This window comes from Micromonospora sp. NPDC005686, from assembly GCF_042871665.1.
Taxonomy (GTDB): domain Bacteria; phylum Actinomycetota; class Actinomycetes; order Mycobacteriales; family Micromonosporaceae; genus Micromonospora.
This window is the reverse complement of record NZ_JBIAIY010000003.1, coordinates 287,114-344,784: the sequence shown is the minus strand read 5'-3', so window position 1 is coordinate 344,784 and position 57,671 is coordinate 287,114. Positions and strand designations below refer to the sequence as shown.

Below are 57,671 nucleotides of genomic sequence, written 5' to 3'. Positions count from 1 at the left end.
GTACCGCGAGATCCGCGACGTGCTGCGTCCCGGTGGCGTGTTCGTCAACGCCGACCACATGCCCGACGACACGATGCCGACGCTCGCCGCCCGTCTCGGCGCACTGGCGAAGGCACGGCGAGACGCCCGGCACCGGGCCGGTGCGGCGCTGTCCTGGCCGGACTGGTGGGTGCAGGCCGCCGACGACCCGGTGCTCGGGCCGCTGGTGAAGAAGCGGCGGGAGATCTACCCGACCGGGCACAGCCCGGAGTGGAGCCCGCCCGCGGCGTGGCACCTGGACGCGCTGCGCGCGGCCGGGTTCGCCGAGGCCGGCGTGCTCTGGCGTGGCGGCGCGGACGCCGCGGTGGCCGCGCTGCGCTGACCCGGGCCGGGAGCGCCGGACCGGCCCGGCGATCAGGCCAGCAGGCGGGCCAGCTCGGTACGCGAGCGCACGCCCAGCCGGTGGAAGACGTTGCGCAGGTGGTGGTCGACGGTCCGGGTGGACAGGCACATCCGGGTGGCGATCTCCCGGTTGGTCGCTCCTTCCGCGACCAACCGGGCGATGTGCAGTTGCTGGCCGGTCAGCAACTGCTCCGGGCCGGGCCGCACCGGCCCGACCGACTCCCCCGCCGCGCGCAGCTCCTCGCCCGCCCGGTCGGCCCAGACGGTGGCGCCGAGCAGGGTGAACGCCTCCCGGGCCCGGTGCAGGTGCGGCCGGGCGTCCCGGGGCCGTCGCCGGCGGCGCAGCTCGCGGCCGAACAGCAGCTCGGTGCGGGCACGCTCGAACCGGTCGGTGTCGGCCGGGTGCAGCCGCAGCGCCGCGTGGAACTCCCGTTCGGCCTCCGGGCCGCCACGAGGGGCGAGCAGCGCCCGGCAGCGCGCGGCGAGGGCCCGCCGCGACGGGCTCGCCGTGCTGCTGGCCCAGTGGTCGAACACGGCGAGCGCGGCGGCCGGCCGCCCGCCGTCGTGGGCGGCGGCCTCCACCAGGTACGGCGTGGCCATCACCTGGACCAGCACCTGACCCCGGCCGGTGCCGGTGCGGGCCAGCTCGGACAGCCGCGCCGCCGCGTCGGCGTACCGGCCGTCGATCAAATCCAGCACGCCGAGGGCCCACCTGGCGTACGCGTCCGGCCGGCTCCCCGGCGCAGCCCCGTCCCCGATCTCGGCGATCCGGGCCAGCGCGGCGTCCCGGTCGGCGCGGACCGCCGCCAGCACGGCGAGGATGCCGAGGTGCACCTGGGCGCACACGTGCTGACCGGTGGCCCGGGCCGCGCGCACGCCCTCGCGGGCGGTCTGCGCCGCGGCCTCGTGCCGGCCCAGCCAGTACTCCGCGACGGCCCGCAGCTCCAGCGCCCGGGGCAGCAGGGACAGCTCGCCGCGCGAGCGGGCCACCTCCACCGCGCGGCCGGCGAGGCGGTGCGCGGGCGCGTCCACCGCGACCAGCAGGGCCGCCGCGGCGGCGCAGACCAGCGCGCCGGGGGTGAGCGTGGGCCCGGTCAGCCGGCTGCCGAGGACGACGACGCGGCGCAGCGCCGGGCCGCCGCGCGCGTGGTCGCCGCGCAGCGTCGCCCCGACGCCCGAGGCGAATGTGGCCAGCAGGTCGAGGCCGGGCGGGTCGCCGGGCCGCCGCAGCGCCTCGGCGCGGCGGGCCACTTCGGCGTACCGGTACTGGTCGCCGGTGACGCAGATGCCCTCACCGGCCCGAACCAGCGCCAGCAGCGCGGCTCGCCGGTCGACCGGCGCGACCGCGTCGGCGGCGGCCAGCAGCGTGGCGACCGCGTCGGCGGGCGCGTCGCAGCGCAGTTGCATGTCGCCGCGCACCAGGTTGGCGGAGGGTGATCCGGCAGGCACGCGCCGCAGCAGCCCGCGCGCCCGGTCCGGGTCGCCGGCGGTCCAGGCGCAGCGCGCCGCCGCGATGGTCAGCTCCGCGGCGCGCCCGGGGTCGGGGTTCAGCTCGGCGGCGCGGCGCAGCACTACCGCGGCGGCGGCCCGGTCCGGCACCTCGTCGACAGCCGAGGCCAGCTCGGCAGCGAGCACGTCGGACGGACAGTCGGCGGCGATGGCGTGGCGCAGCGCCCGGCCCAGCGGGCCCTCGGCCAGCGTGCCGGCCAGCAGCAGGTGGGCCGCGCGCAGGTCGGCGAGCGGCGCGACGGCGGTGATCATCGTGCGGGCCAGCGGGTGCGGGAACGTCACCCCGCCCGGCCCGGTCCGCAGCAGGCCGGCGGCCTCGGCGGGGGCGAGCGCCTCGACGGTCAGGCCGGTCGCCCAGGCGGCGCGGACCAGGATGCCCGGGTCGTCGCCGGGGTCCAGCGCGGCGAGCAGCACCATCCGCCGGGTCGGGACCGGCAACCGGTCCAGGCGGGCCCGGTACGAGGCGGCGAGCGCGCCGTCCACCGGCGGGGTGTCGGGCAGCGACGCCTCACCCCGCCACTGGGCCGGGGTGAGCGTGCCGGCCAGGTCGGCGAGCGCGGCCGGGCTGCCCCGGCTGAGCGTGGCCAGCGCGGCGGCCACCGGCGCGGGCGGGCGGTCCCGGAGCCCGGCGAGCATCGCCCGGCACTCGTCGGCGTCCAGCGGACGCAGCCGATGGGCCGGTACGCCGTCGACGGTGGCCGGGGCGGTCGCGGTCAGCAGCAGTGCCACCGGCAGCCGGCGCAGCCGGCGAGCCACCACGGCGAGCGTCCAGGCGCTCTGCGGATCCCCTGCGTCGAGGTCGTCGAGAGTGCACAGCAGTGGCCGGTCCACCGCTACCGCGGCGAGCAGGGAACGCACTGCCGCGGCCAGGGCCAGCCGCTGCTCGGCCGGGCACCCGTCGCCGCCGAGCGCGCGGCGCAGCAGCCGGCGCTGCCGCACCGGGAGGGCCGCGTCCGCGTCCAGCACCGGGTCGAGCAGGCGGTGCAGCCCGGCGTAGGGCAGTGTCGCCTCGTCGGCCAGGCCGACGCCGGTGAGCACGGCGCGCTCCCCCGCGCACCCGCGGGCGTACGCCAGCAGGGTGCTGCGCCCGGAGCCGAGCGGCCCGTGGAACAGCAGCGCGCCGCCGTCGTCGCGGTCGAGGAGCCGGCGGATCGCGTCGCGCTCGTCGTCCCGCCCCCACAAGGCTATATGCACTGTCGATGCAGAAACCATGCATGCAGTGTCACAGATGGGCAACCCGTCGGAAAAGAGGCAGACATGCTCCCGGGGTGGTCGCCGTGGCGACCACCCCGGGAGCGGACGGGCTCAGGCGCTGGGGCAGGTGTTGCGGTACTCCTGGATCGCCGACCCGCTCGGACCCGGGCAGAGGAACTGCTCGTAGCGGGTGTCGTCGTCGACGAACCGCTTCAGCCAGGCCACCATCTGCTTCGCCGTCGGCGTGTTCGTCGTCTGCGGGAAGAAGTGGCTCGCGCCGTCCAGCTCCAGGTACGCCTTCTCCGAGGACGCCGGGATGCTGTTGTAGAACGGGACCGAGTGGGTCGCCACCGGCGCCACGCTGTCGGTCTCGCCGCCGATGATGAGCGTCGGCACCCGCACCTCGGACCAGGTCTTGTCCAGGTTCCACGGCGCGAGCGGGACGGCGGCCTGCAACGACGGCCGGGCCGCCGCGGCCTCCAGGCTGCCGCCGCCACCCATCGAGTGCCCCGCCACGGCGAGCCGCGAGGAGTCGATGCGGCCCCGCACCGAGCTGCGCTCGGTCAGGTAGTCCAGCGCGGCCAGGAGCTGGCGGCCCCGGCTGTCCGGCTGGTCCAGCCGGGTGTTGGTCTCGATGCCGATCACCACGAAACCGTGCGAGGCGATCCGCGGTCCGAGCCAGCTCAGGCTGGACCAGGAGGCGGTGTAGCCGGGCGAGATGGCGACCGCGCCGAAGGTGCCCTCGGCGGTGCTGGTCGGGTAGTAGATGACGCCGCCGCCGAAGCCGGTCACGCTCAGCGAGGAGACGTTTATCGACGAGGTGGCGAACGGGCCGCGGCTGGCCTCCAGGACGGCGCTCGTGGGCGCCGGGCCGCGCTCGTAGGGGCTGGCCGCGTTCGCCGCGGCCGGGACGGAGAGGGCTCCGCCGGTGGCGAGCAGCGCCGCCACGGCGAGGCGGGCGAGGGCACGGACGGGGGTACGGGAACGGGTGGTGGGCACGTCGGTTACTCCTTGCGCCGGAATTACATCGACATGCGTCAGCATCCGCGCCCGGGCCGCTGGCCCGCATCGGCGAAATCACCGGTCCCTCGGTGAACCGCGCCGTCCGGCATGGCAGGTCGGCCGGGCCCGGTAGGGGATCAGGGCCCGGTGCGCGGCCGTACCGCCGGCGACCAGGTCACGTCGTAGCGCCGGACGGCCACCGCCTCGGCGAACGCGGTCGCCGCCGCCGGGGAACCGGCGATGCGCCAGTCCTTCTCCTTGTCCACCTCGAACCAGATGAGCCCGATCAGGTTCGGATAGCGGGGCAGGGCGCGGAAGGTGTCCCGGATCCACCGCGCCTTGTACCCGGCCGCGTCGGCGGCGCCGGTCTCGGTGACCACGAGCGGCTTGCCGGTGACCTTGCGGATCTCGGCGATCGTCGGGCCGAAGATCTGGTCGAACGACCAGTACGTCCTGGTGAACGCGCCGCTGCCGTAGTAGCCGGTGACGCCGACCCAGTCGACGTACCCGTCGCCCGGGTAGAGGCCGGTGAGCCCGGCGGTGGTCTTGTCCCAGCGGGCGTTCGGGCTCCACACCCAGGTGACGTTCGTGGCGCCGGCCTCGGTGAAGACGTCGTGCACGTGCCGCCAGGCCCGTACGTAGTCGCCCGGGCGGTTGCCGTTGGCCCGCTCACACCAGGGATACCAGTCGCCGTTCATCTCGTGTCCGAAGCGGATGGCGACCGGGTACCCCAGCGACCGGATCCCCCGCGCCCAGGAGCTCAGATAGGCGTCGAAGTCGCCGCCCGCGATGCGCGCCAGCCGGTAGTCCGGCTGGGTGGCGCGCAGCCGGTCGATCTGCCGGTCGGTCAGGCCGGTGCGCCGGGCCGCCCGGTCGACCGTGTGGTCCCACGGCTCCCAGCCGAGCATCGGCATCATGCCCCGCTCGGCGATCCGGTCGAACAGGGTGCGGTCGAACTCGGCCGACGCCCAGTCGGCGCCGAAGAGCATCACCTGCGGCGACCGCCCGGCCGCCTCGGCGAACCGGTCGACCGGCGCGAAGTCGTACGGGCCCTTGTCGGTCATCACCCCGAGGAACGCCTGCCCGGCCGGGGGGAACGGGCCGCCGCGCGGGCTCGGCACGACCGCCGCCGGCACGTCGGTGCTCGCCTGCGGCGTCGCCGGGGCGGGCCGCCGGGCCGAGGCGCCGGCGCCGGGGTCGCGCCACGCGCCGGGCGCCACCACGAAGGCGTACGCGAGCAGCAGCAACCCGGCAAGCGCCAGACCCACCCGGGGCAGCGTCGGCCTCAGCACGGCGCACCGCCGTCGGTCACTGCCCGGGGCACCACCTGGGGCTCACGGACCGTGTCGGCGGCCCGGACCCGGCGGGCCCGCAGGCTCTCCACCCAGGAGATCAGCGGCGGTGCGAGCCCGGTCAGCAGTGTCAGCGCCGGCCAGACCCGCAGCAGCGGGTAGTCGTGATCCAGCGCGAAACTCGCCGCGAGCAGCCCGGCGGCGGCGAACGCCCAGCACAGGTGCAGCCGGAACGTGCGCACCGACTCCACAGTGCGCAGCGCGCCCTTGGCGGTGACCACGAACCCGAGCTTGCGGCGCAGCAGGGCGCCCACCGCGGCGGCCACGTAGACCGGTCCGGCGAACAGGGCCAGCGCCATGCCGGCCATGCCCACCTCCTCCCGCTCGTGCGGGGCGATGTTGAAGCGGCGCAGCCACAGCCAGAGCAGGAACCAGGTGCCGATCGTGCAACCCCACAGCGTCGCCCAGACCTGCGGGTCGAGCCGGCCCGCGTCGACGCCGGTCAGCAGGTACAACGCGGTGGCGGCGTTGCCCAGCAGCAGGCTCACCGCCACGCTCGGGTAGTAGAACTGGAGCAGGCGGTACTGCCAGCGGCGGCGCGACGGCAGGTCGCGCGGCGTACGCAGGTCGCGCCGGAGCAGGATCTCGCAGATCCCGGCCGCCCAGCGCTTCTGCTGGTTGAAGTAGTCCGCCCAGGAGGTCGGCCCCTCGCCGAGCGCCACCACGTCCGGGGTGTAGACACCCTTCCACCGGTTGCCGGTGGCCGGGTTGACGGCGGCGTGCACCCGGATGCTGGTGAGGTGGTCCTCGATGATCGAGTCCTGGTAGCCGCCGACGGTCCGCCAGGCCGCCGGGCGGTAGAGGTGCCCGGTGCCGGTCAGCAGTGGCGCGTCCAGGCCGTTGCCGCCCCGGGCGATCAGCCCGTTGTAGAGGTACTGCTGCACCGAGGCGCCGTGGGCGACGAAGTTCTGGTGCATGTTGCCGTACACCTGGGGGGTCACCACGAACGCGACGTCCGGATCGCGGAAGTAGCCGAGCGTGCGTTCCAGGAGGTTCGGCAGCGGCACGTGGTCGGGGTCGACGTTCGCGACGACGTCGTAGCGGTGCTCGTGCTCGGCCCGCCAGGCGTTGTGGTTGCCGGACTTGGTCCGGGCCCGGAACTCGCCGCCGGGCCGGTTGTACTCGGGCCGGCCCTTGCGGGTGAAGTGGCGTACGCCCAGCCGCGCGGCCATCGCCCGGACCGCCGGGTCGTCGCCCTCGTCGAGGATCCACACGTCGACGTGCCCGCAGTAGACGATCTCCCGGAGCCGGCGCAGCGTCCGCTCGGCGACCTCGATCGGCTCCTTGCTCGGCACGATCGTGGTGAGCAGGGCGACCCGCAGGCCGACCGGCGGGTCGACCGGGACCGGGTCCCGGGCGTGGAAGGCGAACACCCAGACCACCACGTTCTGCGCCAGGCGGATCAGCTCGACGCCGACGACGACGCAGAACGCGAGCCGGGCGGCGGCCGTCTGCCAGCCGCCGAGCCCGACGACGCCCGGGCCGGGCACGTGCCGGGGCAGCAGCAGCCAGCCGACGAAGATCAGGCCGGCGGCGCTGTTGACCAGCACCAGCACGGTCAGCACCAGCCGCGCGGCCACCGAGGCGGTGGGGCGGAACTCGACCGCCGCGTCGGGGCGGCGGGGCGGGCGCAGCGGCCCGGCGGTGGCGCCGCAGCGCGCGTACGCCAAACGGGCGCTGACGTTGCGCTGCCGGCGGTCCGGGTCTGCGGGCGCCCCGGGCGGGGCGGGCGCGGCCGGGCGGGCACCCGGCGTCCCGGCCGTCGTGGCGCGGGACGGGCGTGTATCGGCGGCGACGGCCACGTTTTCCCCCCATGGTCTGCATCCGGCTCAGGAGCCGACCGAATGCTAAGCCGACAATCACCCGCAAAACGGATAATCAGGCAGACATCGCCCGTTTGTCGACAGTCACGACGGGAGCTGCGCCGCCACCGCGAGCAGCGCGACGAGCGCCGGCACGGCAAGGGTGCCGACAGTCCGCGCCCGGGACAGGGCGACCCCGGCGAGCACCGCCCAGGCCGGCACCGTGAACAGCAGGTTCACGGCCGACCAGACCGGCATCACCTGCGCCAGCGCCAGCAGGCCGAGCGCCGGCACCAGCGCCCAGGCGGTGCAGGCCGCCGCCGGGTACCGCAACGGGAGACTGAACAGGGCCAGCCCGGCCAGCACGCCACCGAGCGCGGCGACGCCGAAGAGATCCCCGGGCGTGGCCGCCAGCACGGCGGCGCCGGGTCGCACCCCGGACGCCAGGTGCCCGCCGGCGCGCAGGCCGACGGCGAACAGCGCGGCGACCGGGAGCAGTCCGAGGGCCACGGCGGCCAGCCACCGGACGGCATGGCGGCGACGGAACGCCAGCACGACCCAGCCGTGGCCGGCGAGCAGCAGCAACGCCACCGGCTGGCACAGGCCGAGCAGCAGCACCGCGCCCGCGTAGGGCGCCAGCCGCCGCGGGCGCGGCCGGCCGAGCGTGGGGACCAGCAGCCAGGTGGCGAGCACGGCGGCGAAGACCGCCAGGGCGTACGGCTGCGCCTCCTGCGCGTACCGGATCGAGGTGGGCAGCACCGCGAAGATCACCCCGGCCGGCAGGCCGGCGGCGGGCGTGGCGATCCGGGCGGCGAGCGCGCCGACGAGCGCCGCGGCGCCGACCATGGCCAGCAGCGACGGTACGCGCCACGCGAGGTCCGCCGCGCCGGCCAGCTCCACCCAGCCGCGCATGAGCAGGTGGTACGGTCCGAGCGCGACATCGTCGCCGGTCAGCGCGGCGCCGACGCCCGGCCGGGGCGACGTGGCCGCGCGGCGGGTGACGAGTTCTTCGGCGCTCGGTCCCGACGCGGTGATCCGGGCGGCGCCGAGCACGCCCATCAGCGCCGCCGGCACCAGCCACGCCGCGACGCGCCACCACGTCAGCGCGGCGGCGGATCGGGCGGTTGCCCGGCGCGGCCGGTCCTCGCCCCACGGGTCCTCGACCGGGGCGTCCCCGAGCCGGGGCAGGACCATGGTGTCCGCGTCCATCATCGTGACTCACGCATCCCTGTGGGTGCCGGCGACCGGGTCCAGCCGGCCGGACGGCGGGACGCGGCCCACGCGTGGCGGGCAGCGCCGGACGTCCCGGGTCACGGGCTGGATGACACCTTGGAGCCTAGTGAGTCAAAAGCGACATAACGCCAATATGAGCTGAAAGAGCCCGCCGGCCGCCCCGTGGACGACCGGCGGGCCCGGCTCAGCGGAGATCCGTGGTCGTCCAGCGGGGCGACGCGGCGGTGATCGCCGCGGTGTCACCGGTCAGCGTCGTCCGCGCCTGGACGTCGCGCCGGGCGCTCGTGCCGACCCAGACGTCGATGTCCCCGGGCTCCACCACCCGGTTGAGCGCGCGGTCGGTGAGCGCCAGCCGCGTGGTGGGCACGGTCAGCTCGACGGTGACCGAGGCGCCCGGCTCCAGACGCACCCGCCGGTAGCCGAGCAGCTGCGCCACCGGCCGGGTCACCGAGGCGACCAGGTCGCGGCCGTAGAGCTGCACCACGTCGTCACCGGCGACCGGGCCGGTGTTCGTCACGCGCACCGACACCCGCAGTTCCCCGTCGGTCGGCGCCTCGGCCGGCACGGTCAGGTCGGCGTACGCGAACGTGGTGTAGGACAAGCCGTGGCCGAACGGCGCCACCGGCGTCGCCGGCAGGTTGGTGCCGTTCATGCCCTCCCCCAGCTCCGGGTGCAGGTACGAGTACGGCTGCGCGCCGGCCGAGCCGGGCAGGGTGACCGGCAGCCGGCCGGACGGGTTGACCCGTCCGGAGAGCACGCCCGCGATGGCGCCGGCGCCCTCCTCGCCGGGGAAGAACGTCTGCACCACCGCCGCGCACCGGGTCAGCGCCCAGCCCAGCGCGTACGGGCGGCCGGTGAGCAGCACCAGGACGACAGGCGTTCCGGTGTCCAGCACCGCCTCGACGAGCTGGCGCTGCACGCCGGGCAGCTCCAGGTCGTCCCGGTCGCACCCCTCGCCGACGGTGCCGCGGCCGAAGAGGCTGGCGTGGTCACCGACCACGAGGACTGCCACGTCGGCGGCGGACGCGGTGGCGACCGCCTCGTCGAACCCGGACCGGTCCGCCGAGTCCACCTCGCAGCCGGCCGCGAAGGTGATCCGGTCGGCGCCCATCTCGGCGCGGACCGCCTCCAGCACCGTCGGCACCTCGAAGCCGGTCTCGACGCCCGGGTGGTGGGCCAGCACGTGGTTGAGGAACGAGTAGCAGCCGAACAGCGCGCCCTGCCGGTCGGCGTTCGGGCCGACGACCGCCACCCGGCGGCCCGCCGCCAGCGGTAGCACGCCCTCGTTGGCGACCAGGACGACCGACTCCTCGGCGAGCCGCCGCGCGATCGACCGGTGCTCCGGCGAGTCGAGGTCGATGGGGCCCGGTGGCTCGTCGGCGAACGTCGCGTCGAGCAGCCCGAGTTCCTGCTTCTGCCGCAGGACGCGCAGCACCGCCCGGTCGACGAGCGCCTCGTCCAGCCCGCCGGCCCGCACCGTCTCGGTCAGGGTCAGGTAGGCGTCGCCCGTGGGCAGCTCGATGTCGACGCCCGCGCTCAGCGCCTGCACCGCCGCGTCGGCGTTGTCGGCCGCGACGTGGTGCAGCAGGTCGAGGAAGGCGACGCCGTAGTAGTCGGCCACCACCGTCCCGTCGAAGCCCCACCGGTCCCGCAGCAGGTCGGTGAGCATCGTCGGGTCGGCGGCGACCGGCACGCCGTCGACCTCCGCGTACGAATGCATGACGCTGCGGGCGTTCCCGTCCCGGATCGCCATCTCGAACGGCGGCAGGAGCACGTCGGCGAGTTCCCGGGGACCGGCGTGGACCGGGCCGAAGTTGCGCCCGGCCCGTGAGGCGGAGTAGCCGGCGAAGTGCTTCAGCGTGGCGAGCACGCCCTGCGACTGGAGTCCCCGCACGTACGAGGTGCCGATGGTGCCGACGAGGTAGGGGTCCTCGGCGATGCACTCGTCGACCCGGCCCCACCGCGGATCCCGGATCACGTCGAGCACCGGGGACAGGCCCTGGTGGATGCCGAGCGCGCGCATCGAGGCCCCGATCGCCGCCGCCATCTCGGTGACCAGGTCCGGATCGAACGCGGCGCCCCAGGCCAGTGGCGTCGGGAAGGTGGCCGCCTTCCACGCCGACAGGCCGGTCAGGCACTCCTCGTGCACGATCGCCGGGATGCCCAGCCGGGTGCCGGTCACCAGGTCCCGCTGGAACTTCCACAGCCAGGCAGCGCGGGCCGCGGCGTCGACCGGACGGGTGCCGTAGGCGCGGGTGAGGTGACCCAGCCCGTGCCGGGAGAAGTCGTCGAGCCGGCCGGTGTCGGCGAACTCGCCCTGCAGGGGTGCGACCGCCTCGCCGTCCTCCTTCTCCCAGAACCCGACGAGCTGCGCGACCTTCTCCTCGATCGTCATACGAGCGAGCAGTTCCCGTACGCGCGTCTCGGTGTCGTGCCCGTCCGGCCGGTCGTGGTCCGAACCTGCCCGAGCCGGCCCGCCCACCACCGCGTGGACCTCTGTCATGGTGTGCCTTTCCACTGGTTGTGCTGGTACCGCTGCCGCTCAGCCCTTGACCGCGCCCTGGAGTCCGCCCACGATCTGCTTCTCCGCCAGGGTGAAGAACAGCAGCGCCGGCAACATCGCCAGCGACGTGAAGGCGAGGACGCCCGCGGTGTCCGTGGTGTACTGGCTGGAGAAGTTCTGCACGCCCAGCGGCAGGGTGTGCAGGTTGACGTCCCCGAGGACGAGCAGCGGCAGGAGGAACGCGTTCCAGCTCGCCACGAACGCGAGGATGCCGACGGTGACGACCGCGGGCCGCGACAGCGGCAGCACGATCCGCCAGAGGAAGCCGAGCCGGCCGGCGCCGTCGATGGCGGCCGCGTCCTCCAGCTCCCGCGGGATGGCCGTCAGGAACGGCCGCAGGATGACGATCGTGAGCGGCAGCGAGAAGGCCACCTGCGGCAGGATCACCGCGTAGTAGGAGTTGATCAGGTTCAGGTCGCGCAGCAGCAGGTACAGCGGCAGGATCGCCGCGCCGGCCGGGAACAGCAGGCCGAGGGTGAAGAAGGTGTAGAGCCCTTCGCGGCCCCGGAACGTGTACCGGGCGAGCACGAACGCGGCGGCCATGCCGAGCACCACCACACCGAGCGTGGTGCCCAGCGCCACCACAGCGCTGTTGAACGCCTGCTTCCAGAAGTCGCTCTGCGTCAGCACCCGGTAGTAGTTGTCCCAGACCCACGGGTCCGGCAGGCCGGCCGGGTCGTTCACGATCTGCGGCGTGCTGCGGAAACCGCCGACGATGACGTACACGACGGGTGCGATCGACACGGCCGCGATCGCGAGTGCCAGCGCGTACGTCAGCGGCGTGCTCCACTGCACCGGCCGGCGCTCGGCCGAGGGGACGGATACGGAGTTCACGGCCACTGTCACTTCCCCTTCCGGGTGATGGCGCCCTCGATGTCGCGGTTGAGCAGGAAACGCTGGAACAGCAGCGCCGCGACGAACGAGATGACGAACAGGATCACGGCGACCGCGTTGCCGTAGCCCCAGAGCCGGGCGAAGAAGCCGTTGTCCACCATGTAGGTCGCCATGGTGGCCGAGGCGCCGAGTGACCGCACCGCGGGCACCGAGGTCACCCAGATCATGTCGAAGACCTGCAACGAGCCGATCATCGACAGGAACATCCAGATCCGGATGGTGGGGCCGAGCAGCGGCAGCGTGACGTGGCGCTGAATCTGCCACCAGCTCGCGCCGTCGATCTCGGCGGCCTCGTTCAGCTCCGGCGGCACGTTCGACAGGCCGGCGAGCAGCAGGATGATGGCGAAGCCGACGTACTTCCAGGTGAGGATGAACAGCAGCGTCCAGATCACCACGTCCAGGTCGGCCAGCCACGCCTGCACGAGGCCGCCCAGCCCCACCGACCGCAGCAGCGCGTCGAGCGTGCCTCCGTCGGTCAGGATCAGCTTCCACATGATGCCGACGGTGACCTCGGCCAGCACGTACGGCACGAACATCAGCAGGCGGAACGCCGAGCGCCCGCGGAAGCGGCGGTTGAGCAGCAGGGCGATGCCGAGCGCGACCGGCCCCTGGATGAGCAGCGACCCGAAGACGATGATCGCGTTGTTGCGCAACGCGTCGAGGAAGATCGGGTCCTGGAACGCGAGCGTGTAGTTGCGGAAACCGACGTACTCGGTGGGCGGGCCGACCCCGCGCCAGCGGAACAGGCTGTAGTAGAACGCGAAGCCCATCGGCACCAGCACGAAGAGCACGTAGATGAGGACCGCCGGCGTGGTCAGCCCGATGATCTCGTACCACTTGCGGCGGGTCTCGGCGCGGCGTGAGGCGGCTCGGGCGCCGGACCGGAGGCCCGCCGGCGGCGTGGTCACGCCGCCGGCGGGCATACGGGTCTGCGATGCGGACGTCACTTGCTTGCGGCCGCCTTCATGGCCGAGACAACCTTCTCAGGTGTCCCGTTGCCGGCGAAGATCGCGACGATCGCGTCGTTCATCGCGTTGCCGACGGTGCTGCCGAAGGCCGTGTCGAGCCAGAGCTGCACGTAGGTGGCCGAGGAGGTGGACTCCAGGATGGACTTCAGGGCCGGGTCGGTCACGCCGTCCGCCGCGCCCTTGGCGACCGGCAGGCCGGTGCCGGTGGCGGCGTAGCCCTTCTGCACCTCGGGACTGACGAGGTACTTGAGGAACTCGACGCACTCGGCCGGGGCGTTCTTGGAGCAGGCGAACCCGTCGCCGCCGCCGAGGGCGGCCTTCGGGTCACCGGCGGAGCCGGAGATCGCCGGCACCGGGAACCAGCCGAGGAACTTGCCCAGGGCCGCCTTGTCCGTGGCGACGGTGTCCAGGGTGCCCCGGTTCCAGTCGCCCATCAGCTCCATCGCGGCCTTGCCGTTGGCGAGCAGACCGTTGGCGCTGGTCGGGTCGTTCTGGCCCGGCGTGGCGATGAAGTTGTTCTGGAACGGCTTGGTGTCGATGAAGGCCTTCAGGTCCTGGCCCGCCTTGACGAAGCACGGGTCGTCGAAGGTCCGGTCCTTCGTCGCCTTCTTCAGCGTGTCGACCGAGCAGGCACGCAGCGCGTAGTTGTACCACCAGTGCGCGGCGGGCCACTTGTCACCGGCGCCGAGGGCGATCGGGACGACGTTGATGGCCTTGAGCTTGGTGACAGCGGCGTTGAGTTCCTCGAAGGTGGTCGGCGGCGCCGCGATGCCCGCCTTCGCGAACATGTCCTTGTTGTACCAGACGCCCTCGATGCCCATCCGGTACGGCAGGCCGTACTGCTTGCCTTCCACCTGCCAGATCTCGGCGGCGTTGCCGATGTCGGCCACCTCGCCCTTCACCTGGTCGGTGATGTCCTTGAGGTAGTCGGCCTCGACCTGCTCGCGCATCTCGCCGCCGCCCCACGCCTGGAAGATGTCCGGCGGGTCGTTGCTCAGCAGCGCGGCGGGGAGCCGGGTGCGCTGGAGCTGGTTCGTCTCGATCGCCTCGATCTCGATCTTGACGGTCGGATGGGCCGCGGAGAAGTCCTTTGCGACCTTCTCCCAGTACGTCTTGCCGGGCCCGTCCTGGGAGGCGTTGTGCCACCAGGTCAGCGTCACCGGGTTCTTGTACAGCTCGCTCTCGGCCGCCTTCTCGTCGTCGCCACCACCGCTGCACGCGGAGGCCAGCAGAGCGCTTGTCACAAACAGTGCCAGGACGGCACCAGCACGGCGCTTCATCGTCATAGATGTCTCCTCGACCACTCAGCCGGGTTACCTGCCGGGGAGTTTTACAGGGCTGTAACGTGAAGTCAATCGGTATCGATAACGTTTTCGACATCGTCTTCGATCCACCGGGAAGGCCCTCTATCATCGTCGGCGTGGTGTTCCCCCAGCGCGTCAAGATGTCGGACGTGGCACGTACGGCCGGCGTCTCGGTGGCAACTGTATCCAAGGTTGTCAATGGAAGGTACGGCGTCGCGCAGGCCACCGTCGAGCGCGTCCAGGAGGTCATCCGCGAGCTGGGGTACGAGGCCAGCCTGGGCGCGCAGAGCCTGCGCAGCCACCGTACGAACGTGCTGGGCATCCTGGTCGCCGAGTTCGAGCCGTTCTCCACGGAGCTGCTGAAGGGCGCGTCCCGGGAGGTCGCCGGCAGCGGGTACCAACTGCTCGCCTACTCCAGCGGGGACGGCGAGGGCGCGGCCATCGGATGGGAGCGGCGCTCGCTGGCCCGGCTCTCCGGCACGCTGATCGACGGTGCGGTGATCGTGACGCCGACGGTGGTCGAGACCAAGCACGGCTTCCACGTGGTGGCCGTCGACCCGCACACCGGCCCGTCCGGCCTGCCCACAGTCGACTCCGACAACTTCGCCGGCGCGGTGCTGGCCACCGACCACCTGCTGTCGCTGGGGCACCGGCGGATCGCGCACATCAGCGGCCGGCCCGACCTGGAGTCGGCCCGGCTGCGGGACGCCGGGTTCCGCAAGGCGATGGCCGACGCGGGCGTGCCGGTGGACGAGCGGCTCGTGCGGGTGGGCGGGTTCCGCACCGAGACCGCCGCCAGCACCGCCGCCGAACTGCTCGCGCTCCCCGACCGGCCGACCGCGATCTTCGCCGGCAACGACCTCTCGGCCATCTCCACGGTGGACGTCGCCCGCGGCCTCGGCCTGCGCGTGCCGGACGACCTGTCGGTCATCGGCTTCGACAACATCCCCGAGTCGGCGCTGGTCGACCCGCCACTCACCACGATCCGGCAGCCGCTGCAACGCATGGGCGCCGAATCGCTGCGCCTGCTGATCGACCTGATCGCCGGCGTGGAGCGGGACACGCACATCCAGCTCCCCACCGAGCTGGTCGTCCGGGCCTCCTGCTGCCCGCTGCGCTGACCCGCCATCTCACCCGCACGGCCCAGGTGATTGACGGGCGGCTATCGGCGTCCGTAATGTTTCGGGCTACTTCCGGAAGGTAGACCGGAAGTTTCGGAAGCCGCTTCGTCCACCCGGGCGCCCGCCGATCCGTTCCACGGCGCGGCGTCCCCGGCACCGTCACCGCCGGCCCCCGGCCGCGCGCACCCTCCCGAGAGGAACGACAATGAAGCTGAGACGCTGGCTCGCCGCCGGCGCCGTCGCCGTCGCGACCGCCACCGCCCTCAACGTCGTACCCGCGACAGCCGGACGACCGTACGATCCGACCGCGCAAAGCCTGCGTGACCTGGCCAAGCGCCACGGCCTGTACGTGGGCACCGCGGTGGACATGGCCGCCCTCAACGACGCCGCCGAGCCGCGCTACCGCGAGCTGGCCGCGTCCGAGTTCTCCACCGTCACCGCCGAGAACGTGATGAAGTGGGAGAGCCTGGAGCCCACCCGGGGCACCTACAACTGGGGCCCGGCCGACGAGCTGATCGAGTTCGCCCGTAAGAACAACCAGCGGGTCCGGGGCCACGTGCTGGTCTGGCACAACCAGTTGCCCGCGTGGCTGACCAGCGGCGTCGCGGACGGCTCGATCAGCAAGGCCGAGCTGCGCCAGATCCTGCGCAACCACATCACCGCGGTGGTCACCCACTTCAAGGGCAAGATCTGGCAGTGGGACGTGGTGAACGAGGCGGTCAGCGACCCCTGGGACACCCCCTCCACCCTGCACTACAAGGGGTTCTGGGCGCAGAACCTGGGCCCCGGCTACATCGCCGACGCGTTCCGCTGGGCCCGCGCCGCCGATCCGAAGGCGCTGCTGTTCTACAACGACTACAACATCGAGGCGTTCGGCTCCGGCAACCCGGCCGACGACAAGACGCAGTTCGTCTACGACATGGCCCGTGAGCTGCGGGCCAAGGGCGTGCCGATCGACGGCGTGGGCGCACAGGGCCACCTGGGCACCCAGTACGGCAACTTCAGCACGCTCCAGGTGGCCGCGGCCCTGCGCAAGTTCGCCGGGCTCGGGCTGGCCACGGCCCTCACCGAGGTGGACGTGCGCAGCCAGATCACCGAGGGGGTGGAGGCCGGCGACTCCGCCGAGATCAACCCGAGGTTGCAGGCGTCCGCGGCGAACTTCAGCGTGCTGATGCAGGCCTGCCTGGCCGAGCGGCACTGCCTGTCGTTCACCCTCTGGGGCTTCACCGACAAGCACTCCTGGGTGCCCGGGGCGTTCTCCGACCCGCCGGAGGGCCTGGCCACCGTCTACGACGAGAACTACCAGCCGAAGCGGGCGTACCACGAACTGAAGGCTGACCTGATCTTCTCCGGTCCGCCCTACGTGCTGCCGCGCGTCCCGCAGCACCCGCGCCGCTGACCCTCACACGGCGGGGCCTGGCCTTCGGGCCGGCCCCGCCGTCGCGGTGTGCCACGGCGGTACGCGCTCACGCCGCCCGGCGCCGGCCCAGTTCCGACTCCAGCCGTCCGATGAGCGTCTTTCGGGCCTTGCCGCCGCGCTCCCGGCGCAGCGCCGCGTCGAGCTGCCGGGTGCCGAGGTCGCGGACCAGCTTGACCGCCTCGGTCACCGGCAACTCGTTGATCTGCCCGGCGGCCGTGGCGTCCCGGCGGGCCCGCTTCGCCGGGCCGGTGTTCGGCACGTACTGGCGGCCGGAGCGCGACGCGCGGCGCTTGCGGGTGTCGGTGGCGCGCCGTTCGGTCTCCGACAGTTCCTCCCACGCCTGTTTGGGCAGGTAACGGCGCGTTTCGCCGCCGTTGCGGGCGCGCGTGTCACCGCTGCGGGTCTGCCATTTCTCGCCGCTCCAGCGCTGCAGCGAGCGCTGTCGTGCGTCCTTCGGGCCCTCGAATCCCCCGCCGGCCTTCTTGTACTCGTTCGTCAGCAACTGCGACTTGCGGGCCGACCACTGCCCCGGCCGGCCACCCCTGTCGGAGGCGCGGATCTCGGCCTTGAGGCGCTCCCGCAGTTCCGGCTCGGTGTACTTCGCCATGACGCAGCGTTACCCGGACCGGCGGCGGCCATGCCGGTCAGCGAGGCGCGGGCCGATAGACCAGATCCATCCTGTCGGTGCGGCCGGACCAGTCCAGTCGCAGCCGCCAGCATCCGGCGGCCGGCAGGTCGACGATGGACGGGCCGGGCCCGCCGTCGACCTCCCGGACGACAGGGGTGTCGGTCCCGTCCCGCGTGGCGGTGATCACCAAGGGGGTCCGCGGTGCCGGCTCGGACCGGCCGGGCTCAGGGCGGGCCACCCAGAGGATCTTGTTGTTCGCGCCGTCGTCGCGCGCGTACGCCAGCGGGTACGCGAACAGGATCGCCACGATGTCGCCGCTGGTGCCGAGGACGTGCCGCACGCGGGTGTCGCCGGTGAACCCGGCGTCTGCCCAGTCCGGCAGCCGGCCGGTCTCCAGCCGTTCGGCGCAGGCCGCCGGCACGGCCGGTTCGGTGGCAGGCGTGGTGGCCGGGACCGTGCCCGGCGCGCCGGCCGGGACCGCGGCCGGGCCACTGCAACCGGCCAGCAGCAGGACCGGCACCAGCAGGACACTTCTCGGAACGGACATCCGGGCCTCCCCCGTCGACGACTCTCGCCTTCAGGACACCGCCCGGCGCCCCGAGGTTCCCGCCGCGCTCACTCCAGCGAGGACGCGACCTCCAGCGCCTGCTCACGGGTAAGGTCTCCCTCCAGCCGGTAGCTCACCCCGGCCCGCTCCCAGATAAGCGTCGCGGCGGACAACCGCGCGGTGGCGACCCGTTCCGTCCCCGACCGGTCCACGTACGCCAGCGCGTGCGGACCACCGACCCAGATCGCGAACTCGCCGCCGACCTGGGTGGGCGTCACGTCCGCCCCGAGGGACCGCTTGTGGAACACGATGTCGAGCGAGCCGTCGAAGGCGTCCAGCCGGACCGTCCCGCCCCGGTAGAGCAGGCTGGCGACCCGGTGGGCGCCGGTGCCGTCCGGATCGGCGACGAGCACCCGTTCCGGCGCGCCGAGCCGGGCCGGCACCCGGATCGGGAAGCGCACCTGCCGCTGCGCCTCGGCCAGGGCGACCTCGTGCTGCGCGGGCAGCGGCGAGGGCGTACCCGTCGGTGACGGCGCGGGGGCGGTGTCGATGGTGACTCCGGAGAACCGCAGCAGCCCGGTCACCGCGTCGGCGATCGCGGCCCGCCCCGGCGGCAACGCCGCCACGAGCAGCGCGGCGAGGGCGGCGGCCAGCATGTGCCGCCACCGGCGGCGGGGCGCGGGCGCGTCGAGGCGGGCCCGGACCCGGGCGGTGACATCCGGTGTCCGCGCCGGCTCCAGCCAGGCGGTCAGCTCCCGCAACTCCCGTTCCAGGTCATCCACGGTGCGCCACCTCCCGGTCCAGCAGGGCACGAAGCTTCGCCAAGGCCCGGTGGGCCCGGGACTTCGCGGTGCCCCGGGGCACCCCGAGCACTGTGGCTGTCTCGTCCTCGCCGAGGTCGAGCAGGTAACGGCAGACGATCACCTCGCGGTCGCGAACGGGCAGCCGCCGCAGCGCCCTCACCAGCTCCGTCCGGCGCTCGGCCGCCAGCACGGCGTCGAGCCCGTCGGGCACGGTGGCCGCCACGCCCCGATCTGCCGCCGCGCGCAGCGTCAGCCCGTCCCGCCGGGTACGCGTCCGGTGCAGGTTCCGGGTCTCGTTGGCGACGATCGCGAGCAGCCAGGACCGGAACGACGCCTCGGCCCGGTAGCGGGACAGTTTTCGGTACGCCTTCACGAACGCCTCCTGGACCACGTCCTCGGCGTCCGGCCCGGCGCCGAGCAGCACCGCCGTCCGGTACGCGGACGCGGTGTGCCGGGCGACCAGGGCGTCGTACGCCTCCCGGTCGCCGGCGCGTACGCGGGTGACGAGCTCGTCGTCGTCCAGGGCAGCCTCCGCCGTCGGTCCGTATTCATGACACCGCCCGGGGCGGCCGGGTTCCATCCGGCGTTTGACCGGGTGCCGGGCCGGAAAGAGTGGCGGGATGAGCTGGGCGAGAAGAGCCGTACCCGCAGCCGTCACCGCCGTCGCCGCGCTGGCGGCGCGGGACCTGCTGCAACGCGACCACGCGCTGCGCCGCAACTTCCCGGTGCTGGGCCGCGCCCGGTACCTGCTCGAGTCGATCGGCCCGGAGCTGCGGCAGTACATCGTGGCCGGCAACGACGAGGAGCGGCCGTTCACCCGCGACCAGCGCCGCTGGGTGTACGCCTCGGCCAAGCAGGAGAACAACTACTTCGGGTTCGGCACCGACAACGACATCGAGCACACCTCCGGCTATCCGATCATCAAGCACCGCACGTTCGGCCGGGCGGTCCCGCCGTCGGCGCCGGCCGCCGGGCACGACGTGACACTGCCCTGCGCGAAGGTGCTCGGCGCGGCGCGCGGCCGGGCGCGCGCGTTCCGGCCGCAGTCGGTGGTGAACATCTCCGGGATGAGCTTCGGTTCGCTGTCCGGCAACGCGGTGGAGGCGCTGAACCGGGGCGCGGCGCTGGCCGGCTGTCTGCACAACACCGGCGAGGGCGGGCTGTCGCCGTACCACCGCAACGGCGGTGAGCTGGTCTTCCAGCTCGGCACCGCGTACTTCGGCTGCCGGGACGAGCAGGGCCGGTTCAGCCTGGAACGGCTCAAGGACCTCGTCGCGGCCGAGCCGGTACGGGCGCTGGAGATCAAGCTGAGCCAGGGCGCCAAACCGAGCCTGGGCGGCCTGCTGCCGGCGGCGAAGGTCTCCGCCGAGATCGCCGCCACCCGGGGCATCCCGGCCGGACGCGACTGCGTCAGCCCGTCCCGGCACGCCGAGTTCTCCGACTGCGACAGCCTGCTGGACTGGGTGGAGCTGCTCGCCGCCGAGACCGGCCTGCCGGTCGGCATCAAGTCCGCGGTCGGCGACCTGGGGTTCTGGGAGGAGCTGACCACGCTGATGCGCGACACCGGCCGGGGCGTGGACTTCGTGACCGTCGACGGCGGCGAGGGCGGCACCGGCGCCGCGCCGCTGATCTTCAGCGACTCGGTCTCGCTGCCCTTCCAGCAGGGCTTCTCCCGGGTCTACCGGACCTTCGCCGAACGCGACCTGCACGAGCAGGTGGTGTTCGTCGGCGCCGGCAAGCTCGGCCTGCCGGACAACGCGGTGGTGGCGTTCGCGCTCGGCGCCGACATGGTCAACGTCGGGCGGGAGGCGATGCTGGCGATCGGCTGCATCCAGGCGCAGAAGTGCCACACCGACACCTGCCCGACCGGCGTCGCCACGCAGAACGCCTGGCTGGCCCGGGGCCTGGACCCGGCCCGCAAGTCGGTGCGGGCCGCGAACTACATCCGTACGCTGCGCCGCGACCTGGTCAAGGTGGCCGAGGCGTGCGGCGTGGAGCATCCCGGGCTGATCGGCACCGACGCCGTGGAGATCCTCGACGGCCGGACCTCCTCGACCCCGCTGGACCGGGCGTTCGGCTACCGGCCGGAGTGGGGGATGCCGTCGGCAGCGGACCGGGCGGAGATCGTGCGGCTGATGACGGCCGAGGCGCCGCAGGGCGGCAGCGTGCCGCCCTCCCCCACCGCGGTCGGCTAGCCCGGGCAGCGGAAACCCGGTCGGCCGCCGCACCGCCGCGGCGTACAGTCCGCCGCATGGCTGTCGACACGAGGCCGGCGGTGCGCGCCGGCCGATTCCGGCTGCTCCCGCTGGGTGTGGTGTTCCTGACCGTCGGTCTGTCCACCGCCGTGGTGCTGCCGTTCCTGTCGCTGTTCCTCGACCGGGAGGTCCACGCCAGTCCGTTACGGGTGACCGTGTTCCTGGTCGTCGCCCCGCTGTCCGGGGTGGTCGCCTCCGCGCTGATCGGCCGGCTGTCGGACCGCCGGCCGATCCGGCGCGCGCTGCTGGTCGGCGCCGCGCTGGCCGGCGTGGTCGGCGCGGGCCTGACCGCGTACGTCCGCGACTACTGGATCCTGCTGGGGCTGACCGCGACCGCCACGGCACTGGCGAACTCGCTGTTCCCGCAGTCGTTCGCGTACACCCGGGCGCTGTTCGACAGGGACGATCCGGCGCGGGCCGCGTTCGGCGTCAGCCTCATGCGTACCGTGTTCTCGCTGGCCTGGGTGGCCGGGCCGGCGCTGGCCGCGGTGCTGCTCGACGTCGGCGGCTTCCGCCTGGTGTACGGCATGGCCGCCGTCATGTACGCGCTGGCCGCGCTGGTGGCCGCGTTCCGGCTGGAGGAGCTGCCGACGCGGCCGGTCGCGGGCGATCCGGACGGCGCCGCGCCCGGCCCACCCGGCGCGTCCCGGCTGCGGCTGGCGCTGACGGCGCTCACGTTCGTCCTGCTCCAGTGCCCGCTGACGGTCGGCGTGCAGGCGATGCCGCTGTTCATCGACACCGAACTGAACGACGACCCCTCCCGCGCCGGGCTGGTACTGGGCCTGTGCGCGGCGCTGGAGATCCCGCTGATCCTCGGGCTGGGCGCGCTGACCGCGCGGGTCCGGCTGCGGCCGCTGGTCCTGGTCGGCGGCGCCTGCGGGGTCGCCTACTACGCGACCGCCGCAGTGGCACCGGGCGTCACGGTTCTGCTGCTCATACAGCCGGTGAACGCGCTGTTCATCGCCGCGGTGTCCGGCGTCGGCATCGCCTACGTGCAGGATCTGCTGCCGGGCGAGCCGGGCCGGGCCACCACGCTGTTCACCAACACGTTCCCGATCGGCGCCATGCTCGCCGGGCCGCTGCTCGGGCTCTCCGCGCAGATCGGCTACCGGTGGGCGTACGGCATGGCCACCGCGCTGTGCGCGGCCGGGCTGCTGGTGCTGCTGCTGACCCGGCCGGCACCCCGGACCTGACCGGCGCGCGCCGTCAGCGCCGCCGCACCAGCACCACGTGGTCGATCAGCTCGCCGGTCTGCCCGTCCGGGCCGGTGGCGGTGCGGCGTGCCGCGCCCAGCCGCTCGACGTCCCAGCCGTCCGGGTCGAGGGCCACGGCGGCCAGGATCTCCTCCGGTTCGGCGAACCGGTGGTGGCCGGTGTCGGGCCCGGCCCAGGGCGGCGGCGCGCCGTGCTCGACGACGAGCAGCCGGCCGCCGGGCGCGACCGCCTCGGCCGCCGGGGGCAGCACCCTCTCCCGGGGCAGGACCAGCGGCGACTGGAAGAACTGCGCGGACACCAGGTCGTACCGGCCGGGCGGGAAGCCCTGGGTGAGGTCGTGCCGGACGGTGGTGATCCGCTCCGCCACCCCGGCCCGTTCGGCCTCCACGGCGAGGCGGTCCAGCGCGACCGACGAGATGTCCACGGCGGTGACCCGCCAGCCCTTCGACGCGAGCCACACCGCGTCGCCGCCCTCACCACTGCCCAGGTCGAGCACGGTGCCCGGGGGCAGCGTGCCGGCCACCTCGGCCAGGACCGGGTTCACCCGGCCGCTCCAGATCCGGTCCCGCTCGCCGTACCGCTCGTCCCAGAACCGGGCCGCGTCGGTGTCCGCCGGGTGCTCGTGGTGGTGGTGGTGCCCCGTCATGTCCGCCTCCTCGCCGCCGGGCGTCTCCCGGCCGGCCTCCGCGAATCGTGCGCCGCCGCCGGCCGGACAGCAAGCAACCTTGCCGTTCCGGCAAACGCGGACACCGGACGAGCGGGGGGGGTGGCAGCCGGCCGGACGCCGCGCTACCGTCGAGAGCAGATACCCCCGGGGGTATACCCGATCCGGAAGGAGAACGCCCATGCGCGAGGTCGACCTGACCACGTTCGCCACCGCCCACGCGGACGGGGCGACGGTCATCGACGTCCGGGAGACCACCGAATACCTCGGCGGTCACGTCCCCGGTGCCCGCTGTGTGCCGCTCGGTCACCTGGCCACCCAGATGTCGCAGGTGCCCCGGACGGGCGCCGTCTACGTGATCTGCGAGGCCGGCGGGCGCAGCCGGGTCGGGGCGGAGCTGCTCGAACGCGCCGGCCTCACCGCCCTGTCGGTGACCGGCGGCACCTCGGCCTGGGTGCGCTCGGGCCGCCCGGTGACAGCCGGCAGCCGGCCGTGACCAGCCGGCCGGAGACGGCTGCCGGTCCGCGTACCGGCTTCCTGCGCCGCCTGTTCGGCCCCCGCGTCGCCCGGGTCACCCCGGCCGAGGCGGCGACGCTGTCCGGCGCGGGCGCGCTGCTGCTCGACGTCCGGGAACCCGCCGAGTGGCAGGCCGGACACGCGCCGGGCGCCCGGCACATCCCGCTCGGCCAGCTCGCGGACCGGCTGTCCGAGGTGCCGGCGAACCGGCCCGTGGTGACCGTCTGCCGGTCCGGCGCGCGGTCGCGGCGGGCGGCCAAGCTGCTCGTCGCGGCGGGTCACGAGGTACACGACCTGACCGGCGGGATGCGGGCGTGGGCAAGCGCCGGACTGGCGGTACAGGCCAAGGGCGGCAGGCCGGGCCGGGTGGCCTGAGCAGACCCGCCTCATCACCAGACAAAGGAGCACGGCCGATGTTGTTCACCCAGTACTACCTCGACTGCCTGTCCCAGGCGTCGTACCTGATCGCCGACGAGCGCACCGGGCGGGCCGTGCTCGTCGACCCGCGCCGGGACATCGACGAGTACCTCACCGACGCGAAGGCACGCGGCCTGACGATCGAGGGCGTCGTCAACACCCACTTCCACGCCGACTTCCTCGCCGGCCACCTCGAGGTGGCCGCCGCCACCGGCGCGTGGATCGGCTACGGGCACCGGGCCGAGACCGAGTACCCGAGCCGCAAGCTCACCGACGGCGAACGGATCAGCCTCGGCGACGTCACCCTGGAGATCATGGAGACTCCGGGCCACACGCCGGAGTCGATCAGCATCCTGGTCTACGAGCGGGCCGCCGACCCGGTCCCGTACGGCGTGCTGACCGGCGACGCGCTGTTCATCGGCGACGTGGGCCGGCCCGACCTGCTCGCGTCGTTCGGCGTGACCGCCGAGGACCTCGGCCGGATGCTCTACGACAGCGTGCAGCGCAAGCTGATGGGCCTGCCCGACGAGGTGCGCGTCTTCCCCGCCCACGGCGCCGGCTCGGCCTGCGGCAAGAACCTGTCCACCGAACGGCAGTCCACCATCGGCGAGCAGCGCCGCACCAACTACGCCTGCGCGCCGATGAGCGAGGAGCGCTTCCTCGCCCTGGTCACCGGCGGACAGCCGGCCGCGCCCGGCTACTTCGCCTTCGACGCGGTGCTCAACCGCAAGGCGCGTGAGCTGTTCGACCACGCCCGGCCGGCCCGCCCTCTCACCCCGGCCGAGTTCCTGGCCGCCCGGACCGACGGCGCCGTCGTGGTCGACGCCCGCGACCCGCAGGAGTACGCCACCGGGCACCTGCGCGGCGCACTGAACGTCCCGGCCGACGGCCGGTTCGCCGAGACCGCCGGCAGTGTCGTCGCGCCCGACCGGCCGGTGCTCGTGGTGGCGCCGCAGGACCGGGAGGAGGAGATCGTCGTCCGCCTCGCCCGGATCGGCTTCGACCGCGTCATCGGCTACCTGCGCGAGCCCGAGAGCGCCTTCCTGGAGATGGCCGCCGAGATGACCCGGGCCAGCCGGGTCACCGCCACCGAGCTGCGCGCGGCCCTCGACGGTCCGGACACGCCGCTGGTGCTCGACGTACGCAACGCCGGCGAGCGGGAGCAGGGCGCCGTGGACGGCTCGCTGCACATCCCGCTGGCCGAACTGACCCGCCGCATCGACGAGGTGCCCGCCGGCCGGCCCGTCGTGGTGCACTGCGCCGGCGGGTACCGCTCGTCGGTCGCCGCCAGCCTGCTGCGCGCCGCCGGTCACGCCGACGTGTCCGACCTGCTCGGCGGGTACGGCGCCTGGCAGGGCCTGCACGCCGCGGTCTGACCCCGGGGCGTCCGGGCCGGGTGTGCGAGCGCCCGGCTCGGACGCCTCCGATCGCGCAGCCAGGATTAGCACTCCCCTCGCATGGGCAGACATTTGTCATCAGGCATGCGAACGAGGGAGTTGACGGCATGGCGAAGGGCGACATCGACACCTACCAGCAGGACGGGCAGTGGAAGAACCGCCCGGAGGGCAACGAGCGCGCGACCAGCCGGCACGACACCAAGGCGGAGGCCGAGGCGGCGGGCCGGGAGATGGCCGTCGAACGCGGCGCCGAGCACGTGATCAAGAAGCAGGACGGCACGATCGGCGAGAAGAACACGTACCCCCGCGAGCGCGACCCCCGGGACATCCCGGGCTGAGCCGCACCCCAACACCGCACGGCGCAAGACGGCGCCGGACCCGCTCGGGTCCGGCGCCGTTGGCGCATACCCGCCGGTAGTGAGCGGTTGGCTAAAAACTTTTGTTCGGTTCCCACAACGGTCCCCGCTCAGGCTTCGGCGGTTACGACATGGCGCGGCCCGCGCACAGGCGGAAGGGTGAGGCAAGCCGGAGGCATCGCCGCCGCCCGGCGCGCCACTGTGGGTCTACCGAAGGGGACGGTCACGTGTTCACCCGTGTCGCCATCGTCAACCGTGGTGAGGCCGCGATGCGGCTCATCCACGCGATCCGGGAACTGGCCGCGGAGACCGGCAGCCGGATCGAGACCGTCGCGCTGTACACCGACGTCGACCGTACCGCCACCTTCGTCCGCGAGGCGGACATCGCCTACGACCTCGGCCCCGCGTCGGCCCGCCCGTACCTCGATCTGAAGGCCCTGGAGCGCGCGCTGGTCGAGACCGGCGCGGACGCCGCGTGGGTGGGCTGGGGTTTCGTGGCCGAGGACCCGGCGTTCGCCGAGCTGTGCGAGAAGATCGGCGTGACGTTCGTCGGGCCGAGCCCGGACGCCATGCGCAAGCTCGGCGACAAGATCGGCGCGAAGCTGATCGCCGAGGAGGTCGGCGTGCCGGTCGCGCCGTGGAGCCGCGGCGCGGTGGAGAGCCTGGAGGACGCGCTGCGCGCGGCCGCCTCGATCGGCTACCCGCTGATGCTCAAGGCGACAGCCGGTGGTGGCGGGCGCGGCATCCGGGTGATCCGCAGCGACGCCGAGCTGGCCGACGCCTACGAGCGCACCAGCCAGGAGGCGGCGCGGGCGTTCGGCAGCGGCGTGGTGTTCCTGGAGCGCCTGGTCACCGGCGCCCGGCACGTCGAGGTCCAGGTGATCGCCGACGGCCAGGGCACCGCGTGGGCGCTCGGCGTACGGGACTGCTCCGTGCAGCGGCGCAACCAGAAGGTGATCGAGGAGTCCGCGTCGCCGGTGCTGAGCCCGGAGCAGACCGCGGAGCTGAAGGAGTCCGCGGAGCGGCTGGCGATCGCCGTCGGCTATCGCGGCGCGGCCACTGTGGAGTTCCTCTACCACCCGGGCGACCGGCTGTTCGCGTTCCTGGAGGTGAACACGCGCCTTCAGGTCGAGCACCCGATCACCGAGTCGACCACCGGGTTCGACCTGGTCAAGGCCCAGTTGCACGTGGCCGGCGGCGGGCGGCTCACCGGTGAGCCGCCGGTCGAGCGCGGGCACGCGATCGAGGCGCGGCTCAACGCCGAGGACCCGGACCGCGACTTCGCGCCCTCCCCCGGCCGGATCACCCGGCTGGACCTGCCCGCCGGGCCGGGCATCCGGGTCGACACCGGGGTCAGCGAGGGCGACGTCATCCCGGCCGACTTCGACTCCATGATCGCGAAGATCATCGCGTACGGGCGGGACCGCGACGAGGCGCTGGGCCGCCTGCGCCGGGCCATGGCGAACACCACCGTGGTCATCGCCGGCGGCGCGACGAACAAGAGCTTCGTGCTCGACCTGCTCGATCAGCCCGAGGTGATCGACGCCAGCGCGGACACCGGCTGGATCGACCGGGTACGCGGCGAGGGCCGCCTGGTCACGCACCGGCACTCCGCCGTCGCGCTGGCCGCCGCCGCGATCGAGGCGTACGAGGAGGACGAGACCGCCGAACGGCAGCGGCTGCTGTCCACGGCGGCCGGTGGTCGCCCCCAGGTGCAGCACCGCAGCGGCCGGCCGCTGGACCTGAAGCTGCGCGGAGTGACCTACCGGATGCGGGTGGCCCGGGTCGGCGCGCACCGGTTCCGGGTCGGCGTCGAGGTCGGCGACGACGTGCGCACCGCCGACGTCGAGCTGGACCGCTTCGACCGGCACACCGGCCAGATCGCCGTCAACGGCGCCCGGTTCCGCCTGCTCACCGACACCCACGGCCCCGTCCACCTGGTCGAGGTGGACGGCGTGACGCACCGGATCAGCCGCGACGAGGGCGGCGTGCTGCGCTCCCCCATGCCGGCGCTCGTGGTCGCCACCCCGCTCGCGGTCGGCGCGGAGGTCGAGGCCGGGGCGCCGGTGCTGGTGCTGGAGGCGATGAAGATGGAGACGGTGCTGCGGGCGCCGTTCCGCGCCCGCCTCAAGGAGTCGTCGGTGGCGGTGGGCACCCAGGTGGAGGCCGGGGCGCCACTGCTGCGCCTGGAGCCGGTCGCGGAGTCCGACACCGAGGCCGCCGCCGGCCCGGCCGGGCCGACAGTGGAGCTGGACCTGCCCGTGGCGCCCGCGGACGTGCCGGCGCGGTCCCGGGCCGGACGCGGCCTGGAGGACCTGTGCGCGCTGCTGCTCGGCTACGACGTGGACCCGCACGACGAGCGCCGGGTGCTCGACGACTACCTGGACGCGCGGCGCGCGGCCACCGAGGCCGGGCACCGGCCGCTGGCCGAGGAACTGGACCTGGTCGACATCTTCGCCGACCTGGCCGAGCTGAGCCGCAACCGGCCCGGCGACGACGCACCGGGCGGGCACGCGCCCAGCGCCCGCGAGTACTTCCACACCTACCTGCAGAGCCTCGACGTCGAGCGGGCCGGTTCCCCGGAGTCGTTCCGGGCCCGCCTGGCCAAGGCGCTCGCCCACTACGGCGTCACCGAGCTGGACCGCTCCCCCGAGCTGGAGGCCGCGGTCTTCCGGATCTTCCTGGCCCAGCAGCGGGCCGCCGCTGACGCCACGGTGATCGCCGCGCTGCTGCGCTCCTGGCTGCGCGAGCCGCCGCCGGACGAGGCGCTGCGCGAGCCGGCCGGGCTGGCGCTGGAACGCCTCATCGCGGCCACCCAGGTCCGCTTCCCGGTGGTCGCCGACCTGGCCCGGGGCGTGGTGTTCGCCTGGTTCGCCCAGCCGCTGCTGCGCCGCAACCGGGCCCGCGTCTACGCCCGGGTCCGCTCGCACCTGCGGCACCTCGACGCGCAGCCGGACGCGCCGGACCGCGCCGAGCGGATCGCCGAGATGGTGCGCAGCACCGAGCCGCTGGTCCGGCTGCTCGGCCAGCGTCTGGTCCGCAACCACCCGGACAACGGGACCATGCTGGAGGTGCTCACCCGCCGGTACTACGGCAACAAGGCGCTCATCGAGGTCGGCACCCGCACCGCCGAGGGCTGCACGTTCGTGGTGGCCGGGCGGACCGGGTCGGACGTGATCTCGGCCGCCGTACGCTTCGACGCGCTCGGCGACGCGCTGCGCGGGCTGGCCGAGGTGGCCCGGGACTGCGAGGCCGTCGACGCGGACGTCTACCTGGCCTGGGAGAACCAGCCCGAGGACCTGGGCGCCACCGCCGCCGCGCTGCTGGAGGTGGTGAACGCGCACCCGCTGCCGCAGCAGGTACGCCGGCTCACCACCACAGTCGCCGGGCGGGCCGGCGCGGTGATGCACCACCACGTCACGTTCCGTCCGGCCGAGGGCGGCGGGATGGCCGAGGAGCGGCTGATCCGCGGCCTGCACCCGTACATCGCGCAGCGGATGCAGCTGGAGCGGCTGCGCGAGTTCGACCTGACCCGGCTGCCGTCGCTGGACGAGGAGGTCTACCTGTTCCAGGCGGTCGCCCGGCAGAATCCGTCCGACCAGCGGCTGGTGGCGTTCGCGCAGGTGCGTGACCTGACCGAGCTGCGGGAACAGGACGGCCGCCTGGTGGCGCTGCCGACCACCGAGGACGCGGTGGCGGCCTGCATCGACTCGATCCGCCGGGCGCGGTCGCGGCGGCCGTCGAAGTCGCGGTTCCCGACCAACCGGATCGTCATCTACGTGTGGCCGCCCAGCGAGCTGACCCGCGAGGAGATGGAACTGATCGCCGCGCGGGTACGCCCGACCACTGTGGGCGCCGAACTGGAGGAGATCCTGTTCATCGCCCGGCAGCGCGACCGCCGTACCGGGGAGCTCACCAAGGTCGGCGTGCGGATCACCTTCGACGTGACCGGGCACGCGCAACTGACAGTGGGCGAGCCGCCGGCCGAGCCGGTCGAGCCGCTGGACGAGTACCGGCTGAAGGTGCTGCGCGCGGCCGGGCGCAACACCGTCTACCCGTACGAGCTGACCGGCCTTCTGGGCGACTTCGTCGAGCACGACCTGGACGCGGAGAACGAACTGGTGCCGGTGGACCGGCCGAAGGGCCGCAACACCGCGGCGATCGTGGCCGGCGTGGTCACCACGCCCACGCCGCGGCATCCGCAGGGGGTGACCCGGGTGGTGCTGCTCGGCGACCCGACCAAGTCGCTCGGCGCGCTGTCCGAGCCGGAGTGCCGGCGGGTGATCGCCGCGCTGGACCTGGCGCAGCGGATGGGCGTGCCGCTGGAGTGGTACGCGCTGTCCGCCGGCGCCCGGATCTCGATGACCTCCGGCACGGAGAACATGGACTGGGTGGCCGCGGCGCTCAAGCGCATCGTCGAGTTCACCCAGGACGGCGGTGAGATCAACATCGTGGTGGCGGGCATCAACGTCGGCGCCCAGCCGTACTGGAACGCCGAGGCGACGATGCTCATGCACACCAAGGGCGTGCTGGTCATGACGCCCGACTCGGCGATGGTGCTCACCGGCAAGCAGTCGCTCGACTTCTCCGGCGGTGTCTCCGCCGAGGACAACTTCGGCATCGGCGGCTACGACCGGGTGATGGGCCCGAACGGGCAGGCGCAGTACTGGGCGCCGGACCTGCCGGCCGCGCGGGACGTGCTGATGGCGCACTACGACCACACGTACGTCGCGCCGGGCGAGGCCGCCCCGCGCCGGGCGGTCACGATGGACCCGGTGGACCGGGACATCTGCGGCTACCCGCACGCGGTGGCCGGCAGCGACTTCGCCACCGTCGGTGAGATCTTCTCCGCCACGGCGAACCCGGACCGCAAGAAGCCGTTCGACATCCGTTCCGTGATGCGGGCCCTCGCCGACCAGGACCACCCGGTGCTGGAGCGGTGGGCCGGCATGGCGGACGCGGAGACGGCGGTGGTGCAGGACGTGCACCTCGGCGGCATCCCGGTGTGCCTGCTCGGCATCGAGTCCCGCTCGGTGCCCCGGCGCGGCTTCCCGCCCACCGACGGCCCGGACACCTACACGGCGGGCACGCTCTTCCCGCGCTCGTCGAAGAAGGCCGCGCGGGCGATCAACGCGGCCAGCGGCAACCGGCCGCTGGTCGTGCTCGCCAACCTCTCCGGCTTCGACGGCTCACCCGAGTCGATGCGCAAGCTGCAACTGGAGTACGGCGCGGAGATCGGCCGGGCGATCGTCAACTTCCGCGGCCCGATCGTGTTCTGCGTGATCTCGCGCTACCACGGCGGCGCGTTCGTGGTCTTCTCCAAGGCGCTCAACCCGGACATGACCGTCCTGGCGATCGAGGGGTCGTTCGCCTCGGTGCTGGGCGGCGCGCCGGCTGCCGCCGTGGTGTTCGCCGGTGAGGTCGCCGCCCGCACCGCGGCCGACGTGCGGGTACGCGACCTGGAGGCCCGGGTCGCCGCCGCGGCCGGCACCGAGCGGGCGACCCTCACCGCCGAGCTGGACGAGCTGCGCGCGTCGGTGCGGGCGGAGAAGCTGGGCGAGGTGGCCGCCGAGTTCGACCGGGTGCACAGCATCCAGCGGGCCGTCGAGGTCGGGTCGGTCGACGCGGTCATCCGCGCGGCCGAGCTGCGTCCCCGCGTCATCGAGGCGATCGAGGCACGGCTGCGCTGACCCGTCGCGCCGCGGGACGGCGGGCGGACCCGAGGGTCCGCCCGCCGTTTCACGTGAGGCGATGCGCGACAGGTCACGCAATCCGGTAACGGGAACCGTGTTCGTCAGCTCGCCGCGCGCGGGTCAGGCGGCGCAGCGGTCGCAGGTGCCGAAGATCTCCAGGGTGTGCCCGACGTCGGTGAAGCCGTGCCGCGCGGCGACCTGGTCGGCCCACCGCTCCACGGCCGGGCCGGCCACCTCCACGGCCCGGCCGCAGCGGCGGCAGACCAGATGGTGGTGATGGCGGCTCTGGCTGCACCGCCGGTAGAGATGCTCGCCGCCGGGCAGCCGGGCCGAGTCGATCTCGCCGTTGTCGACGAGCATCTGCAGCGTCCGGTAGACGGTGGTGAGGCCGACCTTCGCCTGCCGCTGGACGAGCATCTGGTGCAGTTGCTGCGCGCTGTGGAAGCCGTCCAACTCCCGCAGTAGCGCCAGCACCTCGGCACGCTGACGGGTGTTGCGGGTCGCCCCGGTCGTCGCCTGGGTCACCGTCGCCTCCCTCGTCCGGGCGCCCGCCCGGCACCCTCGGCCGGCCGCGGCCGCACCCGGCGCGCCACGTGACACCCGGAACCATTATGCCTTCCGGGCGCACCGCCGAACCCGCTCGGCGACGGTCCACCGGGCCGGGGTGTGACGTGCCCGACGGCCCCGGCCGGAACTATCCGTGGCGCCGCGCCGACAAACGGTACGAACACCGGATCTTCGAGGGGAGGACGTCATGTCCAGCACCACCCGCCGCCGGTTCCAGCGCCCGGCGGCACTGATCGGCGCCGCCGTGCTCGCCGCCTCGATCACCGCCTGCGGGTCCTCGGACACGACGTCCGCCACCTCACCGGCCACCTCGGCGCCGGCCCCGGCGTCGGCGAGCGCCGCGGCGGGCGTGCTCACGGTCCGCGACCCGTGGGTGAAGGCCGCCGACAAGGGCATGACGGCAGCGTTCGCCACGATCGTCAACGACGGCGACACCGACGTCACGATCACCGGCGTGAGCACCGACGTGTCCCGGGCCGAGATCCACGAGATGGCCATGGCCGACGGGAAGATGACGATGCGGCAGAAGCAGGGCGGCGTCGTGGTCGCCGCCCGCTCCCAGGTCGCCCTGGAGCCCGGCGGCGACCACCTCATGCTGATGGACCTCACCCGGCCGGTGCGCGCCGGCGACCAGCTCGACGTCACGCTCACCTTCGCCGACGGCCGGACCCAGACGTTCACCGCCGTGGCGAAGCCGTTCACCGGCGCCCAGGAGAGCTACGCGCCCGGGCACGGCGCGAGCCCGGCGTCATGACCGGCACCGGCGCACCCGCCCGCCGGGTGAGCCGGCGTGGCCTGCTCACCGGCGGCGCGGCGGCCGCCGGGGGCACGCTGGCCGGCGCCGGCGCCCTCGCCGCCGTCCGCTCCCGCACTCCCGGGGTACGCCCCGGCGACGCCGTCCCGGTGGCCCGGGTCGGCGACACGGTCGAGCCGTTCCACGGTGCCCGGCAGTCCGGGGTCACCACCGATCCGCAGGCGCACGCGGCGTTCGTCGCGTTCACGCTGCGTCCCGGCACCGACCGGGCGGCGCTCGGCCGGATGCTGCGGCTGCTCTCCGACGACGCCGCCCGCCTGACCCAGGGCCGCCCGGCGCTGGCCGACACCGAGCCGGAGCTGAGCGTGCTGCCGGCCCGGCTGACGGTCACGTTCGGCTTCGGCCCCGGGCTGTACACCGCCGCCGGGCTCGACGACCGGCGGCCCGCCTCGGTGACCGAGCTGCCCGCGTTCGGCATCGACCGGCTGCAACCCCGCTGGTCCGGCGGGGACCTGCTGCTGCAGATCTGCGCCGACGACCCGCTCACCGTCGCCCACGCGCAGCGGGTCCTGGTCAAGGACAGCCGGCCGTTCGCCGTCGTCCGCTGGGTGCAGCAGGGCTTCCGGCGGGCGGCCGGGGCCGAGCCGGGGCGTACCCAGCGCAACCTGTTCGGGCAGCTCGACGGCACCGCCAACCCGAAGCCGGGCACACCCGCCGACAGCGCGGTGTGGGTGGGCGACGGGCCGGACTGGCTGCGGGACTCGACCACGCTGGTGGTGCGGCGGATCAGCATGAACCTGGAGACCTGGGACCTGTTGGGCCGCGCCGACCGGGAACTGGCCGTCGGGCGCCGTCTCGACACCGGCGCGCCGCTGACCGGCCGGGCCGAACACGACGAGCCGGACTTCGCCGCGCTCGGCCCGGACGGGCTCACGGTGATACCCGACTTCTCACACCTGACCCGCGCCCGCGTCACCGACGACCGGCAGAAGATCCTGCGCCGGCCCTACAACTACGACGGCGTGCCGACCCCCGAGGGGAACGCGGACAGCGGGCTCGTCTTCGCCGCGTACCAGGCCGACATCGCCCGGCAGTTCCTGCCCATCCAACGCCGGCTCGCCGAGCGCGACCTGCTCAACGAGTGGACCACCCCGATCGGCTCCGCCGTGTTCGCCGTACCGCCCGGCTGCCCCGAGGGCGGCTGGATCGGCCGGCAGCTGCTCGGCTGACCACCACAGGAAAGGCCCGTCATGCGTACCCGATCCGTCACCGCGCTGCTCGCCGCGGCCCTCACCGCGCTGCTGCTGGTCCCGGCCACACCCGCGGCGGCGCACAACTCGCTGCAGGAGGCCACCCCCGCGCGCGACGCCCGGCTCACCAGCGCGCCGACGCAGGTCACGCTGCGGTTCATGCAGCGCCTGAACCCGGCCTTCACCACCATCACGCTCAGCGACGCCGGGCAGCGCGCGGTGCCCACCGGCGCGCCGACTGTGGACGGCGTCACCGGCAGGGCCACGATCGACGAGCCGCTGGGCAACGGCACCTACACCGTCGCCTACCGGGTGGTCTCCCGCGACGGCCACCCGGTCCAGGGCTCGTACCGCTTCACGGTGGCAGACCCGGCCGCGCCCGAGACGTCGGCGCCCGCGTCGCCGTCGGCTCCCCCGTCGAGCGGCGCGGACGCCACGGCGGGCACCCCGGCGTCGGGCGGCCCGTCGGACGCGGGCCGGCCCGACGCCGCCGCTCCGCGTGCCGACGACGACGGCCCGCCGGCGGCGCTGCTCGCCGGCGGGGCGGTCGCCGGACTGGTCGTGATCGCCGGGATCGTGCTGCTCGTCGCGCGCCGGGGACGCGCTCGCTGACGCCGGTACGGCGGGCCGGACACGGGCGAGCGGGCAGGGCATGGGCGAGTGGACCTGGCCAGGACGAGCGGACCGGGCACGGGCGAGCGGCCGGGCCGCCGGTGGGAGGGCGACCGCCTCAGCGGGCGGGCGGCGGGCCGACGCTGCGGCGCCGCACCAGCGTCGGCGCGATCGTCTGCCGCAGCGGCCCGGCGCTCTGCGACTCGATCTGGGCCAGGAGCAGGTCGAGGCTCGCCGCGGCCACCGCGACGAAGTCCGGCCGCACCGTGGTCAGCGGCGGGATGAAGTACGCCGCCTCGGGCACGTCGTCGAACCCGACCACGCTGAGGTCGTCGGGGACGCGGCGGCCGTGTTCGTGCAGCGCCCGCAACACGCCCAGCGCCAGGTGGTCGTTGGCGGTGAAGACGGCGGTGACCTCCGGCATCCGGGCCAGCATCTGCCCGCACCGGTAGCCCGCCGCCGCCGACCAGTCCGCCGGGACCAGCGGCGGGATCTCGGCGCCGGCCTGCCGCAACGCCTCGCGCCAGCCCTCGATCCGGCCGGCGCTGTCGAACCAGTCCGACGGGCCGGACACGTGCCACACCGTGCGGTGCCCGGCGGCCAGCAGGTGCTCGGTGGCGGCCCGGGCGCCGGCGACCTGGTCGACGGTCACCAGCGGGATCGGGCTTCGCGGGTCGCCGTCGACGGTCACCAGCGGCACGTCCTGGGGCAGCCGTTCCAGCGCCTCACCGGCGGACTCGACCGGCGCGATCACCACGATGCCGGCGACCCGGTGCGCCAGGTGCCGTTCCACGGCCGCCGAGATGGAGCGGTGGTCGAGGTCGCGGACGCTGCCGATGCTCACCGCGAAACCGGCCTCGGCGGCGGTCTGCTCCAACGCGGCGAGCAGCGACGCCGGACCGTAGAGCGTGGTGTTCTGCGCGACCACGCCGATCACCTGGGATCGGCCGGTCACCAGCGCGCGGGCCGCGCGGTTGGGCCGGTAGCCGAGTTCGGTGATGGCGGCCTGCACCCGCAGGCGGGTCTGCTCACGCACGTTGGGGTGACCGTTGAGAACCCGGGAGACCGTCTGGTGTGAGACCCCGGCGAGGCGGGCCACGTCCGTCATCGCAGGACCGCGCACGGCCACCTCACTTTCGCCACTGCCCGCGGCCATACCCGGTCGATCTCGACCGGACCGGCCCGGGTGGCGACAGTCTACGCCAGCGGTCCCATCGGTATCGGCACCGCCGATCGACCGTTCCCACAGTGGCGCGGCGATATCGCGGAATCGATCGACGGCTCATTCCCTCCCGTCACGCAGCGGCACGAACAGGCAGTTCAGAGGCGGTGTATTCGGGCCCGGGGTGCGGCTTTTCCGGCGATTGCCGCAGCCGCACCCCGGGCTTTCGAAGATGTGTCAACGGTCGTGAATGGTGACCGTTGTCACGGTGTCGTCAGCGAGAACTGCCGCACCGTCACCGCGCCGCCCAGCGATTGGGTGGCGTAGTTGAAGAAGCCGAACCGGTAGCCCATGAAGAACTGCCACGCGTTGTTGAGCGTCAGCGCGTTGCCCAGCGATACGAAGTTCACCCCGTCGGTGCTGTAGGAGAACCGCGCCTGCCGACCCGAGCCGGGCCGGATGTCGGCGTTCGCCCGCAACCAGATCCGCCCGCCGGACACGGCAGCGCTGGCGATCTCCGTCCCGGCGCTCGTGGTGTTCCAGTTCGAGCCCATGGTCAGGCCGTTCGTCATCACCACCCGGGTCGCGCCGTTGTCCCGCCGTACGCCGATCCAGGCCGAGCTGTCCCGCAGCATCGCCAGGCCGGCCCGGTCACCGTCGCGCATGGTCGAGTAGTCCAGCTCGATCGTGCCGGTCGAGGTCGGACCCTGGATGCGGTGGGTGAGGGTGTTGCGGGCCCGGTACAGGTCGTTCGTGACGGTGGCGGTCTGCAGCCGCAGGCCGTTGTTAACCGACCACCTGCTGTTGTCCGGGTTGTGGTTCCACTCGTACTGCGGGCCGAGCGTGGTGCCGGAGAACGTGTCGGTGCCGGTGAGCGGCTTGACCGGGCGGGTCGGCAGCGGGTTGGGGTAGCTCGCGCCCCAGGCGCCGTTGACGGTCTGCACCTGCGGCCAGCCGTCGGCGGTCCAGGTGATCGGCGCCAGCGTCGGCATCCGCCCGCCCGGGTACGCGTCGGTGAACGCCATGTAGTACCAGGCGCCGGTCTGGGTCTGCACCAGCCCTCCCTGGTGCGGCACGCCGCCGCCGGAGATCGGGCCGGGCAGGTTCAGCAGCACCTGCCGCTGCTCGTACGGGCCGAACGGGCCGTTCGTGGACTTCAGCACGTACTGCCCGTTGGCCGGGCGGGTGAGCCAGATGTAGTACGCGCCGTTGCGCTTGTAGAAGCGCGCGCCCTCCAGCGTGCCGATGCTCGACGGCGTCTGGTAGACCTGCTGGGCCCGGACCTGGCTGCGCCCGTCGGCGGAGAGCTGGGCCACGCTGATCGTGCCGTTGCCGTACGCGACGTACATGGTGTCGTTGTCGTCGATCAGCATGCCGGCGTCGTAGTAGCAGTTGGGGATGGTGGTCAGCCGGCTCCACGCGCCGTCCACGGCGGCGGCGGTGTAGATGTGGGTCTGCGCGAAGTCGATGCACCCGGCCCAGTAGAACGTGCGGTTGCTCGGCCGGTAGTTCAGCGTCGACGCCCAGATGCCGTCCACGTACGCCTGCTCGCTGCCGCTCAGGTCGTACTTGGTGCCGAACTCCAGCCGCGGCACCGAGTGCCCGGCGAACTCCCAGTTCACCAGGTCCCAGGAGCGCAGCACGGGCGCGCCCGGCGAGTAGTGCATGGTCGAGGCGGACATGTAGTAGACGTCGCCGACCCGGATGATGTCGACGTCGGCGAAGTCCTGCCAGACGGCCGGGTTGGTGAAGTTGCCGCTCGGCGTGCCCGGGTCACCCGGGTTGTCGCCGACCCGCACCAGCTGCCACTGCTGGTTCGTGCCGTTCCAGTCGTCGTACTGGACGATGTTGCCGCCGTCGGCGGTGGAGGCGTTCTGCACCTCCATCGCCTTGTTCGAGTTCCGGTTGATCAGCCGGACGTACCCGCCGTCGGAGTCGGCCAGCCGGAACTGCTGGTTGGTGCCGCCGTGGTCGGTCCACTGGACCACCGCGGCGCCGTTCGCGGTGGACGCGCCGGTCACGTCGAGCACCTTGCCCGAGTGCCGGGAGCGCAGCCGGTAGTAGCCGCCGCCGGAGTCCACGAACTGCCACTGCTGCCAGGCGCCGTCGTTGCGCGTCCACTGGGTGATCCGCGCGCCGTCGTTCGTCGCCTGGTTGTACAGGTCCAGCGCCTTGCCGCTGTTGCGGTTCACCAGCACGTAGTACGCGCCGGTGTCCACTGTGGCGGCCGATACCGGCGCGGGCACCGCGCCCACCACCACACCTCCGACCAGCAGCGCCACCACCCCGGCCAGCAGCCGGGCCGGGCGTCCACGTCCACGGGACAGTCGAGCCGTCACCACGATCCTCCTTCGTCGACCGGAGCCCGGGCACGGCGGCACGCGCCGATGACGGCAGCGTTATCGCTAACAGCGATGCCCACCCAGGCGGAGTCGGATCCCTGGCAACTGCGGCGCAGATCGCGCCCGGAACGGCCCGCGAGCGGTGCCGGTGACCCTATCCATCGACTGTGAGCGATAACATGCCGTTCGTCAAGCCGTAACAGGGACCCGCCGCGCGGGGGGTCGGCGGGCGGCCCGAGAGGGCTCAGAAGCCCCGGGCGAGGCGGTAGTACGCCTGATTCCAGCGCAGCTCGTCGGCGAAGCGGTGCGGGCGCGTCTCGGCGTCGATGACCACCAGCTCGGTCCGGGCCATGGCGGCCAGGTCGCGCAACTCCTCCACGCCGACGGCCTGGGACAGCACGGTGTGGTGCGGCGCCCCCGCGGTGATCCACGCCTCCGCCGAGCCGGCCAGGTCGGGCTGCGGGCGCCAGACCGCGCGCGCCACCGGCAGCCGGCGCAGCGGCTGCGGCGGCGGCACCACGTCCACCGCGTTGGCGACCAGCCGGAACCGCTCCCCCATGTCCGCCATGCCCAGCACGACGGCCGGGCCGGACGCCGCGTCGAAGACCAGGCGTACCGGGTCCTCCCGCCCGCCGATGCTCAGCGGGTGCACCTCCGCGCTCGGCACGTCGGCGGCGATGCTCGGGCACACCTCCAGCATGTGCGCGCCGAGGATCAGCTCCTGGCCGAACGTCAGGTCGTAGGTGTAGTCCTCCATGAACGACGTGCCGCCCGGCACGCCGACCGCCATCGCCTTGAGCGTGTGCACGAGCACCGAGGTCTTCCAGTCCCCCTCGCCCCCGAAGCCGTAGCCGTCGGCCATCAGGCGCTGCACCGCGATCCCGGGGAGCTGGCGCAGGCCGCCGAGATCCTCGAAGTTCGTGGTGAACGCCCGGAAGCCACCGGCGCCGAGGAACGCGCGCAGGCCCAGCTCCTGCCGCGCCGCGTACCGGAGCGAGTCGTGCCGGTCACCGCCGGGTCGCAGCTCGGCGGCGACCCGGTAGGTGTCGTCGTACTCCTTGACCAGGTCGTCGACCTGCGCGTCGGGCACCTGGTCGACGGCGGCGACCAGGTCGTTGACGCCGTACGTGTTGACCGAGACGCCGAAGCGCAGCTCCGCCTCGACCTTGTCCCCCTCGGTGACCGCGACGTCGCGCATGTTGTCGCCGAACCGGGCCAGCCGCAGCGTCCGCACCGCCGACCAGCCGATGGCGGCCCGCGCCCAGGACGCCACCCGGCCGATCACGCGCGGGTCGGTGACGTGACCGGCGACGGTCTTGCGGGCCACCCCGAGTCGGGTCTGGATGAACCCGAACTCCCGGTCGCCGTGCGCGGCCTGGTTGAGGTTCATGAAGTCCATGTCGATGTCGTCCCACGGCAGCGCCACGTTGGCCTGCGTGTGCAGGTGCAGCAACGGCGTGCGCAGCGCGTCCAGCCCGGAGATCCACATCTTGGCCGGGGAGAACGTGTGCATCCAGGCGATCACCCCGACCACGCCCTGCGCGGCCGCGTCCCGGCACGCCGCCAGGATGTCCGCGCTGGAGGTGAGGACCGGCTTCCAGACCACGCGTACGGGGATGTCCGGCGACTCGTCCAGGCGCGCGGCGATCTGCCGGGACTGCTCGGCGACCTGCCGCAGGGTGTCCTCGCCGTAGAGGCCCTGGCTGCCGGTCAGGAACCAGACCTCGGGCTGGGGATGAGTTGCCATGTTGTTGCCTTCCGCGCTAGGAACCGTCACTTGAACCGGATGCCGATGAGGCGCTGGAGGAGGATGAACGCGAAGAGCAGACCGCCGATCACGATCTTGGTCCACCAGGAGTTGAGGCTGCCGTCGAACGTGATCAGGGTCTGGATCACGCCCAGCACCAGCACGCCGAGCACGGTGCCGAAGACGTACCCGGAACCGCCGGTGAGCACGGTGCCGCCGATCACGACCGCGGCGATCACGTCCAGCTCCATCCCGACCGCGATCAGCGGCGCCCCGGAGAGCGTGTAGAACGACAGCAGGATGCCGCCGATGGCCGAGCAGAGTCCGCTGATCGTGTAGACGGCGATCCGGGTCCGCGCCACCGGCAGGCCCATCAGCAGCGCCGACTGCGCGTTGCCGCCGACCGCGTACACGTTGCGGCCGAACCGGGTGTACGCCAGCACGTACGCCGCGATCAGCACCACCGCGAACGCGATCAGCACGCTTATCGACACGAAGTTGCCGGCCGGGTCGCCGATGCGCTGCTGCGACATCGAGGTCCAGAAGCCGTCGGTGATGGAGATGGAGGCGTCGCTGATGAACGTGCACATGCCCCGGGCGAAGAACATCCCGGCGAGTGTCACGATGAACGGCTGGATCTCGAAGAAGTGGATCGCGCAGCCCATCAGGAAACCGAGCATCGGGCCGATCAGCAGCGCGATCACCAGCACCAGTGCCGCAGGCAGGCCGTCGCGCAGCAGCGCGGCCGACACCATCGCGGTCATCGCCACCACCGAGCCGACGGACAGGTCGATGCCGCCGGTGAGGATCACGAACGTCATGCCCACCGCGACGACGAGCAGGAAGCCGTTGTCGATGAAGACGTTGAAGACGACCTGGACGTTGGAGAAGGCGCGGTACTGGGACACGCCGATGCCGTACATGACCAGCAGCAGCGCGAGCGTGGCCAGCACCGGCACGTGCCGCCGGGGCAGGCTGGGCCGCCAGGACCGGCCGGAGGTCAACGACGTGCTGCTCATGCCGGCACCTGCTCCTTCTCCCGCTGCGGCGCCGCCGGGCCGGGTTCCGTCCCGCGCCGGCGGCGACGGAACCGGGCGCGGAACGCCGGGGCCTGCACGAGGCAGACGGCGATGACGACGACCGCCTTGAACAGCAGTGACGTCTGCGGCGAGATGTTCATGGCGTACACCGTGGTGGTCAGGGTCTGGATGATCAGCGCGCCGAGGACGGTGCCGCCGAGGGAGAACCGGCCGCCGGCCAGCGACGTGCCGCCGATGACGACCGCCAGGATCGCGTCGAGCTCGATCCACAGGCCGGCCGCGTTGCCGTCGGCGCTGGAGACGTTCGCGGTGACCATGAAACCGGCGAGCGCGGCGCAGACCGCGCTGATCACGTAGACGAGGAAGACGATGCGCCGCGACCGGATGCCGGCGAGCCGGCTGGCCTCGGCGTTGCCGCCGACCGACTCGACGATCAGCCCGAGCGCGGTACGGCGGGTGAACGCGGCCACGAGCAGCGCGGCGGCGAGCGCGATCAGGATGGCCAGCGGCAGCGTCAGGAAGTGCCCGAGCCCGATCGCCCGGTACGGACCGGAGTTGATCGTGATGATCTGCCCCTCGGTGACAAGCTGGGCGATGCCCCGCCCGGCCACCATGAGGATCAGCGTGGCGATGATCGGCTGGATGCCGATGACCGCCACCAGCACGCCGTTCCACGCGCCGAGCACGAGCGCGGCGCCGAAGGCCAGGGCGAGCGCGGTGGCCACCGTGGCCGGGCTGCTCTGGTCGGCCGCCCCGCTGATGTGCAGGCAGGCGATCGCGCCGCTGATCGCGCAGAGCGAGCCGACCGACAGGTCGATGCCGCCGGTGGCGATGACCAGCGTCATCCCCAGCGCGACCAGGATCAGCGGCGCGCTCAGCCGGAGGATGTCGATCGGCGTGCCGTACAGGTGGCCGTTCTTGACCTCGACGGCGAGGAAGCCGGGACGGTAGACGGTGTTCGCGGCGATCATGACCACGAGCACCAGCGCCGGCCAGAAAAGGCGGTGGCCGGTCAGCGGTCGGAGGCGGTCGGCGACTGCGGTCATCGGGTCACCTCCTCCCGGGGCGTTCCACTGGCGATGGTGCGCATGACGCGGTCGGCGTCGAGCGTGTCGTCGTTGTCGAGCTGGGCGACCATCTCGCGGTCGCGCATGACCGCGACCCGGTGGCTCAGGCGCAGCACCTCCTCCAGCTCGGCGGAGATGAACAGCACCGCCATGCCGCCGTCGGAGAGCTGCACGACCAGCTTCTGGATCTCGGCCTTGGCGCCGACGTCGATGCCGCGGGTCGGCTCGTCCAGGATCAGCAGGCGCGGTTCGGTGATCAGCCAGCGGGCCAGCAGCACCTTCTGCTGGTTGCCGCCGGAGAGGTTGCGCACCGGCAGTTCCGGGTTGGCCGGACGGATGCTGAGCGCCTCCATGTACCTACGGACCAGCTCGTCCTGCCTGCGGCGCGGGATCGGGCGCAGCCAGCCGCGCGCCGCCTGCATCGCCAGCATCATGTTCTCCCGGACCGACAGCTCCGGGACGATGCCCTCGGCCCGGCGGTTCTCCGAGCAGAACCCGACGCCCTGGGCGATGGCCTGGATCGGGTTGCGCACCGGCGTGCCGTCGAGCCGGACCTGGCCGTGGTCGGCCCGGTCCGCGCCGAAGATCAGCCGAGCCACCTCGGTCCGGCCGGAGCCGAGCAGGCCGGCCAGGCCGACCACCTCACCGGCGTGGATGCGCAGGCTGAACGGGGCGACCGCGCCGCGCCGGCCCAGGTCGGCGGCGTCCACCAGCGGCGCCTCGCCGCCCGCGTCGACTGTGGCGCGCTTCTGCTGCTCGTCCAGCCGCTCCAGCACGTCCAGCTCCTGGCCGATCATCTTCTCGACCAGGCTGAACTGCGGCAGCTCCTCGGTGCGGTACTCCCCCACGAGGGTGCCGTTGCGCAGCACGGTGATCCGGTCGGCGATGCCGTAGACCTGGTCGAGGAAGTGGGTGACGAACAGGATGGCGATCCCCTCGTCGCGCAGTTGCCGCATGATGCGGAACAACTGCGCCACCTCGCCCGCGTCCAGGCTGGACGTCGGCTCGTCAAGGATGAGCACCCGCGCCTGCACGTCGATCGCCCGGGCGATGGCGACCATCTGCTGCACCGCCAGCGAGTACGAGCCGAGCGGCGCGCTGACGTCGAGGTCGAGGTCGAGCCGGGTCAGCAGGTCGCGTGCCCGGCGGCGCATCTCGCCCCAGCGCACCGCGCCGAGCCGGCGGGGCTCCCGGCCGATGAAGATGTTCTCCGCCACCGACAGGTTGGTGCAGAGGTTGACCTCCTGGTAGACGGTGCTGACGCCGGCCGCGGCGGCCTGCATCGGGCCGGTGAACGAGACCTGCTCGCCGTGGAGCGTGACGACGCCCGCGTCGGTCCCGTAGACGCCGGTCAGCACCTTGATCAGGGTGGACTTGCCGGCGCCGTTCTCGCCCATCAGGGCGTGGACCTCGCCCGGGAACAGCCGGAAGTCGACGTCGTGCAGTGCGCGGACCCCGGGGAAGGTCTTGCTGATGCCGGTCATGGTCAGGACCGGACGGTTACCCGTCATCCCATCGGACCTCTTCTTCGACGGTGGTGGTACGGGGGCCGCCGTCGGCTGTGACGGCGGCCCCCGGGTGACTCAGTACTTGCGGTTGGGCAGCGCCTCCTTGGCCTGCTCCTGGGTGAACGTGGTCTCCTCGGTCTCGATCCGCGGGGGCACCTCCTCGCCGGCCTTGACCTTCTTGGCGAGGTCCATCAACTGCGGGCCGAGCAGCGGGCTGCACTCGGCGATGAAGTTGAACTTGCCGTCCGCGAGGGCCTGCATGCCGTCCTTCACCGCGTCAACGGTGATGATGGTGATGTCCTTGCCGGGCACCTTGCCCGCCGCGGTGATCGCCTCGAGCGCGCCCAGGCCCATGTCGTCGTTGTGCGCGAAGAGCACGTCGATCTTCGGGTTGGCCTTGAGGAACTGCTCCATCACCTGCTTGCCGCCGGCCCGGGTGAAGTCACCGGACTGGGAGGCGACGATCTTCAGGTTGGGATTGGTGGCGATGGCCTCGGCGAAGCCCTTCTTCCGGTCGTTGGCCGGCGCCGAGCCGGTGGTGCCCTGAAGCTCCACGATGTTGACCGGGCCGGACGCCGCCTTCTTCTGCTCCACCAGCCACTCGCCGGCGAGGCGGCCCTCCTTGACGAAGTCCGAGCCGAGGAACGTCTTGTAGAGCGACTTGTCGGCCGAGTCGACCGCGCGGTCGGTCAGGATCACCGGGATCTTGGCGTCCTTGGCCTCCTTGAGCACGGTGTCCCAGCCGGACTCCACCACCGGCGAGAAGGCGATCACGTCGACCTTCTGCTGGATGAAGTTGCGGATCGCCTTGATCTGGTTCTCCTGCTTCTGCTGGGCGTCGTCGAACTTCAGCTCGATGCCCGCCTCGGCCGCCGCCTCCTTGATGGAGGTGGTGTTGGCGGTACGCCAGCCGCTCTCGGCGCCCACCTGGGAGAAGCCCAGGACGATCTTGTCGTTGCCGTCGCCGGAACCGCCGTCGGTGTCGCTGTTGCCGCACGCGGCCATGCTGGCGGCGAGCAGCACGCCGGCGACGGCCGCGACGACCGTGCGTGCCGTACTCCTGCTTCTCATCGAATCTCCTCCGGGGGTTGGATGTTCCGGGCACGCGGCCGGCGGAAGCCGGAGCGGCCCGGGTGTGGTGGTGGGGGGTGCGCGGCGCTGTCCGGGGTCAGTGCGCCGACGGGCGTTGGCCGTACACGTTCTGGTAGCGGTCGTAGAGCGCGTCGATGTCGGCCGGCGCGATCGGCACCGGCTGCCCGAGCGCGCGGGCCAGGTGGGCGGTACGGGCGACGTCCTCGCACATCACCGCTGCCTTGACCGCCGCCCGGGCGTCGCGGCCGATGGTGAAGACGCCGTGGTTGCGCATGAGCACCGCGGGTGAGCGGTGCCCGGACAGCGTGCTGACGATGCCCTTGCCGATGTCGTCGCCGCCGATCAGCGCGAACGGCCCGATCGGGATCTCCCCGCCGAACTCGTCCGCCTGCGCGGTCAGCCAGCACGGGATCGCCTCGCCGCGGGCCGCCCAGGCGGTGGCGTACCCGCTGTGGGTGTGCACGACGCCGCCGACCTCGGGCATCGCGCGGTAGACGTAGGCGTGGGCGGCGGTGTCGCTGGACGGGGCGCCGTCGCCGTCGACCACCGTGCCGCCCAGGTCGCAGACCACCATGGCCTCGGCGGTCAGGTCGTCGTAGTCGACCCCGCTGGGCTTGATGACCATCAGGTCCTGACCGGGCACCCGGGCCGACACGTTGCCGGCGGTCCAGGCCACCAGGTCGTAGCGGGTCAGTTCGCGGTGCAGGCGGGCCACCGTCTCGCGCAACGCGTCGACCTGGCTGTTCATCCGACCACCTCCAGGGTCGCAGGGGCGCGGTCCGCGGCGGCGTCCACCGCCGCGTTGCGGATCGCCCGCAGGCGGAGCATGACGTCGTTCGCGCCGCGACCGAAGTGGTCGTGCAGCGCGCGGTACTCGGCGTACAGGGCGTCGTACGCCCGCACGTTCTCCGGTACGGGCCGGTAGACGGCCTCGTCGATGCGCCCCATAGCGGCGGACGCCTCGTGGATCGTCGAGTACGCCCCGGCGGCCACCGCCGCGTGGATGGCCGAGCCGAGCGCCGGGCCCTGGGCGGAGCCGATGATGCTCAGCGGCCGGTTGGTGACGTCGGCGTAGATCTGCATGAGCAGCCGGTTGGAGGTGAGCCCACCGGCCACCACCAGGTCCTCGACCGGCACGCCGGCCTGCGCGAACGCCTCGACGATCATCCGGGTGCCGTACGCGGTGGCCTCCAGCAGCGCCCGGTAGACGTCCGGCGGCCGGGTGGCGAGCGTCAGCCCGACGACCATCCCGCTGAGGTCGTGGTTGACCAGCAGGGACCGGTTGCCGTTCCACCAGTCCAGCGCCACCAGGCCGTGCGCGCCGACCGGCTGGGCGGCGGCGGCCTCGGTGAGCCGCTCGTGCGAGTCGAATCCGGCCGGGGCGGCGTGGCGTACGAACCAGCCGAAGATGTCCCCCACGCCGCTCTGCCCGGCCTCGAAGCCCCAGGCGCCGGGGCTGATGCCGCCGTCGACCACGCCGCACATGCCCGGCACCTCGGCCGGGTGGGTGCCGTTGAGCACGTGACAGGTGGAGGTGCCCATGATGGCTACCAGCCGGCCCGGGCGCAGCGCCTGGGCGGCGGCGGCGGTGACGTGCGCGTCGACGTTGCCGGCCGCGACCGCGATGCCCTCGGGCAGCCCGGTCCAGGCGGCGGCGCGGGCGTTGAGCGTGCCGGCCCGCGCGCCCAGCGGCAGCAGCGGACCGTCCAGCTTGGTCACGAAGTCGGTGAAGCCGGGATCGAGGGCGGCCAGGTAGTCCGGTGACGGGTACCGGCCGTCCTGCCGGATGCCCTTGTAGCCGGCGGTGCAGACGTTGCGCGTCTCGGCCCCGCAGAGCTGCCACACGATCCAGTCGGCGGCCTCGATGAAGCGCTCGGCCCGCCGGTAGACCTCCGGGTCCTCCTCCAGGATCTGCAGGCCCTTGGCGAACTGCCACTCCGCGGAGATCTTGCCGCCGTAGCGGCCGAGCCACGGCTCGCCGCGTTCGGCCGCCAGCGCGTTGATCCGGTCGGCGTGCGGCTGCGCGGCGTGGTGCTTCCAGAGCTTCACCCAGGCGTGCGGCCGCTCGCGCAGCTCCGGAACCTCGCACAGCGGCGTACCGTCGGCGAGGGTGGGAAGCACCGTGCAGGCGGTGAAGTCGGTGCCGATGCCCACCACCCGGGACGGGTCGACGCCGGCTTCGGCGAGCGCGGCCGGCACCGCGTGGCGCAGCACGTCGCGGTAGTCGTCCGGGTCCTGCAGGGCCCAGTCCGGGGGCAGCGGCGGGCCGCCGTCGGGCAGCGCGGTCTCGATGACCCCGCGCCGGTACTCGTGCACCGCCGTACCGAGTTCGGCGCCGTCACGGACCCGGACCACGAGCGCCCGCCCGGACAGCGTGCCGAAATCGACCCCGATCACATACCGGTCGGACGCGTCCACTTCGCTCATTTGCCCCTCCGCCGTGTCACGGGGATAGTGTTAGCGCTCACATATACATCCGTCAAGACACCTCCGGGCAACAGGTGCGTAACGAGGATCGGCCCTTCCGGACACGTCCCGAACCGGGCGCGCGGACCGGCGCGGCCGCCGCCCGCAGAGATCCACGCGGACGCGCCGCCAGCACGGTCCCCGACCCCGGACAGCGGCCATGTTAGCGACAACAATCGATGCCCTCAGAGATCGCTGAGCGGGCGCGGGCAGCGCCGTGGGCCGGAGTGCCCGGAGGGGGCCGTTCGGGCCCTCACAGTGCCACTCAGCGGCACTTTTTCTGGCCACGCCACCTGCCCGAGCGGCAGTCGCCACCGCCGCCGCAGGGCGCTCCGCTATTTACAGGGATGGATGTCAGCGATAACATTCTGGCCATCCCAGCTTCGTGGCGCCGCCGTCCGGGAAACCCCGGCGCCGCAGCCGGGCGGCGACGTGGACGGCGACCCCGTCGACCGCCGGACCCACCACCCATGAGCGCCCGCCGGTGACCGCCGGCCCCTCTCGACTGCCGTGCCGCGTACGCCCCGGTGCACCACGGGCGACGTCGTGCGTTCGGCGGGCCGCTCCCAACCGGACGCCGGCACGGCCGGCGCCCGGCGACCGAGGAGGATCAGTGCGCAGATGGACCCGACGGGCGCTCGCCGTCCTGGGCGTCGCGGCGGTGGCGCTCGCCGCCACAGTCACCGACCAGGCGATGACCCCGCGTCCCGCCCAGGCGCTGGACAACGGCGTCGCCCGTACCCCGCCGATGGGCTGGAACACCTGGAACACCTTCGGCTGCAACATCAACGAGACGCTCATCCGCCAGACCGCCGACGCGATCGTCAGCAACGGCCTGCGCGACCTCGGATACAAGTACGTCGTCGTGGACGACTGCTGGTTCGACCCGAACCGGGACGCGCAGGGCAACCTCCAGGCGAACCCGCAACGGTTCCCCAGCGGGATGAAGTCGCTCGGTGACTACCTGCACGCCCGCGGCCTGCTGTTCGGCATCTACCAGGTGCCGCTGGACAAGACCTGCGCCCAGGTCGGCGGCGCGTTCCCCGGCGCCACCGGCAGCCTCAACCACGAGTACCAGGACGCGCGCCAGTTCGCCGCCTGGGGCGTGGACTACCTCAAGTACGACTGGTGCTCCGGCACCGGGACGATAAACGACCAGGTGGCGCGGTTCGGCATCATGCGCGACGCGCTGGCGTCCACCGGCCGGCCGATCGTCTACAGCATCAACCCCAACAGCTACCACGCCAAGACCGGGCCGCAGCGCAACTGGAGCGACGTGGCGAACCTGTGGCGGACCACCGAGGACATCACCAACGCGTGGAACACCGGCCAGACCAACGGCTACCCGATGGGTATCCAGAACATCGTCGACGTCACTGTGCCCCTGGCCGGGTACGCCGGCCCCGGCGGGTTCAACGACCCGGACATGCTCGAAGTCGGCCGGGGCGGGATGAACGACACCGAGATGCGCAGCCACTTCGCGCTCTGGTCGATCCTGGCCGCGCCGCTGATGATGGGCAACGACGTACGCTCGGCGAACGCGGCCACCCTCGCCATCCTGCGGAACGCGAACCTGGTCGCGATCAACCAGGACACGCTCGGCCGCCAAGCGGTCCAGGTCTCCTTCGACGGCACCCGGCGGGTGCTGGCCAAGCCGCTGGCCAACGGCGATGTGGCGGTAGCCCTGTTCAACCAGGGCGGCTCGACCACCACCGTCTCCACCACGGCGGCGGCGGTGGGCAAGAGCGGCAGCTCGTTCACGTTGCGCGACGCGTGGACCGACGCCACGTCCAGCAGCACCGGGACGATCTCGGCGAGCGTGCCCGCGCACGGCACCGTGGTCTACCGGGTCAGCGGGGGCGGCACCACCACCCCGCCGCCGGTCCCGGCCACGTTCCGGCTGCGCAGCGAGTCGTCCGGCCGGTGCCTCGACGTCGACAACGCCGGCACCGCGAACGGGACCGGAGCGCTGATCTGGGACTGCCACACCAACGCCAACCAGCAGTTCACCGCCAACGGGCAGGCGTTGCAGGTGCTCGGCAAGTGCCTGGACGTGCCGACCAGCGCGACGGCCGGGACCCGGGTGCAGATCTGGGACTGCAACGGCGGCACCAACCAGCAGTGGACGTTCAACGGCAACGGCACGGTGAGCAACGTGCGCTTCCCGTCGCTGTGCCTGGACGTCGACAACGCCGGCACCGCGAACGGCACCCGGGTGATCCTCTGGACCTGCCACGGCAACACCAACCAACGGTGGAGCCGGGCCTGAGCGGCTACCGCCGGTGAACGGCGGCCGGCCGGACGAAGGGGCGAGCGTCCGGCCGGCCGTCACCGGGCGCCGGAGGCCCGGCGCTTGTTCCAGATGTCGAACGCCACGGCCACGAGGAGCACCAGGCCCTTCACCACCGACTGGACGGACTGGTCGATGCTCATGAGCTGCATCCCGTTGCTCATCACCGCCATGATCAGGCCACCCACCATGGCGCCGACCACGGTGCCGACGCCTCCGGTGACCGCCGCGCCGCCGATGAAGGCCGCGGCGATCGCGTCCAGCTCGAACATGTTTCCCGCCGCCGGCTGGGCCCCGTTGGAGCGGGACGAGTAGATCACGCCCGCCACGCCGGACAGGAAGCCCATGTTGACGAAGATCCAGAAGTTGACCCGCTTCACCCGTACGCCGGACAGCATCGCCGCCGGCAGGTTGCCGCCGATGGCGTACACCCGGCGGCCGAACACCGTCCGTCGGGTGAGCAGGCCGTAGACGAGCACGAGCACGGCCAGCACGATCAGCACGATCGGCAGGCCCCGGGCGTGGGCGAGCTGCCAGGCGAACCACATGACCACGGCGCCGACCACCACGACCCGCAGGACGAACAGCGGGAACGACTCCACCGGCTGCTCGTGGCGCACCCGGGCGACCCGGGTCCGGAACACGCTCGCGGCGTACCCGACCACCGCGAACGCGCCGATGAACAGCGTGAACGCGTCGTAGCCCTGGCCGCCCAGCAGTCCGTTGAGGAATCCGGCGGCGACCCGCTGGTACTCCTCGGGGAACGGCGACAGCGAGATGTTGTCCAGCACGCGCAGCGTCAGGCCACGGAACAGGAGCATGCCGGCCAGGGTGACGATGAACGCCGGGATGCCGGCGTACGCGACCCAGAGGCCGTGCCACGCGCCGACCGCGACACCCACCGCGAGCGCGGCCAGGACGCCGACCCACCAGGGCAGGCCCTCGCGGATGACGAGCACCGCCGAGACCGCCCCGGTGAGCGCCACCACCGAACCCACCGACAGGTCGATGTGCCCGCCGATGATCACGATGACCATGCCGATCGCGAGCACCAGGATGTAGGAGTACTGGAGGACGATGTTCGTCAGGTTGCCCGGGCTCAGCGAGACACCGTCGGTGAGGACCGCGAACAGCGCCACGATCACCACCAGGGCGATGTAGATGCCGCTCTGCCGCAGGTTGCCCAGGATCAGCGCGCGCGGGTCGCTGGTGCCGGTGTGCAGGGTCGCCGCCGCGCCGGTGTCCGGGGCGGCGATCTTCGTTTCGGGGGGAGGCTTCGTGCTGGTCATCCGACGAGATCCCTGTCCTTGGTCATGAGTTCCATCAGGTTCTCCTGGGTGGCGTCGGCCACCGGCATCTCCCCGGTGATCCGGCCGGCCGCCAGGGTGTAGATGCGGTCGCACATGCCGAGCAGCTCGGGCAGTTCGGAGGAGATGAGCACGACGGCCTTGCCGTCGGCCACCAGCCGGTTGACGATCGTGTAGATCTCGAACTTGGCGCCCACGTCGATGCCCCGGGTCGGCTCGTCGAGGATCAGCACGTCCGGGTCGGTGAACAGCCACTTCGCCAGCACGACCTTCTGCTGGTTGCCGCCGGAGAGCTTGCCCACCACCGACATCACCGTCGGCGCCTTGATGTTCATGTCGCGCCGCCCCCGCTCGGCGACCTGGATCTCCCGATTGCCGTCGATCCAGCCGCGGCGGGCCAGCTTGTCCAGCGCGGCGGCCGAGACGTTGCCCCGCACGTCGTCGATCAGGTTGAGGCCGTAGCGCTTGCGGTCCTCGGTGGCATACGCGATGCCGTTGGCGATGGCCTCGGCCACCGTGCGTGCCCGTACCTCGCGGCCCTTGACGAAGAGCCGGCCGCGGATGTCCCGGCCGTACGACCGGCCGAACACGCTCATCGCCAGTTCGGTACGCCCGGCGCCCATCAGGCCGGCGATGCCGACGACCTCGCCGGCCCGCACGCGCAGCGAGGCCCGGTCGACGACCAGGCGGTCCTGGGTCGGGTGGCGCACCGACCAGTCCTCGATCCGCAGCACCTCCTCGCCGGGCGCCACGCTGCGGGTCGGGTAGAAGGCGGCCAGGTCGCGCCCGACCATGCCGCGGATGATCCGCTCCTGGGTGACGGCGCCGTCGGACATGTCCAGCGTCTCGACGGTACGGCCGTCGCGGATCACAGTGGTCGAGTCGGCGACGGCCGTGATCTCGCCGAGCTTGTGCGAGATCATGATGCAGGTGATGCCCTGGTCGCGCAGCCGGCGCAGCAGGTCCAGCAGGTGCGCCGAGTCGACGTCGTTGAGTGCCGCTGTCGGCTCGTCGAGGATCAGCAGCCGGACCCGCTTGGACAACGCCTTGGCGATCTCCACGAGTTGCTGCTTACCGACACCGAGCTGGATGACCGGGGTGACCGGGTTCTCGTGCAGCCCGACCGACCGCAGCAGCGCCGCGGCCTCCGCGTTCGTCCGATGCCAGTCGATGAGCCCGCCGCGGCCGCGGCGCTCGTTGCCGAGGAAGATGTTCTCGGCGATCGACAGGTAGGGCACCAGCGCCAGTTCCTGGTGGATGATGACGATGCCGCGGGCCTCGCTGTCCTGGATCCCCCGGAACCCGACCGGCTCGCCGTCGAAGACGATCTGACCGTCGTAGCTGCCCGCCGGATAGACACCGGACAGCACCTTCATCAGGGTGGACTTGCCGGCGCCGTTCTCACCGCAGATCGCGTGGATCTCGCCGCGCCGTACGGCGAGCGAGACGTCCTGGAGCGCGGTCACCCCGGGGAAGGTCTTCGTGATGCCACGCATCTCGAGGATGTGATCGCTCATGGATATCCGTCCTGCTCGTGGTCGTGGTGTCCGGAGCGGGCGGGCCCGGGGCGCGGTGGCCGCCGGGCCCGTCGCCGCGGGGTCAGCCGGCTCGACCGGCGGCCACCTCCGCCTCGGTCAGGTAGCCCGAGTCGACGAGGACGGACTTGATGTCCTCCTTGTAGACGGTCTGCACCGGCAGCAGGAACGCCGGCACGACCTTGACGCCGTTGTTGTACGCCTTGGTCTCGTTGGCCTTCGGCTCCTCCTTGCGCAGGAACGCCTCGGCGGCGATGACCGCCTGCTCGGCCAGCAGCCGGGTGTCCTTGAACACGGTGGAGCTCTGCACACCGTCGTTGATGAGCTTGACCGAGGCGACCTCGGCGTCCTGGCCGGTCACCACCGGCATCTTCTTCGCGCCGCCGCGGTAGCCGGCGTTCTGCAGCGCGGTGATGATGCCCCGGGACAGGCCGTCGAACGGCGACAGCACGCCGTCGACCTTGCTGCCGTCGTTGTAGCTGGAGGTGAGCAGGTCCTCCATCCGCTTCTGCGCGGTCTCCTGCTGCCAGCGCAGGATGGCGGCCTGTTCGATCTTGGTCTGCCCCGACTTGACCTTCAGCGTCCCGGCGTCGAAGTACGGCTTGAGCGTGTCCATCGCGCCGTTGAAGAAGAAACCGGCGTTGTTGTCGTCGAGCGAGCCGGCGAACAGCTCCACGTTGAACGGGCCGGTCGCGGCACCCTTGGCGCCGTCCTTGGTGAGCAGGCCGAGCCCGACCAGGAGCGCGTTGGCCTGCGCCACGCCGACCTTGTAGTTGTCGAAGCTGACGTAGAAGCTGACGTTGGGGCTGTTGCGGATGAGCCGGTCGTAGGAGATGACCGGGATCTTCGCCGCCGCGGCGGCCTGGAGCTGCCCGCTGAGGGCGGTGCCGTCGATCGGGGCGATGACCAGCACGTCGGCGCCCTTGGTGATCATCTGGTCGATCTGCTGCGACTGGGTGGGAATGTCGTCGCCGGCGTACTGGAGGTCGACCTTGTAGCCCTTCGCCTGCAGCTTCTCCTTCACCGAATTGCCGTCGGCGATCCACCGTTCCGAGGTCTGGGTCGGCATCGAGACGCCGATGGTCAGGTCGCCGGGCTTGGCCGAGCTGGTGTCTCCGCCGCCTCCCGCGCCCTCGCCGCTGCAGGCGGTCAGGCTGATCACGAGCGCGGCACCGCTGAGTGCGGCCAGAAGTCGTCTGCGCACGAGCGTCCTCCCTGTCGTGGCGGTCCCTGTGACACAGGTAACCCTCACGGCGAGTGTTAACGCTCACAAGTTGCCCCGTCAACCAATCGCGCGAAATGCGCACGTCTCTTTCTCGTAACAGAGGCGACGGTCCAGGTCGGACGGGAGATGTGGTGGAGCACCGCGAGGGCGACGGCGCGGTCGCCCTCGCGGTGGCCCTGGCTCAGCTAGCGGAACAGGTGGGCGTCAGGCCCGATCCGCTGCCGTTGCCCTGGAACCCGAACTCGGTGCTCTGGCCGGCGCCGAGCTGGCCGTTGTAGTCCACGTTCGTGAACCGCACCGCGCCGCTGTTCCCGCTGGCCGTCGCGCTCCAGGTGTTGGTGATGCTCGCGCCGCCCGGCAGCGTCATGCTGACGGTCCAGCCCCGGGTGCCCGAGGAGCCCGCCGTCACCTTCACCGTCGCCACGAACCCGCCGGTCCACGAGTTCAGCGTCACCGACGCCGAGCATCCGCCCTGACCCGGCGGCGGCGTGGTGGGGTTGTTCGGCGGCGGGGTGGTCGGGTTGTTCGGCGGCGGGGTGGTGGTCGGCGGCGGGTTGCCGCCCCCGGCGTTCAGCGCGTCGAGCACCGCGTTGTACGCCGCCTTCTTGTTGCCCGAGCAGTCGAACAGCAGCGCGTTGTCCGAACCGCGCCACGAGTCGCAGTCCCGCACGCCCCACACGGTGATGCCGGCGCAGCGCGACACCGCCAGGCAGGCGCGGGTGACAGCGGCGTAGATGTTCGCCTGGTTGCCGCCGGTCATCACGTCCAGCTCGGTGATCTGCACCTCGACGCCCAGGTCGGCGAAGCGCTGGAGGTTGGCCTGGTAGTCGCCGGGAATCGTGGTGCCCAGGTGCGACTGGAAGCCGACGCAGTCGATCGGCACGCCGCGCGACTTGAAGTCGCGGACCATGTTGTAGATGCCCGTCGACTTCGCGTTGATGCCGTCGGTGTTGTAGTCGTTGTAGCAGAGCTTCGCGCCCGGGTCGGCCGCGCGGGCCGCCCGGAAGGCCGCCTCGATCCAGTCGTTGCCGGTGCGCTGGAGGTTCGAGTCGCGACGCCCGCCGCCGCCGCCGTCGGCGAACGCCTCGTTCACCACGTCCCAGGCGTAGATCTGCCCCCGGAAGTGGGTGGCGACCTGGGTGACGTGGTTGATCGCGGCGTTGCGCAGCGCGCTGCCGGACAGGCCCTGCGCCCACGACGGCTGCTGCTGGTGCCAGAGCAGTGCGTGCCCGCGCACCGACATCCCGTTCGCGCGGGCGTGGCTCACCAGCCGGTCGCCACCGGTGTAGGTGAACCGCCCCTGCTGCGGCTCGGTGGCGTCCCACTTCATCTCGTTCTCGGCCACCACGGAGTTGAACTCGCGGTTCAACACCGTCGTGTACGTGTTGTCGGACAGCTTGCCGGTGGCGACCGCGGCACCGAAGTAGCGGCCCTTCTCGGCCGCCGCCGCGCGCAGCGTGGTGCCGGCGCTCGCGGCCGGCGCCAGGGTCACCGCCATCCCGGCGGCGAGCGCGCCGGCCAGGATGCCGGTGGTCAGCAAGGCTCTCTTTCGTCTCATGCGGATTCCTCTTCCGGGGGTTACGCGATGGTGGTGGTGCGAGTCCCCGACCCCGCGTCCGGTGACGGTGTCGAGGTACGCCCAGCGCGGCTCGCCCGGTGAGCCTTGCGGCGCTCATGCCCTGCCATCGACTGTGAGCGATAACATCCCCCGGCGTCAACCCCCCGCCGCCTAGGGATAGACGTCCTCGTGCGCCTTGCGGTAGTCGACGATCTCGTCCAGCCGGCCGGTGGCGGCGTGCGTCACCCAGGCCGGGTTGCCCAGCAGCGCGCGGCCGAGCGCGACCAGGTCGAACTCCCCGTCCACCAGCCGTGCGGCCAGGCCCGCCACCGACTCCGGGCCGGCCGGGCGCAGGAAGTCCCGCCGCAGCCCCACCGAGCCGACGGTGATCGTCGGCAGGCCGGTGAGGCGCTTGGCCCAGCCGGCCAGGTTCAGCGCCGAGCCGGCGAACGCCGGTTGCCAGAAGCGGCGTTGTGAGGCGTGCAACACGTCCGCGCCGGCCTCGGCGAACGCGGTGAGGATCTGCGCCAGCTCGGCCGGGGTGTCGGCGATCCGGGCGTCGAACGCCCGCTCCTTGAACTGGGAGAACCGCACGATCACCGGGCGGCCCGCGGGGACCTGTGCGCGTACCGCACGCACCACCGCCGCCGGGAACGCCGCCCGCCGCGCCGGCGAGCCGCCGAACGCGTCGGTCCGGCGGTTCGTGTACGGCCAGAGGAACTCGTCCAGCAGGTAACCGTGCGCGGCGTGGATCTCGACCGCGTCGAATCCGGCCCGGACCGCCACCCGTGCCGCGTCCGTGTACGCCGCCAGCAGCACGTCCGCGTCGGCGGCGGTCATCGCGTGCGGCGCCGGGCGGCCCGGCTCGCGTACCCCCGAGGGGGTCCAGGCCGGACGGCCGTCGACCGGTTCGCGGAGGCTGCCCAGATGCCACAGCTGCGCGGCGATCCGGCCGCCGGCGGCGTGCACCGCGTCGACCACGCCCCGCCAACCGGCCTCCGCAGCGCCGGCGGTCACCCGCGGCACGGTGTCCTCGTGGCCGGCGCTGGGGTGGTCGACGAGCACGCCCTCGGTGACGATCAGGCCGATGCCCGCCGCGGCGCGGCGCCGGTAGTAGTCGGCCATCTGCGGCGTCGGCACGCCACCCGGCGCGCGGTGCCGGGTCATCGGCGCCATCACGAAGCGGGACGGCAACGGCAGCCCGGCGACGGTGACGGGTTCCAGCAGCGGCGCCACCGGCGATGCGGTGTCCAGAGTCGCGTTCATGGCCCGACGCTAGGAGTTGACACCGGTGTCAAGGGCAAGTGCTCAGGCGGCCGGATCCCGGGTGTCCTCGGTCACCGTCATGTCGGACACCACGTCGTCGAGCACCGCGACGGCGTGCGCGAGCCGTGCCATCTCGGCGGTCATCCGGGCCCGCTCCTCGCGCAGCCGGTCGGTGAGCCGCGAGGTGCGGATCTCCGGATCGGTCACGCAGGGCAGCAACTCGGCCATCCGGCGGCTGCTCAGGCCGGCGTCGAACAGCCGCTGGATGAGCCGGATCCGGTCCACCGCCGACTCGGCGAAGACCCGCTGCCCGCTCGGCGTCCGCAGGGCGGCGAGCAGGCCCTGCTGCTCGTAGTACCGGATGGACCGGGCGCTGACCCCGGTACGCGCCGACAGCTCCCCGATCCGCATCGCGCCTCCCGCGTTCGTGCGTCCCCGCTCGTCCCCGCCGGGCCGCGCCGGCCGCGGGCGACCACGACGATATCGAAACCGGCGGCGGGGTCACGCGACGTTTCCACGCGCATCCGGTAGTCTCATCGACGGCTGACGATGTTATCGGTCACATCAATGACCTCGGTCGAGCCGTGGGAGCCCTCGCCACCTCGTCGCGCACGCCCCGGGCAGGCGCCGCGCACCGGCACGCCGCCGGCCGCCACGCGATCCGGCGCGCACGTCCGGCACCGACCACACCGCCAGCACGGCGAGGAGCCCCTCATGAGTGAACGCAACGTCCGGCGGATCCGCCGGCGGATCTGCCTGGTGGCCGCCGTCGCGGCCCTCACCGTCACCGGCGGCCTGACCGTCACCGGCAACGCCCAGGCCGCCGCCGGCTGCCGGGTCACCTACACCGTGCCGTCGCAGTGGCCGGGTGGCTTCACCGCCGGCGTCACGGTCGCCAACCTGGGCAGCCCGGTCAACGGCTGGGAGCTGACCTGGACGTTCCCGTCCGGGCAGCGGGTGACGCAGGCATGGAACGCGACGGTCACCGCGGCCGGCGCCCGGCAGACCGCGAAGAACATGAGCTACAACGCCACGATCGGCACCGACGCGAGCGTGTCCTTCGGGTTCAACGGGGCCTGGACGGGCACCAACACTGCGCCCACCTCGTTCGCCCTCAACGGCGTCACCTGCGGCGACAGCGGAGGCGGACCGACCTCCACCCCGCCGCCCTCGCCCTCGTCGTCGGTCTCCCGGTCGCCGTCGCCGTCGCCGTCCACGTCGCCGTCGCCGTCGGACGACGCGATGGCCACCGTGGCCGCCATGCAGCCCGGGTGGGGGCTGGGGAACACGTTCGACGCCATCCCCGACGAGACGTCGTGGGGCAACCCGCCGGTGACGCAGGCGTTGCTGCACCAGGTGCGTTCCCAGGGCTACCGCAGCATCCGCATGCCGGTGACCTGGAGCAACCACCACGGTCCCGCGCCCGACTACACCATCGACGCGGCCTGGCTGAGCCGGATCCGCCAGGTGGTCGACTGGGCGCTGGCCGAGGACCTGTACGTGCTGATCAACCTGCATCACGACTCGTGGCAGTGGCTCAACGCCTATCCCGGTGACCGCACCACCGTGTTGAACCGGTACACCGCCCTGTGGACCCAGATCGCCACCACCTTCCGCGACCACTCGTCCAGGCTGCTCTTCGAGAGCATC

Annotated in this window: 45 protein-coding genes (2 of these 45 running past the window's edge); 15 read left to right on the top strand and 30 right to left on the bottom strand. The window is 72.8% G+C overall.

Features of this window, described 5'->3' with window-relative positions; translation table 11 throughout:
* Window positions 1-361, top strand: the end of a protein-coding gene (locus tag ACFYON_RS08670) for a class I SAM-dependent methyltransferase (RefSeq protein ID WP_354863963.1). 398 nt of this gene lie to the left of the window's left edge; 361 of the gene's 759 nt are visible here — the last part of the coding sequence; its start codon lies off the left edge, out of view; its stop codon occupies window positions 359-361.
* A gap of 32 nt (window positions 362-393) precedes the next feature.
* On the opposite strand, the gene ACFYON_RS08665 is transcribed toward ACFYON_RS08670, so the two are convergent.
* The 9 genes from ACFYON_RS08665 to ACFYON_RS08625 all read right to left on the bottom strand — a co-directional run bounded on the left by ACFYON_RS08665 (window position 394) and on the right by ACFYON_RS08625 (window position 14,142).
* Window positions 394-3,102 (bottom strand): LuxR family transcriptional regulator, encoded by a 2,709-nt coding sequence (locus ACFYON_RS08665; RefSeq protein ID WP_355014840.1) that lies wholly within the window; start codon window positions 3,100-3,102, stop codon window positions 394-396.
* Window positions 3,103-3,195: 93 nt separating this feature from the next.
* Window positions 3,196-4,083 (bottom strand): alpha/beta hydrolase, encoded by an 888-nt coding sequence (locus ACFYON_RS08660; RefSeq protein ID WP_354863967.1) that lies wholly within the window; start codon window positions 4,081-4,083, stop codon window positions 3,196-3,198.
* 140 nt (window positions 4,084-4,223) lie between these two features.
* Window positions 4,224-5,354 carry a glycosyl hydrolase gene (locus tag ACFYON_RS08655; RefSeq protein ID WP_354863969.1) on the bottom strand — a complete coding sequence of 377 codons (1,131 nt, stop codon included), beginning with the start codon at window positions 5,352-5,354 and terminating at the stop codon, window positions 4,224-4,226.
* Window positions 5,355-5,371: 17 nt separating this feature from the next.
* Window positions 5,372-7,240, bottom strand: a complete 1,869-nt coding sequence (locus ACFYON_RS08650; protein WP_354863971.1) for a glycosyltransferase family 2 protein — start codon at window positions 7,238-7,240, stop codon at window positions 5,372-5,374.
* Window positions 7,241-7,345: 105 nt separating this feature from the next.
* A complete protein-coding gene (locus tag ACFYON_RS08645; protein ID WP_354863973.1) occupies window positions 7,346-8,452 on the bottom strand; it encodes a glycosyltransferase family 39 protein in 1,107 nt (368 codons plus the stop codon).
* 205 nt (window positions 8,453-8,657) lie between these two features.
* Window positions 8,658-10,976, bottom strand: a complete 2,319-nt coding sequence (locus ACFYON_RS08640; protein WP_354863975.1) for a glycoside hydrolase family 3 N-terminal domain-containing protein — start codon at window positions 10,974-10,976, stop codon at window positions 8,658-8,660.
* Window positions 10,977-11,015: 39 nt separating this feature from the next.
* On the bottom strand, window positions 11,016-11,882 hold the full coding sequence (locus ACFYON_RS08635) for a carbohydrate ABC transporter permease (RefSeq protein WP_354863977.1): 867 nt from the start codon (window positions 11,880-11,882) through the stop codon (window positions 11,016-11,018).
* A complete protein-coding gene (locus ACFYON_RS08630; protein WP_354863979.1) occupies window positions 11,879-12,877 on the bottom strand; it encodes a sugar ABC transporter permease in 999 nt (332 codons plus the stop codon). The genes ACFYON_RS08635 and ACFYON_RS08630 overlap by 4 nt, the downstream gene beginning before the upstream one ends.
* On the bottom strand, window positions 12,874-14,142 hold the full coding sequence (locus ACFYON_RS08625; protein WP_354863981.1) for an extracellular solute-binding protein: 1,269 nt from the start codon (window positions 14,140-14,142) through the stop codon (window positions 12,874-12,876). Before ACFYON_RS08625 ends, ACFYON_RS08630 begins: the two co-directional genes overlap by 4 nt.
* Window positions 14,143-14,318: 176 nt before the next feature.
* On the opposite strand from ACFYON_RS08625, the gene ACFYON_RS08620 reads away from it, so the two are divergent.
* Both ACFYON_RS08620 and ACFYON_RS08615 read left to right on the top strand, forming a co-directional pair.
* Complete coding sequence (locus ACFYON_RS08620; protein ID WP_354863983.1) at window positions 14,319-15,323, top strand: LacI family DNA-binding transcriptional regulator; 1,005 nt, start codon at window positions 14,319-14,321, stop codon at window positions 15,321-15,323.
* A 205-nt stretch (window positions 15,324-15,528) separates the two neighbouring features.
* Complete coding sequence (locus tag ACFYON_RS08615) at window positions 15,529-16,722, top strand: endo-1,4-beta-xylanase (protein WP_354863985.1); 1,194 nt, start codon at window positions 15,529-15,531, stop codon at window positions 16,720-16,722.
* Between the two features lie 67 nt (window positions 16,723-16,789).
* Here ACFYON_RS08615 and ACFYON_RS08610 read toward each other — a convergent pair whose 3' ends face one another.
* From ACFYON_RS08610 to ACFYON_RS08595, 4 genes are all read right to left on the bottom strand, one after another.
* On the bottom strand, window positions 16,790-17,350 hold the full coding sequence (locus ACFYON_RS08610) for a DUF5872 domain-containing protein (RefSeq protein ID WP_354863987.1): 561 nt from the start codon (window positions 17,348-17,350) through the stop codon (window positions 16,790-16,792).
* A gap of 37 nt (window positions 17,351-17,387) precedes the next feature.
* Entirely contained in the window at window positions 17,388-17,918 is a 531-nt protein-coding gene (locus ACFYON_RS08605; RefSeq protein ID WP_387188599.1) for a hypothetical protein, read from the bottom strand.
* Window positions 17,919-17,986: 68 nt separating this feature from the next.
* On the bottom strand, window positions 17,987-18,700 hold the full coding sequence (locus tag ACFYON_RS08600; RefSeq protein WP_354863991.1) for a hypothetical protein: 714 nt from the start codon (window positions 18,698-18,700) through the stop codon (window positions 17,987-17,989).
* Window positions 18,693-19,379 carry an RNA polymerase sigma factor gene (locus ACFYON_RS08595; RefSeq protein WP_355096715.1) on the bottom strand — a complete coding sequence of 229 codons (687 nt, stop codon included), beginning with the start codon at window positions 19,377-19,379 and terminating at the stop codon, window positions 18,693-18,695. Before ACFYON_RS08595 ends, ACFYON_RS08600 begins: the two co-directional genes overlap by 8 nt.
* Here ACFYON_RS08595 and ACFYON_RS08590 point away from each other — a divergent pair.
* The gene (locus ACFYON_RS08590) at window positions 19,342-20,916 is read left to right on the top strand and encodes an FMN-binding glutamate synthase family protein (RefSeq protein ID WP_357710991.1); all 1,575 of its coding nucleotides are present in this window, start codon (window positions 19,342-19,344) and stop codon (window positions 20,914-20,916) included. The two genes, ACFYON_RS08595 and ACFYON_RS08590, sit on opposite strands and share 38 nt — an antisense overlap.
* Window positions 20,917-20,972: 56 nt before the next feature.
* Entirely contained in the window at window positions 20,973-22,169 is a 1,197-nt protein-coding gene (locus ACFYON_RS08585) for a sugar efflux transporter (RefSeq protein WP_387188602.1), read from the top strand.
* Window positions 22,170-22,182: 13 nt separating this feature from the next.
* Here ACFYON_RS08585 and ACFYON_RS08580 read toward each other — a convergent pair whose 3' ends face one another.
* A complete protein-coding gene (locus ACFYON_RS08580; RefSeq protein WP_357710985.1) occupies window positions 22,183-22,836 on the bottom strand; it encodes a methyltransferase domain-containing protein in 654 nt (217 codons plus the stop codon).
* 199 nt (window positions 22,837-23,035) lie between these two features.
* On the opposite strand from ACFYON_RS08580, the gene ACFYON_RS08575 reads away from it, so the two are divergent.
* From ACFYON_RS08575 to ACFYON_RS08555, 5 genes are all read left to right on the top strand, one after another.
* On the top strand, window positions 23,036-23,350 hold the full coding sequence (locus tag ACFYON_RS08575; RefSeq protein ID WP_355096636.1) for a rhodanese-like domain-containing protein: 315 nt from the start codon (window positions 23,036-23,038) through the stop codon (window positions 23,348-23,350).
* A gap of 50 nt (window positions 23,351-23,400) precedes the next feature.
* A complete protein-coding gene (locus ACFYON_RS08570; RefSeq protein WP_355096640.1) occupies window positions 23,401-23,745 on the top strand; it encodes a rhodanese-like domain-containing protein in 345 nt (114 codons plus the stop codon).
* Between the two features lie 38 nt (window positions 23,746-23,783).
* Window positions 23,784-25,163 carry a rhodanese-like domain-containing protein gene (locus ACFYON_RS08565; RefSeq protein ID WP_355096634.1) on the top strand — a complete coding sequence of 460 codons (1,380 nt, stop codon included), beginning with the start codon at window positions 23,784-23,786 and terminating at the stop codon, window positions 25,161-25,163.
* 128 nt (window positions 25,164-25,291) lie between these two features.
* Window positions 25,292-25,522, top strand: a complete 231-nt coding sequence (locus ACFYON_RS08560; protein ID WP_354864490.1) for a DUF2188 domain-containing protein — start codon at window positions 25,292-25,294, stop codon at window positions 25,520-25,522.
* A 245-nt stretch (window positions 25,523-25,767) separates the two neighbouring features.
* Window positions 25,768-31,230, top strand: a complete 5,463-nt coding sequence (locus ACFYON_RS08555; RefSeq protein ID WP_354864001.1) for a carboxyl transferase domain-containing protein — start codon at window positions 25,768-25,770, stop codon at window positions 31,228-31,230.
* A 123-nt stretch (window positions 31,231-31,353) separates the two neighbouring features.
* On the opposite strand, the gene ACFYON_RS08550 is transcribed toward ACFYON_RS08555, so the two are convergent.
* Window positions 31,354-31,758, bottom strand: a complete 405-nt coding sequence (locus ACFYON_RS08550) for a transcriptional repressor (protein WP_354864003.1) — start codon at window positions 31,756-31,758, stop codon at window positions 31,354-31,356.
* A 229-nt stretch (window positions 31,759-31,987) separates the two neighbouring features.
* On the opposite strand from ACFYON_RS08550, the gene ACFYON_RS08545 reads away from it, so the two are divergent.
* The 3 genes from ACFYON_RS08545 to ACFYON_RS08535 are packed head-to-tail and all read left to right on the top strand — an operon-like array spanning window position 31,988 to window position 34,416.
* Window positions 31,988-32,554, top strand: a complete 567-nt coding sequence (locus ACFYON_RS08545; protein ID WP_354864005.1) for a copper chaperone PCu(A)C — start codon at window positions 31,988-31,990, stop codon at window positions 32,552-32,554.
* Complete coding sequence (locus ACFYON_RS08540) at window positions 32,551-33,783, top strand: Dyp-type peroxidase (RefSeq protein WP_354864007.1); 1,233 nt, start codon at window positions 32,551-32,553, stop codon at window positions 33,781-33,783. Before ACFYON_RS08545 ends, ACFYON_RS08540 begins: the two co-directional genes overlap by 4 nt.
* Before the next feature lie 21 nt (window positions 33,784-33,804).
* Window positions 33,805-34,416, top strand: a complete 612-nt coding sequence (locus ACFYON_RS08535; protein WP_357710970.1) for a copper resistance protein CopC — start codon at window positions 33,805-33,807, stop codon at window positions 34,414-34,416.
* Between the two features lie 118 nt (window positions 34,417-34,534).
* Here the strand turns inward: ACFYON_RS08535 and ACFYON_RS08530 are convergent, their stop codons facing one another.
* The 9 genes from ACFYON_RS08530 to araB form a co-directional block, all read right to left on the bottom strand.
* Complete coding sequence (locus tag ACFYON_RS08530) at window positions 34,535-35,524, bottom strand: LacI family DNA-binding transcriptional regulator (RefSeq protein ID WP_354864011.1); 990 nt, start codon at window positions 35,522-35,524, stop codon at window positions 34,535-34,537.
* 317 nt (window positions 35,525-35,841) lie between these two features.
* Window positions 35,842-37,917: an RICIN domain-containing protein gene (locus ACFYON_RS08525; RefSeq protein ID WP_387188609.1), complete on the bottom strand. Its 2,076-nt coding sequence runs from the start codon at window positions 37,915-37,917 to the stop codon at window positions 35,842-35,844.
* Window positions 37,918-38,164: 247 nt separating this feature from the next.
* Window positions 38,165-39,667 (bottom strand): L-arabinose isomerase, encoded by a 1,503-nt coding sequence (araA, locus tag ACFYON_RS08520; protein ID WP_357710964.1) that lies wholly within the window; start codon window positions 39,665-39,667, stop codon window positions 38,165-38,167.
* A gap of 26 nt (window positions 39,668-39,693) precedes the next feature.
* Entirely contained in the window at window positions 39,694-40,686 is a 993-nt protein-coding gene (yjfF, locus tag ACFYON_RS08515; RefSeq protein ID WP_354864017.1) for a galactofuranose ABC transporter, permease protein YjfF, read from the bottom strand.
* Window positions 40,683-41,753 (bottom strand): ABC transporter permease, encoded by a 1,071-nt coding sequence (locus ACFYON_RS08510; protein WP_354864019.1) that lies wholly within the window; start codon window positions 41,751-41,753, stop codon window positions 40,683-40,685. The genes yjfF and ACFYON_RS08510 overlap by 4 nt, the downstream gene beginning before the upstream one ends.
* Window positions 41,750-43,285: a sugar ABC transporter ATP-binding protein gene (locus tag ACFYON_RS08505; protein ID WP_357710961.1), complete on the bottom strand. Its 1,536-nt coding sequence runs from the start codon at window positions 43,283-43,285 to the stop codon at window positions 41,750-41,752. Before ACFYON_RS08505 ends, ACFYON_RS08510 begins: the two co-directional genes overlap by 4 nt.
* A 72-nt stretch (window positions 43,286-43,357) precedes the next feature.
* Window positions 43,358-44,353, bottom strand: coding sequence for an ABC transporter substrate-binding protein (locus ACFYON_RS08500; RefSeq protein ID WP_354864023.1), 996 nt, complete (start codon window positions 44,351-44,353; stop codon window positions 43,358-43,360).
* Window positions 44,354-44,450: 97 nt separating this feature from the next.
* Entirely contained in the window at window positions 44,451-45,122 is a 672-nt protein-coding gene (locus ACFYON_RS08495) for an L-ribulose-5-phosphate 4-epimerase (protein ID WP_354864025.1), read from the bottom strand.
* Entirely contained in the window at window positions 45,119-46,801 is a 1,683-nt protein-coding gene (araB, locus tag ACFYON_RS08490; RefSeq protein ID WP_354864027.1) for a ribulokinase, read from the bottom strand. Before araB ends, ACFYON_RS08495 begins: the two co-directional genes overlap by 4 nt.
* Before the next feature lie 652 nt (window positions 46,802-47,453).
* On the opposite strand from araB, the gene ACFYON_RS08485 reads away from it, so the two are divergent.
* Window positions 47,454-49,109, top strand: a complete 1,656-nt coding sequence (locus ACFYON_RS08485; RefSeq protein ID WP_354864029.1) for a ricin-type beta-trefoil lectin domain protein — start codon at window positions 47,454-47,456, stop codon at window positions 49,107-49,109.
* Window positions 49,110-49,168: 59 nt separating this feature from the next.
* On the opposite strand, the gene mmsB is transcribed toward ACFYON_RS08485, so the two are convergent.
* From mmsB to ACFYON_RS08455, 6 genes are all read right to left on the bottom strand, one after another.
* A complete protein-coding gene (gene mmsB, locus ACFYON_RS08480) occupies window positions 49,169-50,419 on the bottom strand; it encodes a multiple monosaccharide ABC transporter permease (protein WP_354864031.1) in 1,251 nt (416 codons plus the stop codon).
* Complete coding sequence (gene mmsA / locus ACFYON_RS08475) at window positions 50,416-51,954, bottom strand: multiple monosaccharide ABC transporter ATP-binding protein (RefSeq protein ID WP_354864033.1); 1,539 nt, start codon at window positions 51,952-51,954, stop codon at window positions 50,416-50,418. Before mmsA ends, mmsB begins: the two co-directional genes overlap by 4 nt.
* Window positions 51,955-52,036: 82 nt before the next feature.
* A complete protein-coding gene (gene chvE / locus ACFYON_RS08470) occupies window positions 52,037-53,176 on the bottom strand; it encodes a multiple monosaccharide ABC transporter substrate-binding protein (RefSeq protein WP_355094902.1) in 1,140 nt (379 codons plus the stop codon).
* Window positions 53,177-53,378: 202 nt separating this feature from the next.
* Window positions 53,379-54,755, bottom strand: coding sequence for an endo-1,4-beta-xylanase (locus tag ACFYON_RS08465; RefSeq protein ID WP_387188617.1), 1,377 nt, complete (start codon window positions 54,753-54,755; stop codon window positions 53,379-53,381).
* Window positions 54,756-54,926: 171 nt separating this feature from the next.
* The gene (locus ACFYON_RS08460) at window positions 54,927-56,021 is read right to left on the bottom strand and encodes a 12-oxophytodienoate reductase (RefSeq protein WP_355094898.1); all 1,095 of its coding nucleotides are present in this window, start codon (window positions 56,019-56,021) and stop codon (window positions 54,927-54,929) included.
* Between the two features lie 42 nt (window positions 56,022-56,063).
* Window positions 56,064-56,432 carry a MerR family transcriptional regulator gene (locus tag ACFYON_RS08455; RefSeq protein WP_355094896.1) on the bottom strand — a complete coding sequence of 123 codons (369 nt, stop codon included), beginning with the start codon at window positions 56,430-56,432 and terminating at the stop codon, window positions 56,064-56,066.
* A gap of 303 nt (window positions 56,433-56,735) precedes the next feature.
* On the opposite strand from ACFYON_RS08455, the gene ACFYON_RS08450 reads away from it, so the two are divergent.
* Window positions 56,736-57,671, top strand: partial view of a cellulase family glycosylhydrolase gene (locus ACFYON_RS08450; protein WP_355094894.1) — the beginning only. It continues 1,173 nt past the right edge of the window; only the first 936 of its 2,109 coding nucleotides appear in the window; its start codon is at window positions 56,736-56,738; its stop codon lies off the right edge, out of view.

Bases quoted from the DNA above. Each gene is read 5' to 3' on its own strand.
- ACFYON_RS08665 (WP_355014840.1), bottom strand. From the start codon at position 3,102: ATGGTTTCTGCATCGACAGTGCATATAGCCTTGTGGGGGCGGGACGAC.
- ACFYON_RS08645 (WP_354863973.1), bottom strand. From the start codon at position 8,452: ATGATGGACGCGGACACCATGGTCCTGCCCCGGCTCGGGGACGCCCCG.
- ACFYON_RS08640 (WP_354863975.1), bottom strand. From the start codon at position 10,976: ATGACAGAGGTCCACGCGGTGGTGGGCGGGCCGGCTCGGGCAGGTTCG.
- ACFYON_RS08615 (WP_354863985.1), top strand. From the start codon at position 15,529: ATGAAGCTGAGACGCTGGCTCGCCGCCGGCGCCGTCGCCGTCGCGACC.
- ACFYON_RS08610 (WP_354863987.1), bottom strand. From the start codon at position 17,350: ATGGCGAAGTACACCGAGCCGGAACTGCGGGAGCGCCTCAAGGCCGAG.
- ACFYON_RS08605 (WP_387188599.1), bottom strand. From the start codon at position 17,918: ATGTCCGTTCCGAGAAGTGTCCTGCTGGTGCCGGTCCTGCTGCTGGCC.
- ACFYON_RS08590 (WP_357710991.1), top strand. From the start codon at position 19,342: ATGAGCTGGGCGAGAAGAGCCGTACCCGCAGCCGTCACCGCCGTCGCC.
- ACFYON_RS08585 (WP_387188602.1), top strand. From the start codon at position 20,973: ATGGCTGTCGACACGAGGCCGGCGGTGCGCGCCGGCCGATTCCGGCTG.
- ACFYON_RS08580 (WP_357710985.1), bottom strand. From the start codon at position 22,836: ATGACGGGGCACCACCACCACCACGAGCACCCGGCGGACACCGACGCG.
- ACFYON_RS08575 (WP_355096636.1), top strand. From the start codon at position 23,036: ATGCGCGAGGTCGACCTGACCACGTTCGCCACCGCCCACGCGGACGGG.
- ACFYON_RS08565 (WP_355096634.1), top strand. From the start codon at position 23,784: ATGTTGTTCACCCAGTACTACCTCGACTGCCTGTCCCAGGCGTCGTAC.
- ACFYON_RS08560 (WP_354864490.1), top strand. From the start codon at position 25,292: ATGGCGAAGGGCGACATCGACACCTACCAGCAGGACGGGCAGTGGAAG.
- ACFYON_RS08545 (WP_354864005.1), top strand. From the start codon at position 31,988: ATGTCCAGCACCACCCGCCGCCGGTTCCAGCGCCCGGCGGCACTGATC.
- ACFYON_RS08540 (WP_354864007.1), top strand. From the start codon at position 32,551: ATGACCGGCACCGGCGCACCCGCCCGCCGGGTGAGCCGGCGTGGCCTG.
- ACFYON_RS08535 (WP_357710970.1), top strand. From the start codon at position 33,805: ATGCGTACCCGATCCGTCACCGCGCTGCTCGCCGCGGCCCTCACCGCG.
- ACFYON_RS08530 (WP_354864011.1), bottom strand. From the start codon at position 35,524: ATGACGGACGTGGCCCGCCTCGCCGGGGTCTCACACCAGACGGTCTCC.
- araA (WP_357710964.1), bottom strand. From the start codon at position 39,667: ATGGCAACTCATCCCCAGCCCGAGGTCTGGTTCCTGACCGGCAGCCAG.
- yjfF (WP_354864017.1), bottom strand. From the start codon at position 40,686: ATGAGCAGCACGTCGTTGACCTCCGGCCGGTCCTGGCGGCCCAGCCTG.
- ACFYON_RS08510 (WP_354864019.1), bottom strand. From the start codon at position 41,753: ATGACCGCAGTCGCCGACCGCCTCCGACCGCTGACCGGCCACCGCCTT.
- ACFYON_RS08505 (WP_357710961.1), bottom strand. From the start codon at position 43,285: ATGACGGGTAACCGTCCGGTCCTGACCATGACCGGCATCAGCAAGACC.
- ACFYON_RS08500 (WP_354864023.1), bottom strand. From the start codon at position 44,353: ATGAGAAGCAGGAGTACGGCACGCACGGTCGTCGCGGCCGTCGCCGGC.
- ACFYON_RS08495 (WP_354864025.1), bottom strand. From the start codon at position 45,122: ATGAACAGCCAGGTCGACGCGTTGCGCGAGACGGTGGCCCGCCTGCAC.
- araB (WP_354864027.1), bottom strand. From the start codon at position 46,801: ATGAGCGAAGTGGACGCGTCCGACCGGTATGTGATCGGGGTCGATTTC.
- mmsB (WP_354864031.1), bottom strand. From the start codon at position 50,419: ATGACCAGCACGAAGCCTCCCCCCGAAACGAAGATCGCCGCCCCGGAC.
- mmsA (WP_354864033.1), bottom strand. From the start codon at position 51,954: ATGAGCGATCACATCCTCGAGATGCGTGGCATCACGAAGACCTTCCCC.
- ACFYON_RS08465 (WP_387188617.1), bottom strand. From the start codon at position 54,755: ATGAGACGAAAGAGAGCCTTGCTGACCACCGGCATCCTGGCCGGCGCG.
- ACFYON_RS08460 (WP_355094898.1), bottom strand. From the start codon at position 56,021: ATGAACGCGACTCTGGACACCGCATCGCCGGTGGCGCCGCTGCTGGAA.
- ACFYON_RS08455 (WP_355094896.1), bottom strand. From the start codon at position 56,432: ATGCGGATCGGGGAGCTGTCGGCGCGTACCGGGGTCAGCGCCCGGTCC.